At 38.0% G+C, this 41,692-nt stretch carries 26 protein-coding genes and 1 riboswitch; of the genes, 9 read left to right on the top strand and 17 right to left on the bottom strand.

Annotated elements, in window-relative coordinates; translation table 11 throughout:
• Positions 1-173: 173 nt before the first annotated feature.
• The 3 genes from ACY10D_RS03765 to ACY10D_RS03775 form a co-directional block, all read right to left on the bottom strand.
• The gene (locus ACY10D_RS03765) at positions 174-1,877 is read right to left on the bottom strand and encodes a Mur ligase family protein (protein ID WP_486999439.1); all 1,704 of its coding nucleotides are present in this window, start codon (positions 1,875-1,877) and stop codon (positions 174-176) included.
• 9 nt (positions 1,878-1,886) lie between these two features.
• A complete protein-coding gene (cphA, locus tag ACY10D_RS03770; protein WP_486999440.1) occupies positions 1,887-4,700 on the bottom strand; it encodes a cyanophycin synthetase in 2,814 nt (937 codons plus the stop codon).
• Between the two features lie 332 nt (positions 4,701-5,032).
• Positions 5,033-6,397: an L-serine ammonia-lyase gene (locus ACY10D_RS03775; RefSeq protein ID WP_486999441.1), complete on the bottom strand. Its 1,365-nt coding sequence runs from the start codon at positions 6,395-6,397 to the stop codon at positions 5,033-5,035.
• Between the two features lie 115 nt (positions 6,398-6,512).
• Between ACY10D_RS03775 and asd the strand changes: the two genes are divergently transcribed.
• From asd to ACY10D_RS03790, 3 genes are all read left to right on the top strand, one after another.
• The gene (gene asd / locus ACY10D_RS03780; RefSeq protein ID WP_486999442.1) at positions 6,513-7,349 is read left to right on the top strand and encodes an archaetidylserine decarboxylase; all 837 of its coding nucleotides are present in this window, start codon (positions 6,513-6,515) and stop codon (positions 7,347-7,349) included.
• A gap of 100 nt (positions 7,350-7,449) precedes the next feature.
• Complete coding sequence (locus ACY10D_RS03785; RefSeq protein ID WP_486999443.1) at positions 7,450-8,574, top strand: CaiB/BaiF CoA transferase family protein; 1,125 nt, start codon at positions 7,450-7,452, stop codon at positions 8,572-8,574.
• The gene (locus ACY10D_RS03790; protein ID WP_486999444.1) at positions 8,543-10,984 is read left to right on the top strand and encodes a mechanosensitive ion channel family protein; all 2,442 of its coding nucleotides are present in this window, start codon (positions 8,543-8,545) and stop codon (positions 10,982-10,984) included. Before ACY10D_RS03785 ends, ACY10D_RS03790 begins: the two co-directional genes overlap by 32 nt.
• A 208-nt stretch (positions 10,985-11,192) precedes the next feature.
• Here ACY10D_RS03790 and ACY10D_RS03795 read toward each other — a convergent pair whose 3' ends face one another.
• The 8 genes from ACY10D_RS03795 to ACY10D_RS03830 form a co-directional block, all read right to left on the bottom strand.
• The gene (locus tag ACY10D_RS03795) at positions 11,193-11,957 is read right to left on the bottom strand and encodes an enoyl-CoA hydratase-related protein (RefSeq protein WP_486999445.1); all 765 of its coding nucleotides are present in this window, start codon (positions 11,955-11,957) and stop codon (positions 11,193-11,195) included.
• Positions 11,958-12,182: 225 nt separating this feature from the next.
• Positions 12,183-12,371, bottom strand: coding sequence for a hypothetical protein (locus ACY10D_RS03800; protein ID WP_486999446.1), 189 nt, complete (start codon positions 12,369-12,371; stop codon positions 12,183-12,185).
• 145 nt (positions 12,372-12,516) lie between these two features.
• Positions 12,517-12,648 (bottom strand): hypothetical protein, encoded by a 132-nt coding sequence (locus tag ACY10D_RS03805; RefSeq protein WP_486999447.1) that lies wholly within the window; start codon positions 12,646-12,648, stop codon positions 12,517-12,519.
• Positions 12,620-13,828 carry a pyridoxal phosphate-dependent aminotransferase gene (locus tag ACY10D_RS03810; protein ID WP_486999448.1) on the bottom strand — a complete coding sequence of 403 codons (1,209 nt, stop codon included), beginning with the start codon at positions 13,826-13,828 and terminating at the stop codon, positions 12,620-12,622. The genes ACY10D_RS03805 and ACY10D_RS03810 overlap by 29 nt, the downstream gene beginning before the upstream one ends.
• A 40-nt stretch (positions 13,829-13,868) precedes the next feature.
• Complete coding sequence (locus tag ACY10D_RS03815) at positions 13,869-16,700, bottom strand: ATP-binding protein (RefSeq protein ID WP_486999449.1); 2,832 nt, start codon at positions 16,698-16,700, stop codon at positions 13,869-13,871.
• 77 nt (positions 16,701-16,777) lie between these two features.
• Complete coding sequence (locus ACY10D_RS03820) at positions 16,778-18,190, bottom strand: coniferyl aldehyde dehydrogenase (RefSeq protein WP_486999450.1); 1,413 nt, start codon at positions 18,188-18,190, stop codon at positions 16,778-16,780.
• Between the two features lie 262 nt (positions 18,191-18,452).
• Positions 18,453-19,442 carry an oxygen-dependent tRNA uridine(34) hydroxylase TrhO gene (trhO, locus tag ACY10D_RS03825; RefSeq protein WP_486999451.1) on the bottom strand — a complete coding sequence of 330 codons (990 nt, stop codon included), beginning with the start codon at positions 19,440-19,442 and terminating at the stop codon, positions 18,453-18,455.
• A 386-nt stretch (positions 19,443-19,828) separates the two neighbouring features.
• The gene (locus ACY10D_RS03830; protein ID WP_486999452.1) at positions 19,829-20,680 is read right to left on the bottom strand and encodes a LysR family transcriptional regulator; all 852 of its coding nucleotides are present in this window, start codon (positions 20,678-20,680) and stop codon (positions 19,829-19,831) included.
• 118 nt (positions 20,681-20,798) lie between these two features.
• Between ACY10D_RS03830 and ACY10D_RS03835 the strand changes: the two genes are divergently transcribed.
• The gene (locus ACY10D_RS03835; RefSeq protein WP_486999453.1) at positions 20,799-22,025 is read left to right on the top strand and encodes an MFS transporter; all 1,227 of its coding nucleotides are present in this window, start codon (positions 20,799-20,801) and stop codon (positions 22,023-22,025) included.
• A gap of 1 nt (position 22,026) precedes the next feature.
• On the opposite strand, the gene dxs is transcribed toward ACY10D_RS03835, so the two are convergent.
• Positions 22,027-23,892 (bottom strand): 1-deoxy-D-xylulose-5-phosphate synthase, encoded by a 1,866-nt coding sequence (gene dxs / locus ACY10D_RS03840; protein ID WP_486999454.1) that lies wholly within the window; start codon positions 23,890-23,892, stop codon positions 22,027-22,029.
• Between the two features lie 129 nt (positions 23,893-24,021).
• Positions 24,022-24,247: riboswitch (cobalamin riboswitch) on the top strand.
• Between the two features lie 28 nt (positions 24,248-24,275).
• Here dxs and ACY10D_RS03845 point away from each other — a divergent pair.
• Positions 24,276-26,318, top strand: a complete 2,043-nt coding sequence (locus ACY10D_RS03845) for a TonB-dependent receptor (protein ID WP_486999455.1) — start codon at positions 24,276-24,278, stop codon at positions 26,316-26,318.
• A 93-nt stretch (positions 26,319-26,411) separates the two neighbouring features.
• The gene (locus ACY10D_RS03850; RefSeq protein ID WP_486999456.1) at positions 26,412-27,065 is read left to right on the top strand and encodes a hypothetical protein; all 654 of its coding nucleotides are present in this window, start codon (positions 26,412-26,414) and stop codon (positions 27,063-27,065) included.
• Between the two features lie 196 nt (positions 27,066-27,261).
• Here ACY10D_RS03850 and ACY10D_RS03855 read toward each other — a convergent pair whose 3' ends face one another.
• Entirely contained in the window at positions 27,262-27,924 is a 663-nt protein-coding gene (locus ACY10D_RS03855; protein WP_486999457.1) for a carboxymuconolactone decarboxylase family protein, read from the bottom strand.
• 122 nt (positions 27,925-28,046) lie between these two features.
• On the opposite strand from ACY10D_RS03855, the gene ACY10D_RS03860 reads away from it, so the two are divergent.
• Positions 28,047-28,916 carry a LysR family transcriptional regulator gene (locus tag ACY10D_RS03860; RefSeq protein WP_486999458.1) on the top strand — a complete coding sequence of 290 codons (870 nt, stop codon included), beginning with the start codon at positions 28,047-28,049 and terminating at the stop codon, positions 28,914-28,916.
• A gap of 240 nt (positions 28,917-29,156) precedes the next feature.
• Here ACY10D_RS03860 and ACY10D_RS03865 read toward each other — a convergent pair whose 3' ends face one another.
• The 4 genes from ACY10D_RS03865 to ACY10D_RS03880 form a co-directional block, all read right to left on the bottom strand.
• Complete coding sequence (locus ACY10D_RS03865) at positions 29,157-29,648, bottom strand: hypothetical protein (protein WP_486999459.1); 492 nt, start codon at positions 29,646-29,648, stop codon at positions 29,157-29,159.
• Positions 29,649-29,655: 7 nt separating this feature from the next.
• Positions 29,656-30,348, bottom strand: coding sequence for a TSCPD domain-containing protein (locus ACY10D_RS03870; RefSeq protein WP_486999460.1), 693 nt, complete (start codon positions 30,346-30,348; stop codon positions 29,656-29,658).
• Positions 30,349-30,510: 162 nt separating this feature from the next.
• On the bottom strand, positions 30,511-33,591 hold the full coding sequence (locus ACY10D_RS03875; protein WP_486999461.1) for a hypothetical protein: 3,081 nt from the start codon (positions 33,589-33,591) through the stop codon (positions 30,511-30,513).
• A 155-nt stretch (positions 33,592-33,746) separates the two neighbouring features.
• Positions 33,747-39,506, bottom strand: coding sequence for a hypothetical protein (locus ACY10D_RS03880; protein ID WP_486999462.1), 5,760 nt, complete (start codon positions 39,504-39,506; stop codon positions 33,747-33,749).
• A 193-nt stretch (positions 39,507-39,699) separates the two neighbouring features.
• Here ACY10D_RS03880 and ACY10D_RS03885 point away from each other — a divergent pair, with 193 nt between their 5' ends.
• Together ACY10D_RS03885 and hutG are read left to right on the top strand one after the other, a co-directional pair.
• Positions 39,700-40,563 carry a helix-turn-helix transcriptional regulator gene (locus ACY10D_RS03885; protein WP_486999463.1) on the top strand — a complete coding sequence of 288 codons (864 nt, stop codon included), beginning with the start codon at positions 39,700-39,702 and terminating at the stop codon, positions 40,561-40,563.
• Between the two features lie 32 nt (positions 40,564-40,595).
• Positions 40,596-41,684: a formimidoylglutamase gene (hutG, locus tag ACY10D_RS03890; RefSeq protein ID WP_486999464.1), complete on the top strand. Its 1,089-nt coding sequence runs from the start codon at positions 40,596-40,598 to the stop codon at positions 41,682-41,684.
• Positions 41,685-41,692: the final 8 nt, after the last annotated feature.

Genomic DNA, 41,692 nt, shown 5'->3' on the forward strand with positions numbered 1-41,692 from the left:
CCCCTCTTTGCAAGAGGGGTGGCAGCCGTAGGCTGACGGGGTGTTTATAAAGTCATAGTTTTTCTAAAGTGCGTAACTTCATTTAGCAATATATACCGCCTACAAACCATCTTACAGTATTTCTGTCATTGAACACCACAAAATGATTTATGAGCCGTATAGTTATCAAATAGTCAATCACAATATGTCTTCACCAGTGCACCAATTTCAGCAATATGATCATGACAACACAAGACACACACATCACCTTGTTGCAATTGCGATAATAGCAGCTTTGCCCCAGACAACTCATCTTCAACCAAACGTATTGTATCTTTTTCCTGACCAAAACGAACTAGTGATGCTGAAATTTTCATGGGAATTTCTCCTTCATTAGCACCACGCAAATATTTCTTAAGCTCTTTGATTACAATCTCATGTGGCTTATACTCAGCAATTACTTTTGAGCTATCATCAATCAAATTGATTCTGTCTCCTGTTGTGCCAAACAACAAACTCAGCTTACCGTCTTTTGTTTGATACGCTTGTGCCAAGGATAAAATTGCCTTAAATCCTGCTGGATTATGCGCAAAATCAATAATCACTTTTGCACCTGATTTGAGTGTGTAGATATTAGCGCGCCCTTGATTTTCTTTCTCTGTATTTTGATAAGCACATAACGCCGCTATTATTTTCTCAAAAGCAATACCCAATGCAAAAGCCAAAGCTATTGCATGTAAAGCGTTCTCAATATTATGTTTTGCATGACCATTCATCGTTAACGGCACATCATTAACATTAGCTAATGTTTTTTCTTTACCTTGGTGCCACCAGATAAAACAATCATCAGCAACATAACAAGCATGGTCATTTATTGTTAATTGATTTAACACCTGAGGTGAAATTTTTGTTTGGCTTATTAAAATTTTAGGGTTTGTTAGTTGGTTAACCAACTCACGCAAAAGCGCATCATCCATGTTGATCACGGCAAAACTGTTTTCTTTGGCTAACGCGCGATAAACAATGCATTTGGCATCAAACAAATCGTTTAAGGTTTCAACACCATCCTCACCCATATGATCATAAGAAACATTGGTGACCGTTGCTGCTGAAACTTGTGTTTCTATCAAGCCACGTTTTAACAATCCACCACGAGCTGATTCTAAAACAGCTACTTCAACACTTGGATTGGTGAGCACAAATTGATGTCCTGTAGGTCCTGAATAATCGCCTTGATCAATAATTTCACCATTAATAGCAACCCAATCCGTTGAAGCATAACCACTTACCTTACCAGCATGTTGACAGATAAAATTCGTCAAACGCACTGTTGTCGTTTTGCCATTGGTTCCGGTAACAATGACCTGTGGAATATCATAAATATCTTGCCATGGTAGCGATAAATAATCATCGGTTAATAATGATAATTTATAACGACCAACACCAGAACCTACATAAGCGTGATCTTTTTCTCTAAAGATATTTAAACCATGTGATTTGGCATTAGCATGCAGTATACGATAGGCAAGATTTTGCTCTTCTTGAATGGCTTGAAGTAAGCTTGCCTTTTGCGATTCATCTAATGTCAAAACGTCATTATTTAAGAATTCATAACATGCCGCGTACCATGTGTAATCAATAACATCACAACTGGCAAGCAAGATATCACACGGTGCAGTAAACGCTAAACGCAAGCCCTCGCTATACGCCTTATGTGCTAGCTTATACTCAGAGAAACCAAATAAAGGCAACAGTCGTTCACAGTTTTTTTGCCATAGTTTAATAAGCACTTCTTGATTTGTCTTAAGTGGAATATCAAGCACAACACCCGTCTCATTAAAAAACAAATTAGGTCCAACTAAACGCCTTGAATAACCTTCAGGAATTTCATGCATCATTACACCTACTTAATCGGCATCTTCTTCAACAATAGCAACAAGGCGCACACCACGCTCATCGGCAATAATACCACCTTGCATCATCTCTACAATCTCTTGTGCCAAACCATGATTTTTGCTTAATTCAATCGTTGCATTTGATTTGCTTGTTGTCGTGTTATCAACTGTTTCACCCTCTTTATTAAAATGAATAATCTGCTTCCACGTGCGTTTGATATTATCTGCAAACACCACCAAAAGATCACCTGCATTGGCATGTTGTAATGCATGATCAACCGCTTCTTGCTCACTTTCAATAATCTGAATGCTATTTGCAGAAATTCCAGCTTCTAGCAATGCTTCTTTTAATTTGTGTGGAATTTCACCAAACTTACGCCCTCTTAAACCATCATCTTGCTTACATATAAACTGATCAAAATAAGGTGCTACCGCCTTAGCAATATTAGCAATATCCTGATCACGTCTATCCCCAGGAGCTGCAATCACGCAGGTTTTGATACCTTTAGTATCAATCTGCTCAACCAACTTACCCATTGCTAAAACAGCCGCTGGATTATGACCATAGTCCATTAAGACCTTAAATGGATGTTCATCAAACCAGTTCATACGTCCTGGTGCTTGATAAAATGAGGTTGTAAAGGTTCTTAGGCCATTTTTAATATCATCTAAGCTCATATTCATACTATAAGCAATCGCCACGGCAAACATGGCATTTTGTACATTGTGGACTGCTCGCCCTTCCATTGTTGCAGGAATCAAATGCGTCCATAATACCGGCATGTGAATATGATTATCAAAGATGGTGATCATGTCACCATTAACCCCTTTCTCAATAACAACGGCCTTGCCCCCTGCACGAATATGCTCTTTGACCAATGCGTGCTCTGGATTCATCGTCACATACATAATGTGCTCAGCTTGTGTATAAGCAGATAATTTTAAGCAATGCGGATCATCAGCATTTAATACAGCAACATCGCGTGCTGCATCAGTCACGATACGTTTCACTTCTGCTAGTTCTTCTAGTGTATTAATACCCTTAAGTCCCATATGATCCTCAGCGATATTAATGCAAGCACCGACATTGCAATAATCATAACCCAAACCACTTCTAAGCAAACCACCACGTGCCGTTTCAAACACAGCCACATCAACATTAGGGTCACGCAATACCATTTGTGCTGATTTTGGCCCTGTCATATCGCCTGCGACACTTAATTTACCATTGACATAAACACCATCAGTTGTGGTAAAGCCGACACATTTACCAGCGATCTTCCACATATGGGCAACCATGCGTGTTGTCGTTGTTTTTCCATTGGTACCAGTAATTGCTGCAATTGGAATACGCGCACGCTCTGTATCAGGAAATAACATATCCATCACTGCACCTGCGACATCGCGTGGATAACCTTCACTTGGTGATACATGCATTCTAAAGCCAGGTGCTGCATTAACCTCACAAATACCTCCACCGATTTCTTGATAAGATTGGGTAATATCAGGAGATAGGAAATCAACTCCACCAACATCCAAACCAATGGCAGTAACTGCGCGCTCTGCCATCTCACGATTATCTGGATGTACCACATCGGTTAAATCAATCGCCGTACCACCGGTTGAAAGATTCGCTGTTTTGCGTAAATAGCAAATTTCACCCATAGGCAAAACACTCTCTGAGGTTAGCCCGGCTTTTTCTAATAGCGTCAATGCTTGATGATCAAGTTCAAGACGCGTTAATACCTTCTCATGCCCGACACCGCGCCTTGGGTCTTTATTGACAATATCAATTAGCTCAGCAATCGTGTGCTCACCATCGCCAACAACATGCCCAGGAACGCGTTTCGCCACAGCGACTAATTTACCATTAACGACCAACATCCGATGATCAAAACCTTCAATATATTGCTCTAAAACAACCCAACGACCATGCTCTTTTGCCACTGCAAATGCTTGTTTTAAACCTTCATCATCTTGAATATTAATGCTTATACCACGACCGTGATTACCGTTTAATGGCTTAACAACCAATGGATAACCCAGATGGCGGGCAATGGATAATGCATCACTTTCGTGACGCACGCTGCGTTGCTTAGGTACAGGGAGTCCCAAACCATTTAAAATGATGTTGGTTTGTTCTTTATCACAAGATATCTCAACAGCGATATGTTTAGTTTCACCGGTAATGGTTGCCTGAATACGTTTTTGATATTTGCCATGACCGAATTGCACTAAAGATTGGTCATTTAATCGAATATATGGAATATCGCGCTTTGTCGCGGCTTCCACCAATGATCCAGTACTTGGACCAAACTCTTTGCTTTGGGCAAACTTAATAAAGCGAATCTTCTCATTTTCAAAATCAAAATCTTTAAGATCGACATTCAGCACTTGCTGTAGCTCTTGAGGTAAAAGAGAAATCAGTAAATCACGTGCTAAGAAGCTCGCCTGCAAACCAACATCTTTTTGCTTATACTCAAACACCATATTGTATTGTCTTGGCTCACCGGTACTACGCGTTTTACCAAAGCTTACATTGCTACCTGCAACATCCTGAAGCTCAATCGCCACATGCTCCCAAATATGCCCCATCCATGTACCTTCATCCTCGCGCATGCGTCGTATAAAACCACCTGGCTCACGATAGGAGCAACCATGTTCTTTCAGTCCCGGAAGCGCCTCAACCAAAGCATCAATAAAATCAGCACCGAGCTTTGCCGATGGCCACTCTTCTAAAATACCCAAGTCAATAACATGTCTAATGACTGGAAAGTTGGCATAGACATTTGGTCCAATATAGACATTCGTGGATAGTATTTGCATTGTATTCTCCCTATGTGTAACTTTTCTCCAAAGATATTGACTGTTAGAATAAACAAAGTTAAACCCTTTGTATAGCAGACATTGACGCTTCTTGTATCAATTTTTTTGTATTTTAACGTTCCATATTGACTATGACCATATTCCTGCCCACTTTAATTGTATAAGCGTTGGCTGAGCGTAAATCGAAGCCTTTATGAAGTATGATTTTCCAAAGCTACCACACTTCGACTAACGCTCAGTGCATCGCTTCGAATTACGCTCAGGGTACGGTGAGCACTTGTGGGTGAACATTTAGTCTTATCCTCCATATTCTATGCATAATTACTATATTTCTAACATGCTGGTAAATTCACGGCTAGGCCACCAAGTGACGTTTCTTTGTATTTAGTGGACATGTCTTTACCTGTTTCTTTCATCGTCTGAATCACTTGATCTAAGCTTACATGATGCTCACCATCGCCTAGTAGTGACAGCTTAGCACCATTGACTGCTTGTACTGCACCCATGGCATTTCTCTCAATGCATGGAATTTGTACCAAACCACCAATCGGATCACAGGTTAGCCCTAAATTATGCTCCATGCCCATCTCTGCGGCATTTTCGACTTGTTCAACATTGCCACCTAGAAGTGCACAAAGCCCCGCTGCCGCCATTGAGCATGCCACACCAACCTCACCTTGGCAGCCTACTTCGGCTGCTGAAATTGAAGCACCCTTTTTAAATAAAATGCCAATAGCCGCCGTTGTTAACAAATAATCAATAATCTCTTTTTTTGTGGTGAAGGGATGGCTTAACACATGATGTTTTAATACAGCAGGAATCACGCCTGCCGCCCCATTGGTTGGTGCTGTAACCACCTTGCCACCGGCGGCATTCTCTTCATTAACAGCAATGGCAAAAACATTAAGCCAATTAAGATCCTTGATATCTAAACGCGATTCTTCCAAACGTGTTTTAAGTTTATACGCTCGACGTTTAACTGATAACCCCCCTGGAAGTTCGCCATCTGTTTGTAATCCGTTTTCAATGGATTCATCCATCACCTGCCAGATTGCTAACACACCTTCTTCAACTTCATTCTTATCACGCAACGCGCATTCATTGGCCATCATTAAGTCGGCTATACTCATCTGGTGTTTCTCACACAGATCTAACAACTCTTTAGCCGTTGCAAATGGATAAGGTACGGCGTGCGCATCAACGGGAGCTGGATCATTGTGTAAATGCATCTCATGCTCATCTAAGATAAAGCCACCACCAACTGAGAAATACTTCAATGTATCAAGTTTTTCACCTTGCGCATCCCATAGCGTAAACAACATACCATTGGCATGCTCTGGTAGCGCCTCATTATAGTGAAATATCAAATCAGCTGTATAATCAAAATCAATTTCATAAGATTCCAATAATTTCATCTTTTTGGTTTTAATAATCTGATCATAACAAAGTGCAGCTGCATTAATATCAATACTGTGTGGCTCAAAACCTGCAGATCCCAAAATACATGCATAATCTGTTTTGTGCCCTTTTCCTGTCAATGCTAGTGACCCAAAAAGCTCAATTGTAAAGCGCTTAGTCTCTTGCAATGCAACTTGATGTTTTTGTAAAAATCGAAAGGCTGCACGCATTGGACCCACTGTGTGTGATGATGACGGTCCTACACCAATAGAAAACAAATCAAAAATACTAATATTCATAAACTCACCCTTAAAAAAGCCCATTTACCTTAAAAAACCTGCTTACAATAAATCAGTGGCTGGCAGATGTAAAATAATTTACAATGCCAGCCAAAAATATATCGCTTAATACTGCATGTTTAAAGATACCTTATTTCTAACGCTTCAAAAAATATTACCACAAGCCTGTTTATCACGCCTTGCCGGTAAGCTTGCTAACTGTGAAAACCCTATAATTAAAAATAAATTAATTCACCTTGCGATGAAACGTTTTGATATTGAATTAAGCAATGCATTAATCGACGATTCGACACGCTATGCTAGTTTTAACGATTTTTTCACCCGCAAATTAAAACCTGAAGCGCGCCTTATTGATCCAAATGATAACAGTATTATCTCGCCAGCTGATGGCAAAATCACCCAAGCAGGTTTAATCACCGAAGGCAAATTAATTCAAGCCAAAGGCAAATATTTTTCATTAAAGGCACTTACAGCGGATACGGCAAAAGAGAACTATACGGATTTCTCAGTGATTTATTTATCCCCTTCGGATTATCATCGTGTGCATATGCCAATTGACGGGAAGCTGACACGCATGACTTATGTTCCAGGCAAATTGTTTTCAGTCAATGAATTAACCGCGGAAAATATCGATGGGCTCTTCGCCAAGAATGAGCGCCTGATTTGTTACTTTGATACTGCTATTGGTGAAATTGCCGTTATTTTTGTGGGTGCAATGCTTGTTGCAGGAATTGAAACCGTTTGGCACAAGTTAGTTGCGCCTAACTACTACAGCAAAGTGACACACTTTGATTATTCTGATCAAAACTTACATTTTAATAAAGGTGATGAGATTGGTTTATTTAATTTTGGTTCAACGATTATCACACTTTTTCCCGACAATAAAATCGCATGGCAAGCGAATATCATGGGAAAAATTAATATGGGGCAACCAATCGCCAGATCTATCTAAAAGCACTTACCATGATTTAAAATATAAAATATCAGCAAAGCAATTTTTTTTATCTATACTCAAACTTGTCAAAAGCTAAAAGTAAAACAAGGAGTTTGTGATGAAACCATTTGACGGATTATTAATCGCTGATTTTACCCATGTGTTATCAGGACCGTTTTGCACCATGCTATTGTGCGATCTAGGTGCCAGAGTAATCAAGCTTGAGCGCCCCGAAGTTGGTGAAGATTCACGCCAATTCGGTCCCTTTATCGATGGTATTTCCATGTATTTTGAAACAGTTAATCGAGGCAAAGAAAGTGTTGGTGTTAATCTTAAAGATCATAATGATCTAGCACTTGTTAAAAACATTATCAAACAGGCCGATGTTGTGGTTGAGAACTTCCGCCCAGGCACCATGGCTAAGCTTGGTCTTGATTATGATGCGCTTTGTAAGATTAATCCTCGGGTAATTTTCGCCTCTATCTCAGGCTTTGGACAATCTGGCTCGATGTCACAGCTACCTGCCTATGATGAGTTAATTCAAGCGATGAGTGGCTTTATGAGTGTCACCGGTGAGCCTGATGGTCCACCAATTAAAGCAGGTCCCTCAGTTTCTGATATGCTTGCTGGTGTGTATTGCTTCTCGGCAATTGCCACAGCGCTTTATCAGCGTGAGAAAACAGGCAAAGGTTGTCAAATTGATATTGCCATGTTTGATGCGATGTTGTCATTTTTAGAAAGTGACGTCGTCTCCGATAAAATGTTGCATAAAATCCCCAGTCGGATTGGCAACAAACACCCCAATATCTCACCCTTTAGCACCTTTAAGTGTAAAGATGATGATATTGTTATTTGTGCGGCAACTGATAAGCTTTTTGCTTCTGCTTGTGACGTTATGGGACTTGATCAACTTAAAAATGATCCAAAATGCCAGAGCAATAAAGATCGCTTAGCACATAACGATCTTATAAAAGCTGCCTTTGAAAAGTCGCTTGGTAACGATACTGTCGCTAACTGGTATGACAAGTTTGTTAAAGTCGGTGTTCCAGCAGGACCTATTAATAATGTCAATCAAGCCCTTAATCTTAAGGTCGTTAAAGAGCGTGATATGATTGTCAAAGCTGGGAAATATGCTCTGCCCGGATGTCCATTGAAATTCTCAACCAATAAGGAGACCGGCACAAGAAAAGAAGCACCTAAGGTAGATGCTGATGGCGCCAAAATTAAAAAAGAATTTAAATAACCGCTCTTTTATCATGCAGTTGACTTATATTCTATGCTTTCGCCTCTGGCGTATGTTTTATCGTGGACTTACTGCCGTATTTTTATTTATTTGTTTCTCACATATGGTATTTGCACAACAACTTAAAGATAACAATCAGCCAACGATAATGGCAGCCCATTACGACGTCTTGTTAACTGCTTTTAACACTGATTTACGCATTACACAAACACTATTACACGATATTAAGCTTCGGATATATGAGCCTGATATTAGCCAAAAACAATATGCCTTTTTTGCCAAACAATTAGATTTCGTACTCCAAAAATTCTATCAATATCAAACCCAACTGATTAATGAAAGACATAAACTAAGTCATGAACTGTCTTATTTTGAAGAAACCAGTCAACCAGAATCTATTCGTGATTTGAGTCATGGTATTGCACTATTTAAACGTGTGCATGGTGGTATTAATAAACTCAAAGAGGCACAACAACAAGCACAAGAAATCATTAAAGCAACAAACCATCTACTGCTGAAACTCTCCGATCATGAACGTTTAATCAATGAGATTAAAGAGCTGAGATCAACACCATTTATGATCTCACCACATTCGTTTGCAAGGTCATTTAAAGAGCTTAAAGCATATTTTAACAATACTAATTTCAAGAAACATCATCTGATTGTACCCACCAAGGAGCAACTTATCTTAGGTGTGTTATTGCTACTATTGCTACTGGCAAATGTGATTTATCGTAAGCGACTGCAAGCTAAACTTTACCTTTATCTGCGCCATTATGTTTATCATTATATCTATCTGCGCGTGTTTTCTGCCTATTTTAACGAGCTTAGCTACTTATTTGCACGTAGTATTTTTCCAGCATCTTTGCTGTATCTTATCTACTGCGTTATTTTCATTGATCAAGATCCACTTAATATTATTAATATAATGATTAACGCCTTGGTACTGAGCTTGATCTTTTATATATTATTTAGTACCACCATCAGAAATTTACTACATCTTAATTCATCTCAAAATAAATCTAGTCATCGGTATGTTCGCCCTTTAGCCCTTGTGAGCTCAATGATTGTTTTCATAGAACATATTAACCCGATTGCTTTTGGCTTTAATATCGAGCCATTTCTTATTGACTATACTTATGCACGCGTTTTTTGCATGCTTATCTTAGGTATTGTTCAACTCATATTACTCATAAAGCTATATTTGATTTACGCCAAAACACACCACTTTCATTCAAGTCGCTATGGCTTACTTGTCTTACATTTTCTGCTCATACTCTATAGCTTATATGTTGTGATGGTGCTTATCGGTTTTGGCAATCTGGCATCGATTGGCTTTTATAAGTTATTGCAAACCTTATGGGTAATTTATATCGCCAGTCAAATAACACGTTTGATTGCTTTTTTATTAACACCATTAAGTGCGCTTAAGCTCCAACGTATTACTCCGCGCAAAAAACATACCAAAGCCCATGCGGTTGTTGTCTACCACTGGCTAAAGCTCATTGGCATTATTATTAGCTATATGTCTGCGCTACTTCTTATTACCCTATTATGGGGTGTTGAAGCCAATGAGTTAAATGCGATGATAGTTTATCTTTTTACGACACCTTTTCCTATCAGTGACAATCAGATTTTTTCTGTTATGCATATTATCAACGCATTGGCTATTTTTCTCATTTGCTACGTGGCTTTATTGATTATAAAATGGATGATTCAACGCCTGATTATTCATTATTTAACCATAGAAATTGGTACAAAATATGCGCTTGATAAATGTCTTAACTATCTGGTATTTATTTTTGCGATTGTTATTCTTATTTACGCCATGGGGGTTAGCACACATGCATTAACTTTTATCATCAGTGGTTTATCGATTGGTATTGGTTTTGCACTACAAGATGTAATCAAAAACTTTTTCTCAGGGTTTATTCTGCTGATTGAGCGCCCTATTAAGGTTGGCGATATGGTGCATTCTGGTAATGACTTAGGATTTGTTAAACATATCAATATTCGCACAACCATTATCGAAACATTTGATAAAAACACCTTAGTCATTCCGAATAGTATTCTGATCAATGATAAATTAAGCAATGAAACCATTAATCCTTTAAGTCGCGCTAGCATTAGTATTGGTGTTGGTTATAACAGTGATCCTGAAGTAGTGAAAAATATCCTATTACAAGTTGCTAAGAATAATCAGTATGTCTTTGATGATCCTAAACCATCGGTGAAATTTAATGACTTTGGCGACTCAGCACTTATTTTTGTCCTTAAGGCTTTTGTTAATAAGCTTGAGCAAAGCAAAGCAGAAGACAGCCTCAGACACGAGATTTTTGCAGCCTTTAAAGTCCATAATATCGATATTCCTTTTCCACAATTAGATATTCAATTTAAAAATATGCAATGATTTTCTTAAGGTACCACCACAACAGATATGGTGCGACTAGCGTTGGAAGTAGTGGGTATTTACTGACTTCTGTCTAATCACTCCCAGTATTCTAAATTACTTAAACTCTTTTCTTATCTTCGCCATTGCTTCAGTAAAATCCAATACTAATACATCGATCTAAAACACGTGACATTTTTCTCTACTTGAATCTTTTGATTTTTCATTTTTACTTCTTATGATGAATCTTAGCAATAAGTGCTTCGACACGTTTAGTAAATTGTGGACTATTTAAAATCTTATGTCTCGACTCCTCAATAGCGACGCCTTCATCATAATTAATCGTAACATCATTAGCCAAAACATTAAGCTGAAATTTACTATTAGCAACCCCTTCAGCACAACAACTAATAATTGCCTGACAGACCTCATCAACACGTGTTGAAAGTGATGCACTATCACTAAAAATAGCATTAAAAATTCCTGCATGATAGGCATCCATGGCATCGATGCTACTAGCGCTAAAAAATAGCTCTTTGGCTTTATGAATACTCATGACTGACAACCAATTTTGGTAATTGCGTAATGAGAAAGGCACGCCCATTTTATTAGCGGTAATAATCACTTTGCTGTCATTGGTGGCATAAACCATGTCACAAACCATCAGCATGTGTAAAGCACCTGCATAAACAGCACCTTCGACTTGGGCAATAATAGGTAAAGGTGATGCCGTCATCGCATCAAACATTTCAAACATCGGATCATTGGTAATCTCATCGACTGATGTCAGCTCATTTAAATCATGCCCTGCTGAAAATATGCCATGAGAAATATTGGCTTTAAGCACAATCACACGCTGTTTTTTGCGTTTTGCCTCATGAATAAATTGTGTAACGGCTTTTGACATCTCACTATCAAAAGCATTGCGTTTATCACCATTATTGATCGTAATTGTTGTGATTTTGTCATTGTGTTGACAGAGTATCTTGTCCATTGAAATATCTCCTTGCGGTTTTACAAACCAAACGCAATGCGTCGGTGCTCCTAAGTATAGCGCAAGATTTTTAGAACAGACATTTGTTCAGTTGGTTTTTCAAACTTTACCCTTTTTTACGATTGTTAATCTGTCTTACCTCTTTTAACCAATATGCATAAATTACGCACATCGTGAACTGATGCGCTAGCTAATACATTTAACTAATACGATGCAGTGTTACTGTTACATACCATCTGAGCCTGTCATTGATATGCTCGGGGTATCTTGAACTGGCTGAACAAGTGACTGTTTGTAAGTTTTATTTGAGCTTGATACATAATCAGTCCCTGCATAAGCCGCTGCTAAATTGCCTGCTAAGAAAATACCGATAAACATCAATGCAATCGCTTTAAAAAATTTGTTCTTTTTCATCTTAAGTGCTCCTTTAATTATTTAATTACTGTTCATTTTTCTGGGGTGAGTGTTATAACACTTATCCATCATCGATAATCAAAATTAATAAAAGCTTAAGGTGTCACAGCAAATATAAATAGTTTTAAAAAATCAAATTTAATAGCTAAATTTCAATAATAATTTCGCTTGAAGCAGCACGAAACTTTTTTGGCAAATCCATGGCACTATAACCAAATGCACACATCACACCTGAGAAATCAAAATCATCAAAATTGATTTGTTGTTTGTTTAACATAATCAACTAAGCGTCCCATGGCATCTTTTAAAACACTAACATCATCTGCACAGCTAAGGCGTAGATAACCTGGTGCGCCAAAGGCTGACCCTGGCATAACAGCCAAATGCTTAGTTTCTAATAAATGCAAACAAAAACTCACATCATCTTTAAAGCCTAATGCTTCAATAATTGGCTGCACATAAGGAAATAAATAAAAGGTTGTTTCAGGTAATAGACAATCAATCTCTGGCACACTTTGTAACGCCCCATAACAAAAATTGACACGTTCTTGATATGTAGTTAGCTGTTCAAATAGTGCTGATCTTGGTAAGTTGAGTGCTTCTATCGCGGCATACTGTGAGATAGAACACGCGCATGACATCGATTGTGACTGATAACGCTTGAGCATATTGACCATATCCTCGGGTGCGATGATATAGCCAATACGCCATCCTGCCATCGCATAACTTTTGGATACGCCATTAACAATGGCGTAACGCGATTTTAACTCAGGCGCCACTTCAATCAATGTCAATGGACGATCTCCCCAATAAAGCATATCGTAAATATCATCACTAATAATCCAAACATCGGGATAATCTTTTAATACGCGAGCGATCATATTTAATGTTTCTTTATAATATATCGCGCCGGTTGGGTTATGTGGAATATTAAGCACTAATGCCTTTGTTTTGGCAGTTAATTTCGCTCTTAAGTCATGCTCCGTTGGCTGAAAATCATTGTGATGCGTTGTCTCAACGACTACCGGTTTACCATGCGCAAGCTTGATCATATCAGGATAAGATGTCCAAAAAGGTGAGAAGAAAAGCACTTCATCACCCTCATTTAAAATACAATTAAAAATGTTGTATAGACTGTGCTTAGCTCCTGTCGTTACACACACTTCATTGTTTTGGAAATTAAGCTGATAATCGCGGCTGTAACGTTTAATAATTGCCTCTTTTAGTTCGGTAATACCGTCTACTGGTGTATATTGTGTGCGATTTTCATCAATCGCTTTTTTAGCCGCCTCTTTAACCTCATTCGGTGAATGAAAGCCTGGTTCGCCAACAGCCAAAGAAATCACATCTTGATGCCCTGCTTTAATAAGACTTGCTGCACGCGCTGCCATTTCAGCGGCTTTTGAACCTTCGACATTCAGTACGCGCTGACTAAAGCGTTTTGCTTGATCTAACATTTAGCTTTCACTCCTTAAAATTCTTGACTCAACTTATTGATTATATTGATTGATGATAAGCATCTATTGTTTTATCACAAACTATTATAAATTGCTCATACTTCTCTAGCACAATGGCATCAATCGTATAATTATTATGCTGAAACGCCTTTTCAAGGTTTGCCAATTTATTTTTAAGCACGGGCACACCACAGTAACTAGCCCCGCCGTGAAGCTTATGTACCAAATCTCTTAAGCGTTTACCTTCATTATTTTCATAAGCAGTTACAATTTCTTCAACGGCATCACTTAAAGAGTTCATAAATGCCGCCAACATCTCTTTAGCAAAAGCAATATTGCCGCCTGCTAATCCTGAAGCAAGCTCAATATCAATATATTTTTTGCTCTCTTTTGTATCACTACGTTGAATTATTTCATTCATTATTTGTTGATCTTGATTCATTTGATCATGTTGGTCATTTACAGCATTTCCAACGTGCATTGTGGTATCACGGTTACCTAAGTAATGTATCAACAGTTCAGATAATGCATTATCATCAATCGGCTTAATTTGGATGGCATCAAAACCCTCTTTTAACAGGCTCTCACCTTGTCCTTCAACGACATCTGCTGTCACTGCAATGATAGGTACATCACGATAGCGCGCATCTTGACGCAAGGCATGGCATAGCTCAACACCATCCATCTCAGGCATATGTACATCAGTTAAGACCATCCTGAAATTTTGCTTTTCTATTAATGACAAGGCCTCTTTTGCACTAAAGGCATCAACTGGGGCGTAACCTTTTGTTTTCAACAAAATATGCAAAAGCTTTAAATTAATAGGATTATCATCAACGATAAGTATCGAATTTTCTGCTTGCATATTAGGTATGTCATCTACCGTGTCAGCCTCTTTTGTTTCACTCAACTCAAGAGAATTCTCTAAAAAAGAGACCAGTTTATTCGGCTTATATGGGTAATTTAAACAATTCTTAAGACCTAGCTTATGTGTATAATCAAACAGTTCATTTAACGGCATATTAGCAATAATAAAGATATCTGCTTGGGTAAATGATTGTAAATCCATGATTAAGGATTGTTTTAGTTTCTGCATCTTAGGTAAAGTATTATAAATCAACACAATATCAACTGTATCTTGCTCAACCACAGCATCAATCAATGTGGTTTCACTGTCACAATAAATATATTCAATACCAAATAGTGCAATATGTGCAAGAAACATCTCTCCAGCATATTGACTCTGGCTATAAATAATAAGCTTCTTAACACTTATCGACTTTGTTTCTTCAACGGTTTGAGCTGAGACTTTATCAAAGAACACATTAAAATTAAAGCATGCCCCTTGATCTAACTCACTTTCAACATGAATCTCCCCACCCATTTTTTCAATAAGTGTTTTACTAATAGTAAGTCCCAGTCCAGTGCCTCCATATTTGCGACTGGTTGATAAATCCGCTTGGGTAAATGCATGAAAAAGTTTATCAATTTGCGCTTGAGATAAGCCAATACCTGTGTCTTTAACTTTAATACATATTTCAACTTGGTGTTGATGTGTTGCTTTTAAATCAACATTGACACAGACACTTCCTTGCTCGGTAAACTTCAATGCATTGCTCACAAGATTCGTTAAAATTTGGCAAAATCTTAACGCATCACCCATAACCATTTGCGGCAATTGTGGGCCTAGTAATACACCAAAGTCAATCTGTTGTTCAATGACTTTGGGTTTAAACAGCATTATGCAGTTGGTGATTTCTTCGCGTAGATCAAAAGGTTGATATTCAAGAGTCAAGTTTCCTGATTCAATCTTTGAGAAATCCAGAATATCGTTAATAATACTCAACAGATTATTAGAAGATAATATAATTGTTTCTAAATACTCACGTTGCAAAGAACTCAGATTGCTTTTTGCTAATAAATCTAAAAAGCCTAACACCCCATTCATGGGTGTGCGGATCTCATGACTCATATTTGCCAAGAATTTACTTTTTATCTCGCTCGCTTCAATTGCTTCTTTGCGTGCTTGATCTAATTGAACATTTTGGCGCTCAATCGTTTTCAACGTATGTCTTAACTCTCTTGTTGCTTGTTTGATATTGCGCTGCATTTCCTGATGGGCATTATTAAGCGATAGCGCCATACTATTGACACCTTCTTCAAGGTTCTTAAGCTCGCCAGGTGGATTGCCATCAAGCTTAGTATCTAACGCACCTTCTTTAATACGCTTCACTGCATTAATAATATCAAAAAGCGGATTGATCAAATCTCCACTTAAACGTAGTCCAAATAAGATACTTACCGTTAACCCAATCAACACAATAAGCAATGTTGCAATAATTGCCTGATATTGATTCATAATCGTGTTTTCGCGACTAAGCGTAATCACGACCCAACCAATACGTTGGTCTTTCTCCGTATAAAGCTTACCAACACTTTTTTCTTTTGGGTTAACTGTGCGTGAAATAACTGGTGCTAAAAACTGAATATTTTTATGCCCTTCTTGCATAAAGATTTTTTTACTCATCAAGTCTGAATTTTCTTTGAAAAAATGAGGGTTTACTTGTGGAATTCTACCCGTGAATGTTAATAAATCACCATCACTGTCATAAATCGCAGCCATGCGCACATCTGGATAGCTTAAAATATTATCCGTGACATTTTGTAAGATAATCTTGCTGTCAAAGTACAGACCATATTCAGAGGCGGCAACAAGTTCAGTAGTAACTGCCTCACCACGAATATATAGATTACGATCCAAATCAGAAAAGCGCATACTGATAAAATAAAAACCAAGCAAGGCTGACACTGTCAGTGTTGGTAATAAGGTTAATAAAATCATCCGACCGCGGATGCCAACATTTTTAAGCATAAGATGTGCTTTTGATTTAGCGCGTTTAATGATGAATTATATCACCCATAAATCATTTTGCAGTGGGAAACTGCCACCTATCCTTTAAAGAGTTTACGAAACCAAGAAAATCGTTGCCCATAAGGCGGATAAAGCCAAAGGGCACTATTGAGTCTACTGCGCTGACAAATTGATTTGGCATTAGAGAATGTTTTAAACCCTTCAAAACCGTGATAGCGCCCCATACCTGAACTACCAACGCCACCAAAAGGCAGATCATGCTGCGCGATATGGTTTAACACATCATTGATACACATCCCGCCACTAATAATATTCCTATTAATATACTCTTGTTCAGCACGGTCATAACTCAAAAGGTAAGCAGCCAATGGACGAGGTTTTTGGTTAATATAACTTATCACCTCTTCAATCGATTGATAGCTTAACACAGGTAACAATGGACCAAAGATCTCATCTTGCATCACTTGTAAATCCTTCTTTGGATTTAATAGCAGTGTAATTGGCATTTTTCGACTTTGGTCATTCGTTACTTTAAATACATCTAATGTAACAAACTTAACACCTTGACCTTTTGCCTCCTCAATATATTCTTGCAAGCGATTAAACTGTGCCTCATTAATCACGCTACTATAATCATCATTAGTCATGTATTGCGGATACATTTCTTTAAACGCTACGTCCATTTCAGCTACAAATGCCTCAAGTTTTTGCGCATGAACAAATACATAATCCGGTGCAATACAGGTTTGTCCGGCATTTAAGCCTTTGGCAAAAGTAATCATTTTAGCCGCTTTTTTTAAAGGAAAGTTTTGACTGATAATTAACGGCGATTTGCCGCCTAACTCAAGCGTCACAGGTGTTAAATTTTTAGCGGCAGCCTCCATTACCTTTCTGCCAATAGCCGTTGATCCAGTAAAAAACAAATGATCAAAAGGTAATTCGCTAAAACTTTGCGCCACTTCAGAATCACCTGTGACAACCGCCACTTCATCAATATTAAAAGCGCGTTTGCAAATTTCTATAATCATTCGATTGGTCTTAGGTGTATGCTCTGAGAGCTTAATGCACACCCTATTTCCCGCAGCCAAGGCATAGATAAGCGGTGATAAACTCAGCAAAATGGGATAGTTCCATGGCACCATAATGCCAACAACACCCATTGGCTGATAATAAATATAATTTTTAGCAGGTTTAAAAATCACACTGGTATGACGTTTCTCTTTAGCCATCCAACTGCGCAAAGATTTAAGGACATATTTAATGGTGCTCGTAACTTGAAAAATCTCACTCAACCAAGTCTCATTGGCACTGCGATGACCAAAGTCATTGCTTACTGCATCAATCAATGCCTCTTCATGCTTTAATAATGCTGAATATAAACGCTTAAGTTTATCTTTACGCAATGTATAGTCAGGATATTGATCAAGTGAAAAAGCTTTTTGCTGTAGTGAAAAAAGTTTTAATAAATGCGTTTTATCGATATTTTCCATTGATCTAGCTATTCCTTTGCTTTTAAGTAACTGAGCTAATTAATTATAGTTTATTGACTTAAACATCCTATTTACAGAGGTTATACACTTCCCTTATTTCAACACCCCGCCTCACAAGTTCGGCACCCCTATTGCAAAGAGGGGAATATAAAATCACAATTGCCGAATTCCCCTCTTTGCAAGAGGGGTGGCAGTCGTAGACTGACGGGGTATTTTAAAAACCATAGTTTTTCTAGGATGCGCAACTCCAACCTATTTTTTGTTAACGACTCTTATTCGCCAAACGATCTCTTTCGCGCTTTTGCTGTTTCTGCGCTTTACGAATTAATCCTGCTTGTTTTGCCTCTTCACCGATATGCAACTCGCCTCGTTCACGCGCTAATTGGCTTTGTTTTTCACGTTCTAAGAAACGTTTTCTTTGTTCAGAGGTATGATTCCCCTTACAATGATGACAAGATACACCTTGCTCATACTCAGGTTTCAGCTTATCTTCTTCAGTAATTGGACGACGGCAAGCATAACATTGATCATATTGACCTTTGGCTAAATCATGCGTCACAGCAACACGTGAATCAAAGACAAAGCATTCGCCTTGCCATAGACTTTTTTCTTCAGGCACTTCTTCAAGATATTTTAAAATCCCACCTTCTAAATGATAGACCTCATCAAAGCCCTGCTCTTTCAAAAAGGCAGTTGATTTTTCACAGCGAATGCCACCGGTACAAAACATTGCTACTTTTTTGTGTTGTGTCTTATCCAAATGTTTTTCAACATATTCAGGAAACTCACGAAATGTCTCCGTATGCGGATTAATCGCATTTTTAAATGTACCAATATCAATCTCGTAATCATTGCGTGTATCAATTAATAAGACCTCAGGATCAGAAATTAAGGCATTCCAATCTTGTGGTTTAACATAAGTGCCACATACTTTAAGAGGATCTAATCCTTCGACACCTAAGGTCACAATTTCTTTTTTTAGCTTCACTTTGGTGCGATTAAAAGGAATGTGCTCATCAAATGATTCTTTATGTACCAGATTAGCCAAACGTGCATCAGATTTTAAAAACTTAAGTACCGCTTCAATACCTGCTGCGGTTCCCGCAATCGTACCATTGATACCCTCTTTAGCTAACAATAGCGTACCACGCACCATATTATCTTCCATTGTTTTTAACAATGGTGCTCTTAATGCTTCATAATCGTCCAGTGTGACAAACTTATACAGTGCTGAAACCACGTACTTTGACATGCTATACCCTTTATACCTTATTTATTTTTACTATCTATCATTTGTATTATTCGATTTTAAACACACAACCGCAATCAAAATATGATGTATGATGGGTGCCGAGTGAGCGCATTATACACCATTTCACCTAAACGCCAAATATAGCTATTCCATTTATGTTTTACGTATTTAGGCTATGACCATATTCCTGCCCGCTTTGATTGTGTAAGCGCTGGCTGAGCGTAAGTCGAAGCCTCTATGAAGTGTGATTACCCTTCGACTTACGCTCAGAGCACGGTGAGCACTTGTGGGTGAGTTTTAGTCTTAGCCCGTAATTAGTTTCTAAAAATGCCAAGTAAATAACGAAAATCGTACAGAAAGTATAGATGGGATAGCTATGATTACTTTCACCTGGCATTAAAAACCATTTCAATAAGGCTCAATAGTGGTGAATTTTGCGCATAAACATAATAGCTTTGTATATTAGGCATGCTCTCAGAAATCTGCTCATTTATATTCAAAAGCATCTCTTTTTCCTGGGCAGCTAACAGTGGTGTTGGCAAGAAGCCATAACCAATGCCTTGGGTAATTGCATGCAATATCGTCGTATAAGAGGAAAAATAAAGTGCATTTTTAATCTGTAACGTATCTTTTAATTGAGTTAGCAAAATATATTTTAGTGTTTTCAAGTCTTGCTCAATATGATCAAACCCTTTTGCTAAATCACGTGAAATATAAGCATCAAGAACGATATCAGTATAGAGTCTAACATCAAAGCCATAGTCTTTGAGCATATTTTTTTCGCCTTCATTAAGTACAACTAAGGCAACATCTACCTCATATTTCAATAACAGTTCAATATGTTTTGTTTTATTTTCAACAACAAGGTCATAATCAAATGATTGATCAAGCTTCGTAACTTGGTTGATTTTACAAAATAGACTCTGCTCAAATATTTGTGATAAGGCAATTTTAAGCGTTGGCTTTTTATGCTTTAAAAAAGGCAACTCCAACTGATTAATACGATCGAACTCAAGTAGCATGGGCTTAATTATCGTATAAAAAGCATGCCCTTTGTTATTAGCTATTAATTTATTATTGGTTCGTTCAAACAATTGAAATCCCAAAGTATCTTCTAAGTTTTGTAGCTGTTTGGTCAAAGCTGGCGGTGTTAAAAAGATTAATTCTGCACTTTGACGCAAGCTTTTTAACTCATAGACAGATATAAAAACACGTAACTGTTGCAAGGTATAGTTCATTTATCTTCCCACTCAATTTTATTTAAAATAAGTTAACATTACATTAAATATTATTCAATTTTTATTAACATTAAAGTTTGTATACTGCTAATAAGTTCAAAAACCGAAGGGAATTATCATGAATCAACTAAAACTACTGATTTATTTACTTGCTTTATTGTCTATTTTAACTGTAAACATCTATATTCCAGCGATCCCGACATTACAACACACTTTCGCTACTACCAAGGCACATATTAGTCTTACCGTTAGTTTTTATATGCTTGGCTTAGCGATAGGTATCCCTTTATATGGAGCGATCGCCGATCATATCAAAACCTCTAAAGTGCTTATTTTCGGACTGACACTTTATATTATTGCGAATTTAATCGCGATATTTTCACCGAACATATCCACCTTTATCTTTGCACGTTTTATTGAAGGTTTAAGTGCTGCCAGTGCGCTTTGTTTATGGCAAGTTTTAAGCTTCATCTACTTTGAAGAAAAGGCAAAGCACATGATTAACTCAGGCTTTATTATCATTGGCTCAATGCCCGCATTGGCCCCCATGTTTGGTGGATTTATCCTATCGTTTAGCCACTGGCAAGCGCTTTTTGTTACCCTAACCATTCTGGCAATTATCCTCATTGGACTGACATTGAGTCTACCTGCGCCAAAAACCGCATCGCAAACTAAAAAGCCACAACACGAGCTAGAGCAAACACACATTTTATTATCCATTTTAAAACAATATAAACACTTGGTTGTTGATGTACAGTTTATGGTACTTGCCTTTGCCAGTGCTACGATCTACATGTCGGTATATGTCTACTTATCACAGGTTCCTTTTTTGCTGACAAAGCTTCATTTTGCGACAAAGAGTTTTAGCCTGTTCTTTATACCGATTTCAGTGGCATTTATTTTAGGGGGCATCTTCTCTAAGTTTTTACTGAAAAAAGGCACGTCATTTAAACAGATGTTTATATTGCCTGTAAGCATCTCCGTTATTGTTTTTATCTTAGTTGTCATTGCTGAACTAGTTGCTATTACTCTATCGGCATGGTTATTAGCTATTCCATTTTTTATTTTTACCATTGGCGCAGGTATTGGTATGCCAAATTTAGTAAGCCAAGCATTGTCACTCCATCCACATCGCCGTGGAACTGCGGCATCCGCTATTGGATTGGTGCAAAATCTATTTGCTTTTGCCTTTAGTAGTCTTGGCGCTTATCTTACCCGTTTTGGTTATAATGGACTTATTATTTCTTACGCTATTTGGGTTGGATTACTACTTACCTTCTTTGGTGCTTACCTTGCCATATCTCAGCGCAAAAAAACATCTCTTGAGCTTGCCCCCATAACTTAACTTAAACAATTGACTCGACTAATTGAATAATACCTTCCACTGAAATACCTACTTCTGCCAATAATGCATTTTTATCACCATGATCCTGATAATGATCAGGCAATCCGATGTTACGCACTTTGATTTTACTTAATAGGTTATTAGCAATTAGATATTCATTCACCGCAGATCCAGCGCCACCCATAATCACATTTTCTTCTAATGTAATCATCATCTCATGCGATTTGGCTAACTCTTTAATTATCTGTGTATCTAATGGCTTAACAAAGCGCATGTCTATCACAGTAGCATTAAGTTGTTCAGCTGCTTTAATGGCTATTGAAAGTAACGTGCCAAAGTTTAAAATCGCCACTTTTTGACCTTGACGCACGCATTTTGATTGCCCCATTTTCAAATCAAAACTTTCTGTAATCTCGGCACCTGTGCCCGTACCACGTGGGTAACGCACCATCGCCGGACCTTGATGTTTAAAGCCTAAGCTTAACATGTGGTAACATTCGTTTTCATCACTTGGCGTCATGACAACCGTATTAGGGATACAACGCATAAAGCTTAAATCAAAAATTCCCGCATGTGTTGCGCCATCAGCGCCTACAATGCCAGCACGATCCACAGCATAGAGAATATCTAGATTCTGTAAACTGACATCATGAATCACTTGATCATAAGCACGTTGTAAAAAGGTTGAGTAAATCGCAACAACAGGTTTATAACCCTCACAAGCAAGACCTGCGGCAAACGTCACCGCATGTTGCTCAGCAATCGCAACATCATAATAACGTTTAGGATATTCTTTTGAAAAACGAATCAAATCAGATCCTTCACGCATCGCAGGCGTAATCCCAACAAGCTTGTCATCTTTTGCTGCCATATCACATAGCCACTGTCCAAAGATATTTGAATAACTTAATTTGGCTTGTGATCCACCTTCAGTTGCAATATTTGAGTTGAACTGTGGACTAACATGATGAAACTTAATCGGATCTTCCTCTGCTTTTTCATAGCCTTTACCCTTTTTGGTTAAGATATGCAAAAGCTTAGGACCATCATGATATTTAATCGTTTTTAATGCCTCAACCAAAGCCTCAATATCATGTCCATCAATCGGACCCACATAGTAAAAGTTAAGTGCCTCAAATAAATTAGCCGGCACAAACATACCCTTGGCTTGGGTTTCCAAGCGTTTTGCCAGCTCAAAGGCGCCAGGGAGTTTTTTAAGAAACTTTTTACCGGTTTCACGAATATTGTTATAGGTTGAACCCGATAGAATTTTAGTCAAGTGACTCGTAAGCGCACCAACATTCTCAGAGATAGACATCTCATTATCATTTAAAACGACTAAAACATCTGAATGCATACCACCAGCATGATTTAACGCTTCAAACGCCATACCTGCGGTTAAGGCCCCATCACCAATAATGGCAACAGATTTAGCATTTGATCCTTTGAGTTTATCCGCTTCTGCCATGCCTAAAGCGGCCCCTATGGATGTACTGGAATGCCCTACACCAAAACTGTCATAAATACTTTCACTACGTTTAGGAAAGCCTGAGATGCCACCTGGTTTTTTAATAGTAATCAGCTCATCAGCACGCCCTGTTAGGATCTTGTGCACATAGGTTTGATGTCCCACATCCCACACTAAGTGATCATTGGGTGTATCATAGACATAATGTAAAGCAATGGTTAGCTCCAAAGCGCCTAAGCTACTGGCAAAATGCCCGCCTGAGACATCCAAAGTTTCAACAAGAAAGGTGCGTATTTCAGTCGCTAAATGTGTTAATTGAGAAACGGCAAGTTTGCGCAAATCACAAGGCGAGTTAATCTTTGCTAACAAGGGGTAATTTGCACGATTTGTTTTTGACATAACAACAAGCAATTTGTCTATTTTAGTTCTGTGGCATAGTATCCTTTACTATGCTGGCTTTCTCAAGTAAAACCCTTAATATTCTTTGCTTTTTACGAGCGACATCTTGCCATTTGCTCTAAAGCACCCTAATATCAGCACCTGTTAGGTGCTCATCGTTCTTTATACATGAGTTAAAAGGGAAATTGGTGTAAATCCAATACTGTACCCGCAACGGTAAACCGCGCTTTTAAAGATAGCTTAAAGAGCGTTTGCAATCATTCACTGGGCAACTGGGAAGAAGCATTTAGGTCATCCCATTAAATTATCTTGATGGGGATAAAGTCCGGAAACCTGCCTAATAACACAACGTTTACGGGAATATAAACAACAAAGAGGGCTCCATGCAACCATACCGTTTTCGCACCTTAAGTGCCATCATACTATTGTCTATTGCTGGGCAAACAAGCTTTGCTAATCAACAAAATAGCGACAGTGATAATAATGTAAAAAATGTCAAAGCCACTAGTGATGATAAACAGCTATCAGCGACTGAATACACCTTACCAACGATTGTTATAAATTATGCGAATCATTTAAATAATGATCAAAACAAAACACGATATAATAGCGATGGCTCTAAAGCACCGATTAGCGTCTCCTTAATGCCTAATTATGCCAATCAAAGCATTGACCGCACCATTGAGCAAAATGCTTGGGTTAACAGCAATAATAGTAGTGCAGCAAACCCCAGTTTTTATTTAAAGGGACAACGTGCGAGCGTTTTATTAAACGGTATTCCACTGAATCAATTTAACTCGCAAGCGCAGAATATTTCCCTGATCCCACAAGATAGCATTGAAAGTATCGCCATTGATCCTACAGCCAGTAGTGTACTTTATGGCGGCATGGGCTTAGGTGGCACAATTAATATTAAACAGAAATTTATAGCTCAAGATAAATACACGATTGGATTATCTGGCGGCTATCCATTTGGTGCTAGCGTTAATGTCTTTATTAATCAGCTATTGGATAATGAGAAAACATGGAGTTTACAGGTTGCTAATACTAGTCAAAGCATTGATGCCTATCGCGATTACTCACGCAACAATAGCAATAATGCATATATTGCCCTAATGCATCAAACCAACACACAAAAGTTTTCACTGAACTTCAGTGATAGTTATCAATATTTGCACTTTCCCGGTGCGCTAAATCAACAGCAAAGTGATGATAACCCATGGCAAGCGAGTAGTGGTAAAGAAAAATATATTAATCACACCATTAACACACAGCTTAATTTTGAACAAACACTTGATAAACAATGGCAATTTAACCTCAAATCGCAATATCAACAGCAATGGGCTAATGCTATTTTTGCAGAATCAAACTACTCCTCTAAACAAGGTAGTAGTTTGTTTTATTTACGCCCAAGCATTATATTTGACAATGATTTTGTGAAAAATAGATTTGGTAGCGAGTTTAATTATCAAACCTTCAGACAAAGCAGCACAATAAATAATGCGACACAAACCAGTATTGCATTATTTAACCAAAGTGACTTTACCTTAAACAAAAACTGGCAAAGTGGCATTGGTGGGCGTTTTGAGCATAGCTATACTACAGGTGATTTTATCTCGAGTAATAGCTCAGGCTCACAAGTGATTAATATTGGTGCTGGTGATATTTATTTGCAATACAACTGGAATAAGACGTTTAATACACGCGCTTCAGCTTCATATGCTTATCAGCTGCCTTTTATTGATCAATCTAATTTAACCCCTGGGACAACAACAAACTTTGGTTTAAATCCACAAACAGCATGGATCTATCAACTTGATAATACCTATAAAAACGATAAGTTGACACTTAAGAATAGTAGTTACTGGATGTTGATTAATAATCAGATTGATTATAACCCTAACTTTAAAAGTGATGACACACCTTTTGGCGCGAATATTAACTTACCGCCAACACAAACCATTGGTAATTTATTCGCGCTTGATTATGCATGGTTGCCGAGTTTAAGTCTTGGTGGTAGCTTTGCCTTTAATCTAAATACTTTTAGATCCGGTTTTTTTGAAAACAGCAATAAAATTAGCGTTGATATTAGTAATAATCAAGTCCCCGGACAGCCTCCTTTTACTGCGGAGATCCATAGTCATTGGCAATTTAATGACAAACTCTCTTTCTGGCTACAAGAGCAATATTATAGTGCAAGTTACGCCTATGGTGATTACACCAATAGCCTTGCAAAACAAAGCGGTTATTTCCTTACCAATCTTGGCGCTAAGTATCAGATCGATCATTGGCAGTTTAATTTCAATATTTATAACCTGTTTAATAAGTTCTATTACAGTTATGTTTCAACCTATAATTTAAAAGACCTAAGCTACTACCCCGCCGATGGCATTGTCGCAATGCTTAATATTCAATATCAGTTTTAATCGCCTGTTATGAAGCGTGCAACCTTGCTTTCTCTTGCTTTGCACTCAAGTGTTATCTTGCTAATTATCCTTTGTTGTCTGTTTGCGAAATATATGAATAAAACAGCTAATAAGCGCATTAACATTGCCCCAACCAAAGAGAGTATTCCTGCACATATTGTTTATCTTAGCCAAGGAAAAGTAAGCACCAACCTCCCAAATAGTGCAACAAGCCTTACGTCTGCAAGCCCTCAGACGAATACGTTAAAACCATCACCAACAATAGCTTATACGCCACTGACAACACACCATTCAAGACTACAAGTTGAAAACAATTCATCAAAGACAAAACCTGAAAATAAGGAGAATAACAAAAATAAAATAATTGAGAAAGTTGAAGCAAATAAATCATCGGCTCAATCGAATAATAAAGACGAGCATGTCACTGAATTGAGTACACCTTTAGCCACTTCTGCCTTTAGTAGCGCAGAAGAAATAAATAATATCATGTCAGAATTGCAAACTGCTTTAAGTAAATACCTTGCCAAACAACCTTCCCCCGATAAATCTTTTAATGTGATGATTACGCTCACAATTAATGATAAAGGCATCTTAGAAAAAATAAACTTCTCACCCTTGCCATCTCAAGCGCTACAAGAACTTCTTATTCAGTTTTTGCAGTCGCAAAATTATACGCATAGACTTTTATTGCCTCATAGTATTGATATCAATATTCCTTTGGAATTAATCGCTTCATCTTCCAATTAAATATCAATCGCTCCCTGAGCCTGTCGAAGGGAACCTAAAAAAGGTAAAGATGACTGTTGGCTTCGACTGACGCTCAGCCAACGTAGTACCTCTCACCCGTGCCGCTTACGCCGCACGACCTCTCCCTCAAGGGGAGAGGTGAGATTCGTAGGGGCGTATTGCATACGCCCTTTAGATTAAGTCCTACTCCACTCAATTACTCATTACTAAGCAAATCTTTTAATAGCACCAAGGCATTAGCAACTCTTGGAAACCCCACAAAGGGAATCGCTAGAAGTAATGATTCAGCAATCATTGACTTACTTGCCCCGCAATTTACAGCAGCCTCTGCATGTACAACAATTTGTCTATCACAGCTTCCCATCACAACAAGTATCATCAGTGATATTAACTCTTTGCTTAACATACTAAGCTCATTTTGACGCGCGAAAATCTGAGCAAATGCAAAATCATAAGTCAATGCAATAAAATCAGGACAAATATCATTAAGTTCATTAGCAAAAGCTTCTCCTGCATGCTCACCATGTAGCTGATTAAAAAGTGTCTCTCCTTCTTTTGCATAGCACACCTCATCAAAGCAAAGCTTAAAAGATGTATTGCTTTTGCTAGGGTTAAAATCTCTGATGTCATATGATGCTAGTTTTTCAATATAATATGGGTCATTCTCAACAAGCTCTTTTTGCTCTCTATCAGTAAGTTTTCGCGCTAAAATAAATCCGCCTGTTCGCGGTTCATAAGGACCTGACGCATAGATTAAGCCTTTGTCATAATATTGTTGTAAATGCTCAGTGTGTGCTTCTCTATAATGATTGATATCAGTTAGTGGCTTGATATATGTAATACTGATTAACGTTAACATTTATTTCCTCTGAAGTTTGTTGTCTATCAACAAAAACGATCTTACACTATCACCATATTTACGATAATAACCATTCTTTGAATATGACTGATTTAAAAATAAGATCAAACAAGTTGAGCATGATGCACTATCAATTATTCGACACACTCGCCCAATTAAACAACTTTAGACTAACTGCCAAGCACTGCAATACCACATTATCCAAAGTTTCAAATGCCATAAAAGAGCTTGAGCGCCATTACAATGCTACTTTATTTTATCGTAATACGCGAAATGTCAGCATCACACCAGAGGGGCAAAAAATATGGCCTACGATCAAAGAGTTACTTGCTCTTGAAAACAATCTCTACACTCAAATTCACAGTGTAGAAAATAAACTATATGGACTGCTTAAAATTGGTGTGCCGCAAAGTATTTTCAGTGAAGTATGCATCCCATCGCTTAAGTTTCTGAGCCTAGAACATCCGCAACTACAGTTGGACTGGCATATTGGTAATTATCTTCCCAATATTATTGCAGATAACTTTGATGGTATTATCTTTTGTGGTTTGCTACCTCCTCACCTTGATTACTATGCAGCAAAAGTCGGCACATGGACAAAAATCACTTGTGCCACACAAACCTATCTTGATGATCATGCTGATATTAAATCACCATCGGATTTAGCTCAACACAAGTGTATTGATCATAGTCACAATTTTAAAGGCACATGGGAATTTACAATCAATGATAAAGTATCATCTATTGCAGTCGCAGGACAGTACAAAAGTTCCTCAAGTAAATCATTATTAGATATGGCGTTAAGCGATCTAGGCATTGCCTATCTGCCTTCTTTTACTGTGCAATCAGCTATTAAACACAAAAAGCTTATGTCGATATTGCAAGATTATCAACCACCAGCCTTAGACTGCTATTTGATTACTAAAAGCACGCTTAAAGATGACCCAAAACTGCAAGCTTTATTCAACGCCATAAAAGAGCATTGGCTTTAACCCGCTCAAGCATTGTCTTCGACTGACGCTCAGCCAACGTAGCCCCCTCATCCGCGCAGCTTACGCTGCACGACCTCTCCCGCAAGGGGCGAGGTAATAAATTTGTAGGGCATATTGAAACTTATTATGACTACATGCTCCCCTTTAAATTATCCGCCTTTCCCTGAGCTAAGTCGAAGGGAATATAAAATATAAAGGGGTAGCAAATTCGTAGGGGTGTATTGCATACGCCCACCCCCGTCAAACACCTAAAGGCCGTTTAACAATAAACCGACTTAAGCCAATCCAAAGATAAAGATAGCTAAAAAAGCTTAACCAACCGGCAAAACTACCAAAACGATAAAGCCAACTAATTTGTGACAACATGTGGTTAATATCAGCATTTGCCTGCCGCATTAATATTTGCTGCATATAGGGAATCGCAAGGCTGCTAAATAATACAACCACACTAAAGATCACCAATAAAACGCCTGCCACAATTAAGTTTTTCTGCACATTTGGACGCGTTAGTTGAATGATTTTTTTAGGGAAAAAATACAATAACACCACAAATTCGGCAATATAAGCGATAATCGTTAAAGTAAAGCGCCAACTAAGATCAGCATTAATCTCAGGCAAACGCACAACAAACCAACTTATCACAGAGATTGCAAGCAGCAATGCCGCCCATTTACTCTTAAGAAAAAAACCAAGATAAATGCAAAAAGCAAGATAGAAAAAGGCATAAATCATGATTGATTTATCCGCACTTAGAGTAACCGCAATTTAAGCAAGTTAAGCAATTATCCATGCGCACCATCGCTTTAGTGCTGCATTTGGTGCATAGTTGTGACTCAGGTGGAAAGTTACTGCTTGCGTCATTACTTGGCTGTTGACGCTGATCCAGCTCTTGACGTTTAGCGGCAATATATTGCTTTTGTTCTTCATCTAACTCATCATCTGGCAACATGCCAATTTTCTTCAAATGTTTTTCAATCACATCACCAATTTCAGAAACTAATGAAGGAATATACTTCCCGCCACGCTTTAAATAACCGCCATTAGGATCAAAAACAGATCGTAGTTCTTCAACTAAAAAGGTAATATCACCCCCTTTGCGAAAAACTGCTGAAATAATCAAAGTCAAAGCAATCGTCCACTGAAAATGCTCCATATTTTTAGAGCTTAAAAAGATCTCAAATGGGCGACGCATCTCATGCTCAGTACCTTCATTTAAAACGATATCATTAATTGTCACATACAACGCATGCTCTGCCTGAGGTGGCTTAATCTTATAGGTTTCACCAAGCAATGATTCTGGACGCTTGATATTTTCACTCATTTGCTGATGTGATTTTTCTTTTTTTGTTGATTTAACTGCAACATTGCTTGCCCCATCATCGGGTTTGACAATATTAAAGCCTGTGATTTTTTTCTCTATTTTAACTGCCATTTTTACTCTTTTTACTCTAAACGGTTAATAAAAAATTTGCGATAAATCGCGCATCAAAAGTCGTCTTATTTTGCCTGAGCACGCCGATGAAAACAATCGATAATTTATTGAAGTTTTGCTTTACTTTTTAATCTTATTAACTGCAGTTAATAAATTCAAGAATCAATGGCTATCAGTGCTTACATCCAATTGCGTTGCAACACGCATATTGTTCATAATCTCTGGGTTTTCAGATAAATTAGCCGCTGGCAAATTAGCCAACAATTGCCATTTAGCTTGTGACTGATCATAGGTATATAACCCCTTACTTGCTAATACATAAACCGTATCATTAATCGTTTTTAATCCATAAATATTGGCTTGTTTAAATGGGTTAGAATCAGCACCTAGAATCTGTCTTGGCATATATTTGTTCGCATAATAAACCGCATGCGTGTTCAGTGAAGAAAAGTAGACATTGCTATTGCTATCAAATGCGACGGACATGTTAGAGCTCGCATCATTTGGAAAGGTAGCTATTTGTTGCCATACACTATTCTTAAGCACCTCAATACAAACCATATCTTGACCATTTTGACCACACTGCATACTTTGATAAATATCTCCCGTTGCTGTTTTACCCATGTTAAATACCTTAATAGTGCCAAGTGCTTTAGCAATCGTTTGTGTTAATGGCGAGTTGTTTTGATTGGTTAATTTATAGGTTTGACCTTGTTCAGTCGCTATGTAATATAAGTCACCTTTGTCATCTAAAGTCATTGGTATTGCATCTTTAATCGTTGATGAAACAGGTGTTGCCAACTTACTCCAACCATCAAAATCATTGACTGAGGCTTGCGCTATATAGGCATGTGCATCTTCTATCATACCAACGTTTGACACAACAATTTGCCCTGAACCATTGATTTTGATATGTGTACTTTGACTTAAATCTCCCAATGCATCACTTAGTCCCAAAAAAATATTCTGACCGTTAATAGATAGTACTGAAGTAAAGCGCTTACCCAAAACTGGTGGGTAAACATCTGGCAAAAATGGACGCTTCAATGTTTGATAACCATTACTGATAAAAACGACACCTTGAGGAGAAATGCCAACGCCTGAAATAAAGCTATTTAACATATACTCACCTGTACTTTTCCCAACAAATAGTACATGCCACCCTGCTTGATCATACTGATAAACATAAGGTGTTGTCTGGCTGTTCACACTCGCATACAGTACACCACTTGCGGTAAAATTAAATCTTTTATTTTTATCCGCATGAGCGCCAAGCTTGTCAATCTGTAATAAGGCCGTTGCTTTATCTCCTGCATTTACATTTTGCCCTTTGATATAAATATAACAGGTGTTATCGCTTTTCGTAGAATAAGCATCAAGTGTTAATGTATTGATCCGCCCTTTTGTAAATAACTGATCACTGTTAAAACATGATTTAGGGCACGTATTGGCACTACACCAAGCTTGCGTGCCATCATAGACAGAAAACTGCTTAAGATTGTCATTAGTTAATGACACCAAAACCGACTCGTTATTAAAATTGGTATTGGTGAGTTTAATCGCTTTGACACTCGGATAAACCGTATTATCATCTTGCGATATTTCGGCATTAACCCCGCTTTTAGTTAAATAGATATTACTATTAATCGCTGCAGCTATATTGGTTTGTTTTGCTAGGCTTAAACGATAACCTTTAGCATCGGGTGACGCGTTTAATTGCGTATACTTAATCCCAATATAACAGGTGCTATTTACCGCTAATGTCCCACCCACTGCACAAGATACTTGACCATTGGTTGGTGCGACAACACTCAGATAGTCACCTTGTAGTGGTTGATTTGTTGTGTTTTGATATAACTGAAATGCATCCAAACTATTAGGCAGCTGCCAAGCAAAGGCACCATGATTAACAATCGCAACATTGATCACGCTATTATGCGAATCCATATTAATGTAATGCGATGCTTCTTTAAAGCCAACATCCGCACCTGCAATTGTTACATCCTGATCAGAGACTTGATCTTGAGTGCTATAAGCTATTTGATCAGAAAAATAATTAATATTGGCAAAGCGCTTATTAAAATCCTGAGCCTGATAGGCATTATCTGCAACTTGATATGACAGGACACAACTTCCGCCTGCTGCTAATAAGGTATCTTTTTGACACGTTTTTTGGATGTTTTGCTTATTCTGCATATTTTTAAGTGTCACACCTTGTGGCAACGTCAAAGCAATCGTTTTAATCATCATTGCCCGAGTACTATGATTGGTAAGTGTCTGTTGATACTCCCCTGGTGTTTTAATATCGAGACTTAATAAGGTTGCCGGTACGGAATAGGCATTAACGCTAACCGGAACCAAATCTTGCGCATTATCAGCAATCACCTGAAAAATGGGGTTATCATGGTATTTGTTTTGCTCAAGCGCTTGATAGAAATACTTAATTGCCTCACCCGCAATATTCTCATCAGGCTTAACAAGAAGCGCTATCGTCAACGTTTGCTTAGATGCTAACATTGTCGTATTAGCCGATATCATCTTCGTGATTGTACTATAATGACCACCTGTAATATCTTGTAAATCTAATGCAGCAATCACTGCATCTGGTGCGTGACTTAGGTCAACCTTTACATCTTTGACTGCTTCATTATTAGGATTATGAATCACAAACTGCATCATACCACCTGGTGTTATCGTGATGGATGATTGCAACTGCAAAACATTTGTCATCTCACTGGCAGGTTTAAATGTTGTTTTCACAGGCACTTCAATCGCTGTTTGCGAAGCACCACTTAATGCGATCTTTACATCACCATTAATGGCAGTTGGAGCCAAGGATTCAACACTATAGTAAAGATTACAACTTTGCCCTGCTTGCAGGTTTACACCTGTGCCATTTGACCAACATGAATCTGCATGACCAGACTCAAGATGAACATACTGAGCAACAGTTGGTGATATCGATACTGCTGTGATGTGCACAGATTTTGATGGTGATTCAGCAGCACCGACTTGATTCATTTCAAACGTTTGATCCATACCTACCTTTACTTGAATTTCAACCTCTGAGCTTCTATCTGTTGCGGTTTCTGGCGTTAATTGCTCAGGCATATCACTGCTGACTGCAAGAGGGCTTACTATTGGCGCCGAACCACTGCTATTGCCACCACTACCACCACAACCAGCAATGGCTAATACCGTCATACTGGTTAAACAAAATACTGATTTCTTAATCCAAGGCATAGATATTCCTCTTTGGCTATTTTTAAATGACAGAGATAAATTTAAGATCCATAACACTATGATTGCTATGGATCTTGTTAGATTGCAAAGTGTACTAAGCACACCTTAAGAAGATAAGTGTACAAAATACACCCTATCATTTTTGATTTTAGCTATTACTGTTTTTTAATCTGCATACCATTGACCACATCGATATCTTGAAACTTAGGAGATGAGCCCAACATTGGGATTGGGTTCTCAGTCTGCCATGGTGAGTTTTTATCATACCCCATCATATACATTTCATTGACTGAACCATCCGTGCTAAAGTGTGTTGTCTCTCGCTTGCCTAACATATAGATATATTGATCGACTAAATTTACAGGGTTATAGACAATTTGCAGGTTTAACACACCATAATATGGGTTAACTGATTGACTTATTAGCTGATAGCCCTCTGTAAGCTCGCCTGCCAAACTTGCCGGATCAATTAATACCATGTCACTTGCTTGGCACTGATCATTACCTGTAATCACTGATAAAACACCATTTTCTTTACAGCCCAATACGGCTTTGTATACTTTTTTCATTGTCGAATTACCACCTTTTTGTGACGTACCTGTCGGATGTGTACCAAACAGAATGTCATAGTGCGGCACTGGCGTTAATTGTATTCTTGGATTAACCGCCAAGGTAAAAATCTGTCCATATTGACCTGAACCCGCCGGTGGGTTATTCTCAGGAATAGACTCCAAATTATTCCACTTGTTGTTACTGTATAATGCAACATTACCATTATTTTTATACTCAGAGATCATCAACAAAGTGGGTCTATCAGGATTATCATTTTTAAGTGTAAATGGTAGCGCGTTTAATTCACCCAAATAGTAATACCCAGATGGCGCATCATAATACTTCTGCCATGTTGGTGAGCTTGGTGCACCTGGCACACCAATCTCATCAACAGGAATACGATAGATCTCTTGATCTTGAGACACCGTAGCATATAAATACCCTTTATCAAATTCAAGCGATGTAATGCTGACATTCTTTGTTGAATTAGCAACCAACTGCATTCCTTGATTAGTTAGTTGATAAAGTGTCGTATAACGCCCATCAGCATAAACATTACCATGATCATCTGTTACTAAATCAGCAACACTAGAGTCTTCTGTTGAGGTTTGTCCTATCTCTTGCCAATTATTAACATCAAATAAAAAGCCATCTGCTTTGTCTAAAATATTATGATATAACTTATTGTCTTTCATTAGATATAGATTTTGTAATGGCCTTAATTCATAGCTTTTCATCTGTCCTGGCAAGCCTATTGATATATGATCAATGGCAAGTGCTGGGGCATTGGTTTTATGAACGTAGACTTTACACTGACTTGGTGTAATATCCTCTCCATCGATTGTTGCCGCTGGCATCATAATTTTACCATTATTGATATCACACGACTTGGGACAAGAAAGCGCTGTACACCATGGTGAATTAATACCTGTGGTTAACACTTGATAAGCATTTTGGTTTTGTGGCATATCTATATCTATTTCTTTAGCAAGCGATGTGTAGTTTGATAAGGTAATTGCTTGCGTGTTTAACCCAACTCCGCCACTATCAACATGACTTTCAAAGCCTAACTCATTAACAACATGCAAGTTGAGCTTACCATCATCAATCGTCAAATGAAGATCCGGAGAAACTTGCATATTATAATCACCAGCCACAACATTACTATGCGCCTCAATCGTTAAATTACAACTCTCAGCAGATGCCAATGAAGTTAATGCAGTACAAGAGTTTGTCGTAGCTCCCAGTACCGCAAAATTTGCGCTAACTAACTGCCCTGCTTGATTATAAAAGTGTATATCATTTGTTAAGCTTGTTGCAGTTGGAATTTGCCAGTTAAATGCACCTGTATTCTCAATCGTCATATTAACCGTGCTTGTCTCACCTTGCTGAGGGCTGAGCATATATAAATTACCATGTGTTAATTGCGCCTTGTTTTGTGTAAGGTTTATCGGCACATCATATTTAACGCCACCACTTAAGGTGATCTCAAGTTTTGGTTTCACGCCATTGCTAGTTATGTAACTATTAGGATCTGCATTTAAACTAACACTCTTTAAATTGCTATAATGCAATGTCAATGGGTAAGTCGTATCATCATTTACAAGGCTTAACCCAACGCTATCTCCTGTAATCAAAGCAATATTTTCAAGCTGTGTTTGTGAGCTTCCGCTATATTCAAATTGATAGAAATGATCCCCAGGTGAATCAACATTGATATTTGAATCAGCTAAATCAAATGGTGCTTTGACATCAACTGGTGGACAAACTTTATTACCATTAGATGCTGTGGCATAAATCAAACAGCTTTCTGCATTATCGAGCAAGCTACCTTTATTGGCATTTAACCAATCAGATACACTTTGATCCATCGCAGGTGTGAAACTAAACTGATAAGACTGTGAGGGTGCTAAGCTGTTAATCACCAGATTATCACTATCTCCTGTTAAGACTTCAGGGATATGCAGCCTCACACCACTTAAGCTTTCATATTGTGACGGGTTGGTGATTTCAAGGGTATTTACCTTACCTGCTGTTAAGGTTAAATCACTTAATTGCGGTGATATATAATCAACATTATCATCACCTCCCACAGTCAGTGCTTGATGCAGAAGCTGTATGTTTTGCCCATCGACTGTCGCGTGAACATTGATAAAGCCATTAATGGCCTCGGTTAATGCTGTATCACTATTAAACATAAGCTTTTGTCGAATATTACAATGTTCACCGGGTTGTAATGTCATGCCATCAACGCAACTGCTTATTTCAGCTTCACTGGCAAGAGTAATAGCTGAAAGCCCTTCTAAGCTAAAGCTTGGGATACTATCTAATGTGATAGCATGCGTTGCATGATTTGTTAGTTGATAGCTGACGTACACGGGATTTTCATCTGCCTCAACTGTCGAGAATTTAACCTTGCTTGGTATAAACCCTGCATCAACGGGATCAAATAAATAAGCATTTGTCGTTGTTGTATAAATCACATTTTTTGCATCTGCTAAATTGTTTTTAGCCGCAATCTCAAGGGCGATCTGATCAGGAGTCGTATGACTTAGACCAAGTACTAATGTACAACTTTGCCCAGGCGCAATACTACCTGCACTTAAGCAGCTAGATTGCGCTGGAGCAAGGGTTACCCCTTGGGCAAGCTCATTATTTGCTAAATCAATGATTTTATAGTCAGCACCATTATCACTCATATGCCAGTCAAATTGACCATTATTGGTCATCGTTAGTGTTTTTTGTAATGTACTGCCGTCTACTAATGGCTTTTGCATCTGGCTTAAGAAGTTAGGGGTAATATTAATATCATTGCTTGTTATCTGATTATCAACGTGGATTTGTTTTTGCAATGATTTATTTTGATTGTTCAGACTATAATCCACCTGATACATCGCACTACCCTCTGCTGAGCTAATGACTTCAAGCGGGATATGCACGGTACTATTGGCATTAACTGTTAATGGAAAATAAAGCGCTGGGTCAAGGGTTACTCCTGTCATACCATGACCTAAAGTCAAGGCAGTAACAACCATCGGGCTCGTTGTTGGATTATGTAAACTAATCGACTGATTATCAGTGGCCGTTAATGTTTGATTATCTGCCTCTAGCGTATATTTAGTTACGTCAAAGCTTGGGTACAATGCCAACATGTTTGCTGCTGTTAAGCTTAAGTCATGTGTTGTTTGATTCGTTAATAATGCATCATAGTGCGCGTCAATATAGCTCTCAGCTGCAACGCTTGAGTTAAAGCTCAGTGTAAAGATATAAGACTGACCCTGCTTTAATACTGGAATCATTAAGCTTGATTGGCTTTCAGCTGTTAATAAATCACGTAAATCTTGCGGTAAATGTAATGCTAAATTAACAATATCTTGATCGCTATTATTCTTCAATGCAATTTGTATACGCTCATTATTTATGCTACTTGGTGTGACTTCACTTAAACTTACACTCGGCAATACCGCACTGGCATCATTACTTGCTGCCGCAATTACATTAAGCGCTGATAGGTCAAGTTGTGCAATATTTTGATGTGCTTGTGTATTAATATCGGCATCAATGCTGATTTTCCCTTGGGCAAGTGCACCAATAGCTGTCGGATTAACAAGACCGATGCTTAACACACAGCTTGCGCCTCTTGCCAAGCTCATACCATCTTGACAGGCGTTGGCATCTGCTAAGGGGTCATTAACGCTTTTGTAGCCTTGAGGTAGATGCACTTTAATATTCGTCATCGCTTCCTGATCATCATTGGATAATAATAAGCGATATATTGCCTGAGTATCTGTGGTATTAATCACGTAAGGAATCAGTTGATACTTAGGTGATAGTGATACCTTTTGATCAACCAAGCTTAAACTCACTGTTTTGACGCCATCTTGTGCAACATTATCACCCAATGGAATATTAATAGTGGCACTATCTGGAACATTTTGAGCAATATCTTTGGTGTAACTTACATTTAATGTGCAAGAGCCGCCAGGCTTAACCACTTTGCCACTTAAGCAACTTTGTCCTGTTGAGGATGCGCTTACCGAAATACCTTCGCCGCCCACCTCATAATCACTTGCATTTGTAGAAGGATACCAATCAAATTCGCCATTATTGGTAATCGTTAACGTTTTAACTAAATGATCAACATACGGTAATACATGACTATTGACACTTAATGATTGTGCTTTGATTAACGCATCAATATCTAATTGGTAATCTAACGCTTTTGTTTCATTGCCAGAGTGTGTTTGATAGTCGACACGAACTTTAACAACACGCTCGGCAACATCGCTATCAAGCTTGATATAAAGCGTTTTGGTTGAGTTAGCTAAAACACTTAGCTGGCTTTGATTAACAGTTATCCCTTGTTGAATAACATGACCTTGACTATCCAATAATGCAATGCTGACATGATCATAATTTTGGTTGGTATTGTTCTTTAAAGTTACCGGATAGAGTGTTTGTGTGCTATTAAGCGCAGCGGTTGGAGCTGATTTGATTTCTAAACCGCTATTGATATCAATATTTTGAATCATGGTTCTTTTCAAGTTATCTGCAACAACATAAAACTGATTTAATGCATTGGTAATCGTCTCTTTAGTCACATCATCGGGTAGATGAAATGCTAGTGTTGCACTTTCACCTGGCGTTAATGCGTCAATATGCAAATGTGTATCCGTGCTTATACCAGATAAAGCAGCAGGTAATACAAGCTTTAGATGACGCAAAGTTTGGTCTGATTGATTGGTCAATACAATACTACTATCAGCACCTAACATAATCTCTAAAGGCGTTTGCTCAACCGAGTACGTAAAGTTATCACTTGCCAGAAAGGTTTGATTTACAGGTGCATTAAGCGCAAAATCAGTATTACTATGCTGATACTTAATCGTCAGATGTGTATCTAAATGCACAGGAGCGTGACATGATACGCTAAAGGCAAGCTGACATTGCTCACCTGTTGTTAGTGTTTTATATGATCCGTTACTTTGGAGACAGCTGTTTGTTGTATCCGTATTAAAGGTGGCGTTACACCCTTCAGGTAGCGCATCAAAATATGCCTGCTGTATTGTCGCACTGCTACTGACTGATGTACCAACTCCCGTGATGGTATTGCTTGCATTATTAGCAATCATCACACTATCACTACAACTGGAATCACCATTTTCTGCTGCTTGACATAAGTAATTATTGCTATTACTTGCTGCAAGTACCGCAGTTACTGACGCGTCATTCGAGCTTGAGCTGCTACCACCTCCGCCACCGCAACCAGAAAGCACGACGGCAACGGCAATGCAACTTAATTTAATGGGTAAACCAAATTTATTAAATGGGTTAGATAAATTAGAAATAAGATTGTTTTTCATATGCTCCTCTTTGAATCATTCTGATATTTAACATCACAAATACAAAACTGGTCACTGTTTGTGCCAGGGAGCATAGTTATACTTTTTTTAAATAGGACTTATTAGTGTATAAAATACACCCTGTATTTTATACTTGTGTCCTCACATTTCTCATCTAAACTTGATACAGTCAGGTGTTAACGGATATAGCTACATGGGTAATAAGTATACAAAAAATGATTGTATTAATAAAAATGACAATAATGACAACACTCATGAGAATGATAAAAACACCTACTACCTTAATTCATTTAGTCATTTATCAACAAAAGACATGACAGCTATCTATCGCGATTGCCAGTACAATGAACGCGCAATTAAAGAGATTCTGACACTTATTTCACAAGATGGCATTATTGGTTTTGATTTTTTCCGTGTGACTAAATCCTATGACTTTAATTATGTTGGCAGCACCGTACCTGATGAGCTTAAAGCTTACTTTAGATTGGGATTTTGGCAGCTTGATGCCCTTTATGGCACACTCAATCAAGAAGCCTATCGCATCATTGATTATAGTGAGTTTCCACAGCAGCAGCCTGCCAAGCAAAATTTTGATGAATACCTAACACTCGTCACTGAAAGACTTTATGCTGATTATAAAGATGTCTTACTTTTTAACACCACTAAAGCCTCATTTAACTTATGCAGCTTCAAGAAAAAGGCGCAATATTTCCAACGTTTACGCTCGACAATGAATCTTATCTATAAACGCATTCATATCCAACAACTATTAACGCCCTCTGCTGAGGATATCAAACGCTTAAAAGCACAGAATACACCGCAATTTGAACAACCAAGACTTGCTTTAATTCAAGCACTTTATAATCTCACAGAAAGTGAGCTCATGCATCTTAAAACCATTGCTGCAGGTGGTTCAGCAAAGGATATTGCACGCCAATCGGGACGCTCATATCGCTATATTCAAAATATTATTCTTGAGTTGATTGAAAAGCTCGAGCTTATTAATAAGGATGAGCTTGAAACTATTGCCCAGATTATTATGACCTATGAAGATTAAAAATGCATATATACATAGTATTTTAAAGAATTTTGCATATCAGGGTTGCGATCAAGCACTTTATTGGTAAAGATATTACACATTCTGTAATTAAGTATGCTTTTAATCTTATGAAATACTTGCCTGCTAATAACACATCAACCTATGCTTCTCGAGTAACTGATGTTAACAATGAGTATTTCCATCAACTGATTAAAAGCATTGATCTTAATCAAACCATCGGCACATTAGAGTATGATAAACAACATTTTATCTTAATTGGCTTTTGCTGTGATGAAGGTGTGAAGCGCAATCAAGGTGTTATAGGCGCCAAAGAAGGTCCTGAATACTTTAGACGTGCGTTTTTTAACTTAGCAGCACATCTAGAGAGTAATACCATGCTGTATGATGCGGGTAATGTCCATTGCGATAGCAATGATCTTGAGGCAGCACAGCAGTTATTAGCAGAATATGTTGCTAAAGTCATACAACTTAACGCCACACCGATTGTCATTGGCGGTGGGCATGAAACGGCTTGGGGACACTTACAAGGCCTTTATAAAGAAAAGTTAAACCCAACAATTGTTAACTTTGACGCACACTTTGATTTGCGTGAAACTTTAACAGGCGACCTTGGCAGCTCAGGTACCCCATTTTATCAAGCATCACGTTACTTAAAAGATCAACAACTAGACTTTAACTATTATTGCTTAGGTGTGCAGCCGCTTGCTAACACTAATCGTTTATTTGATTACGCTCATGCGACCAATACACAGTATTTGCTTGCTGAGTCCATCAACAACAGCCCACAAGACTTGTCATTTATTGACAAAATTACAGCACAAAATAAGCAAATCTATATCACGCTATGTCTTGATGTTTTTCAAGCAGCGCTTGCCCCAGGGGTGAGTGCACCACAAGCATTAGGTATTGATAGCCCTTTTGTCACAAATGCATTACGTAAGCTCAAGCAATCTAAAAAAGTAATTGCTTTAGATATCGTTGAGCTTAATCCAAAAAAAGATATCGATAACAGAACCGCTAAACTTGCAGCAGCACTTCTTGCTAATTTTCTACAATGTGAATCAAGGTTTAAATTATGCACAGTATTTTTGTGCCAGCAACTCAAATGCTGCACATAGCCTTCCAA

This window comes from Cysteiniphilum sp., assembly GCF_057495195.1.

Bases quoted from the DNA above. Each gene is read 5' to 3' on its own strand.
- ACY10D_RS03765 (WP_486999439.1), bottom strand. From the start codon at position 1,877: ATGATGCATGAAATTCCTGAAGGTTATTCAAGGCGTTTAGTTGGACCT.
- cphA (WP_486999440.1), bottom strand. From the start codon at position 4,700: ATGCAAATACTATCCACGAATGTCTATATTGGACCAAATGTCTATGCC.
- ACY10D_RS03775 (WP_486999441.1), bottom strand. From the start codon at position 6,397: ATGAATATTAGTATTTTTGATTTGTTTTCTATTGGTGTAGGACCGTCA.
- asd (WP_486999442.1), top strand. From the start codon at position 6,513: ATGTTTAAAGATACCTTATTTCTAACGCTTCAAAAAATATTACCACAA.
- ACY10D_RS03785 (WP_486999443.1), top strand. From the start codon at position 7,450: ATGAAACCATTTGACGGATTATTAATCGCTGATTTTACCCATGTGTTA.
- ACY10D_RS03790 (WP_486999444.1), top strand. From the start codon at position 8,543: ATGGCGCCAAAATTAAAAAAGAATTTAAATAACCGCTCTTTTATCATG.
- ACY10D_RS03795 (WP_486999445.1), bottom strand. From the start codon at position 11,957: ATGGACAAGATACTCTGTCAACACAATGACAAAATCACAACAATTACG.
- ACY10D_RS03800 (WP_486999446.1), bottom strand. From the start codon at position 12,371: ATGAAAAAGAACAAATTTTTTAAAGCGATTGCATTGATGTTTATCGGT.
- ACY10D_RS03805 (WP_486999447.1), bottom strand. From the start codon at position 12,648: ATGTTAAACAAACAACAAATCAATTTTGATGATTTTGATTTCTCAGGT.
- ACY10D_RS03810 (WP_486999448.1), bottom strand. From the start codon at position 13,828: ATGTTAGATCAAGCAAAACGCTTTAGTCAGCGCGTACTGAATGTCGAA.
- ACY10D_RS03815 (WP_486999449.1), bottom strand. From the start codon at position 16,700: ATGCTTAAAAATGTTGGCATCCGCGGTCGGATGATTTTATTAACCTTA.
- ACY10D_RS03820 (WP_486999450.1), bottom strand. From the start codon at position 18,190: ATGGAAAATATCGATAAAACGCATTTATTAAAACTTTTTTCACTACAG.
- trhO (WP_486999451.1), bottom strand. From the start codon at position 19,442: ATGTCAAAGTACGTGGTTTCAGCACTGTATAAGTTTGTCACACTGGAC.
- ACY10D_RS03830 (WP_486999452.1), bottom strand. From the start codon at position 20,680: ATGAACTATACCTTGCAACAGTTACGTGTTTTTATATCTGTCTATGAG.
- ACY10D_RS03835 (WP_486999453.1), top strand. From the start codon at position 20,799: ATGAATCAACTAAAACTACTGATTTATTTACTTGCTTTATTGTCTATT.
- dxs (WP_486999454.1), bottom strand. From the start codon at position 23,892: ATGTCAAAAACAAATCGTGCAAATTACCCCTTGTTAGCAAAGATTAAC.
- ACY10D_RS03845 (WP_486999455.1), top strand. From the start codon at position 24,276: ATGCAACCATACCGTTTTCGCACCTTAAGTGCCATCATACTATTGTCT.
- ACY10D_RS03850 (WP_486999456.1), top strand. From the start codon at position 26,412: ATGAATAAAACAGCTAATAAGCGCATTAACATTGCCCCAACCAAAGAG.
- ACY10D_RS03855 (WP_486999457.1), bottom strand. From the start codon at position 27,924: ATGTTAACGTTAATCAGTATTACATATATCAAGCCACTAACTGATATC.
- ACY10D_RS03860 (WP_486999458.1), top strand. From the start codon at position 28,047: ATGCACTATCAATTATTCGACACACTCGCCCAATTAAACAACTTTAGA.
- ACY10D_RS03865 (WP_486999459.1), bottom strand. From the start codon at position 29,648: ATGATTTATGCCTTTTTCTATCTTGCTTTTTGCATTTATCTTGGTTTT.
- ACY10D_RS03870 (WP_486999460.1), bottom strand. From the start codon at position 30,348: ATGGCAGTTAAAATAGAGAAAAAAATCACAGGCTTTAATATTGTCAAA.
- ACY10D_RS03875 (WP_486999461.1), bottom strand. From the start codon at position 33,591: ATGCCTTGGATTAAGAAATCAGTATTTTGTTTAACCAGTATGACGGTA.
- ACY10D_RS03880 (WP_486999462.1), bottom strand. From the start codon at position 39,506: ATGAAAAACAATCTTATTTCTAATTTATCTAACCCATTTAATAAATTT.
- ACY10D_RS03885 (WP_486999463.1), top strand. From the start codon at position 39,700: ATGGGTAATAAGTATACAAAAAATGATTGTATTAATAAAAATGACAAT.